The sequence below is a fragment of the Ignatzschineria sp. F8392 genome, from assembly GCF_002252045.1.
Taxonomy (GTDB): Bacteria; Pseudomonadota; Gammaproteobacteria; order Cardiobacteriales; family Wohlfahrtiimonadaceae; genus Ignatzschineria.
Genome location: NZ_NEFF01000006.1, coordinates 1 through 57671 on the forward strand (window position 1 = coordinate 1; position 57671 = coordinate 57671).

Sequence of the window (57671 nt, forward strand, 5' to 3'; positions counted from 1 at the left end):
AGAACCACCATCGCCAGCGCCTGGTTTATCACCACCCGTTGAGCCACCATCACCTACACCTGGTTTATCGCCACCTGTAGAACCACCATCACCTACACCTGGTTTATCATCACCCGTTGAGCCACCATCGCCTACGCCTGGTTTATCGCCACTCGTAGAACCACCATCGCCTACGCCTGGTTTATCGCCACCCGTTGAGCCACCATCATCTACACCTGGCTTATCGTCACCGGTAGAACCACCATCGCCTACGCCTGGTTTATCGTCACCGGTAGAACCACCATCGCCTGCGCCTGGTTTATCACCACCCGTAGAACCACCATCACCTACGCCTGGTTTATCATCACCCGTAGAACCACCATCGCCTGCACCTGGTTTATCGCCACCTGTAGAACCACCATCACCTACACCTGGTTTATCGCCACTCGTAGAACCACCATCACCAGCGCCTGGTTTATCGCCACCCGTAGAACCACCTTCAGTTAAAGGTGAGTCTCCATTACTTACCTCTTCTTTCTTTGAAACAGCACCATCACTATCACTACTCGATGATAATGCAGCAACAAGCCCACCAGCAGCCACTCCTCCTGCTAAAAGAGGTAACCATGGAATGCCGTTATCATCTTCAAAAAGAACATCCGAATGAATGTCATCATGAAGAACAAAGAAATTCTCAATAACGATGACTTGCCCATTTTTGAGCTTCAAAACAAGGTTATTACCCTCTTGGATAAACTCAGCAACATCGGCACGATATAGTCCTGTGTGAACAACAGAGGCATCATGCAACACAATTTTGGAGCCATTAACGGTCATTTCGTTAGATGATTTTTTATTAACAACTAAGAATGTTGAGCTAGACATAATCTGGAACCTTGATTTTTTAATTACTGAGGAAGGATAATAAATAGGTTTAAAATCGGCATGCTACATACAACTAATGATGAGAGAACACTATTTATCGGCCTAAATTTCGAGCAAAGAAGGGCAACTTAAAGAAGCTACTTCTTTAACTAAGTGTTTTTAAGTGAGTTTAATTATATTTACAAAATAAAGACGAATACTAACCATTATTTATATATTATAGGTGCAATTTTAAATATATTCTATTAATATAAATTAAATTAAAATCATTTAATAATAGCCGACTTATTAGCTAATTTAAAACCAAATATTATTGGGCATTTGAGCTATAGAGTGGCTTTAACGTGTTTTTAATAATAAAAGGTTTACCTTTAAAATCTACGGACAATATATAGTCCTGATAATATTGACCATCATTAACTTGTAAAGTCATATCATAGATAGAACTCTGCCCTAAGCAGTTTTCCACCCGAAAACTATAGTCTCCTGGACTTAAGTAATATTGCTGGTGTTCATTAATTAAATAACTACCCACCTTTTGCCCATTAATATAGAGTTCAATCGGGCAACTACTCTCTGTTAACTGACCGTTACCACCAATTTTTCTATCTCTTTCAACATTTATAAGAAGCTTATCTGAGGATTCACCCTCGAGTGGTGGATGATAATCAATTGCGGCATTAGCGACAGCCAAAAAAACCATAAACACAGAAGTAAAAACCGCTCTAACAATTGACTTTAAAAAAATATTTCTCATAAATTTATATAATAAGCTCGGGCAACATAAAAAAAGCGACATAAAATAACTTGCTCAGTATATATACAGATAATATATGTGTCAATAATCATAAATAATTGTATAGAGCCCAAATACCAGCATTATTAATGGTTTTCAATGTTTTCTATTCCAAAAATAGATTGGCTAATAAAATAAAAAATAATCATATTATAAATACAAAATAAAAGCCTCGTAAGTTTACGAGGCTTCGATAAAATAGACTGTATAGGACTATTAAATATCTAAATTTCCGACCATCTGTGCATTTTCTTCGATAAATTCACGACGAGGTTCAACTTCATCCCCCATCAACATGGTGAAGACTTCATCCGCCTTAACCGCATCTTCAACTTTAACCTGCAGAAGCCTGCGAGAATCTGGATCCATTGTTGTTTCCCATAGCTGCTCGGCATTCATCTCTCCAAGGCCTTTATAGCGGGAGACTTGTTGTCCTTTTTTAGCCTCATCAATCAACCAGTCTAAACCTTGTTTAAAGCCACTAATCTTAAAGCGTTTTTCACCACGCTGCACAAAAGCACCCGGTTGAATAAGCGCGTGTAATTCAGTTGCGAGAATAGCGATCTCTTGATATTCATTTGAGTTAATAAAGCGAGCATCAATGAGATATTTATCAGTGATATTGTAACGCTCACCCAAAATAGTGATCTCTTTTGCTTCAGGATTTGCAACTACTCGGTAATTTACTGCCCCTTCAGAGATATCTCGTTGTAACTCTGTCTCTAACATCTTAGCCCAATCAGCGGCATCGGCTGTCGCTAGCATCTCTTCTGTTAATGCCGGCATTTCAAGTAGATGATAGAGAACCTCTTCCGGCACCCGATGTCCAATACGATGAATAATATGTTCAACCTTCATCAGTTGCTTCGCTAGAGACTCCATCACAACAGAAGAGATTGCCGGCGCATCACTACTTGGATGCATAGAACCATTCTCTAAAGCAGTATTTAAGAAGTAGAGAGCTAATTCATTATCATCTTTAATATAGGTCTCTTGTCTTCCCCGCTTAACTTTATAAAGCGGTGGTTGTGCAATATAGATATGACCACGCTCAACAAGCTCACGCATTTGACGATAGAAGAAAGTCAAAAGAAGTGTACGGATATGTGCACCATCAACGTCAGCATCCGTCATAATAACGATACGGTGATAACGTAACTTATCAGGGTCAAATTCATCACGACCAATTCCGCAACCAAGCGCTGTAATTAGAGTGCCAATCTCGGCAGAACCGATCATTCGATCAAATCTCGCGCGCTCTACGTTTAAGATCTTCCCTTTCAAAGGAAGAATTGCTTGGAATTTACGGCTGCGCCCCTGCTTTGCAGATCCCCCCGCCGAGTCCCCTTCCACAATAAAGAGCTCTGATTTTGCAGGATCTTTTTCTTGACAATCTGCAAGCTTTCCAGGTAATCCTGCGATATCAAGTGCGCTCTTTCTTCGAGTGTTTTCTCTCGCTTTTCTAGCAGCTTCACGCGCCATCGCCGCATCGATAATTTTTGAGGTAATCGCTTTAGCATCTTCAGGACGTTCTAAAAGAAATTCCTCTAAACGCTCTGCTAAGATACTATCAACCACAGGACGCACTTCACTCGAAACTAACTTCTCTTTTGTCTGTGAAGAGAATTTAGGCCCCGGAATCTTCACAGAGATAATTGCCGTTAAACCTTCACGCGCATCATCGCCTGTTGTGGCAACTTTTGTTTTCTTTAAAAGCCCTTCCTCTTGCATATAGCGGTTAAGCGTTCTTGTCATTGCCGCTCTAAAACCGGCAAGATGCGTTCCACCATCACTTTGAGGGATATTATTGGTATAACAGAAAACACTCTCTTGATAACCATCAGTCCATTGAAGAGAGATCTCAACACTAATATTATCTTTTTGACAATTACAATAGAAAATTTGAGGATGGATCTTATTACGGTTTTTGTTAATCAGCTCAACATAGGCCTTAATTCCACCTTCATATTGAAAAACATCTTCTCGATCATCTCGCTCATCACGCAGAGTAATACGAATTCCTGAATTAAGGAATGCAAGCTCTCTTAGCCGCTTATAGAGCGTATCATAATCAAAATCAATATTATTGAAGACCTCTTTACTCGGCTTGAAATAGACCGTCGTTCCCGTTTTATCTGTCTCTCCGATCTCTCTTAAGGGGTAATCAGGATCCCCCAAAGTGTATTCCTGCTCATGAATTTTACCATGTTTATAGATGGTTAATTTCAACTTTGAAGAGAGTGCATTGACAACAGAAACCCCAACACCATGTAGACCGCCGGAGATAGCATTATCTTCAAACTTTCCTCCAGCATGAAGCACCGTCATCACAACCTGCGCTGATGACACCCCTTCCTCAGGATGAATCTCAACAGGAATACCACGGCCGTTATCCGTTACTGTTATAGAATTATCAACATGAATTGTGATGCTGATATCGTCACAATGCCCCGCTAATGCCTCATCAATCGCATTATCAAGAACTTCAAACACCATATGATGAAGACCGGTACCATCATCGGTATCTCCAATATACATTCCAGGGCGCTTACGAACAGCATCTAACCCTCTTAAAACCTTGATACTTGGAGATTGACTTTCAGTTGTCATTCACAATACCTCTTTATTGATTCTGATAAAACTTTTATAAAACTCATAAATCTTTATAAATCTTTATTAACCCTTACGAGTCTCGATAAACCTTTATAGATCTTTATGAGCAATGCAATATCAATTAACAAATTAATAGATATGCAATCTGCTGTTATAAAATTCTATAAAGCCCTATCAAACTCTATAAAGTTTACGTCATACAATTTCGATGCAACTTCAATGCAAATCAATATAAATTCAATACAAGCCTGTTTTCTTAAACCGATCAAAATTGAATGAAAATTTATAAGTCTTTTATAATAATCCTGTAATAATTTCGTAGTAAAGCCCCATAAATTGAGAATAAGAATAAAATTATTTTATGATTCAATTGACAGTAACTTACTACCCATTTTTCCTTGTAATAGCTCTCGATTATACCATTTTTTGCGCAATCCCGTCATTAAGTTGATAGTAACTTCTTTCTGAGATCAGAGTAGGATCGGTTAACTCAGGAAACTCATCTGCCTCTAAGCAAGTCACAAAGAGTTGCGATTTTTGGGCGATTAATTCCTCAAGAAGAATACGTCGCTTCTCTTGATCAAGTTCTGCGGTTAAATCATCCATTAAGAGAATCGTTGAAGCATTTTGAAGTTGCTGATGTAACTGAATTTGTGAAAGCATCAGCGCAATCGTTGCCAGCTTAATTTCACCACGTGATAGATGTTGTGTCACAATTCGTCCATTGCAACGTAGCGTGAAATCTCCTCGATGAGGACCTATCCGAGTAAAGGTCATCTGCCGATCCCGCTCTCTTGCCGTAAAGAGCTCCTCTTGCAATGCCCCTTCTGTAAATCCTGAAAGGTAATCTAAACGCCAAGTGGCATCTTGATCAATAAGCCTTCCTAACAATAGAACAACTGAAGGAGTAATCTCCTCCACAAATCTCCGACGATAACCATTTAATATCTCCCCTGATTCTGCTAATTCCAATTCAATGCTATTTAAAACAGCATTGGAGTAGCCCCCTTTTAGAGCTGCATTGCGTTGAGAGAGTGCCTTATCATAGCGTTGCCAGATACTGTGATAGAGATCGTAATTTTGAAATAATCCCCAATCCATAAATTGCCGGCGAGCTTTCGGCTCTGCCATCAACTGTGTGCCGGTATCAGGCCCTAAAAAGAGCATCGGCAATAGTTTTGCAAGATGAGATCGACGCCGAATATTCTCACCATCTTGGCGAACGATTAACTCCGTTTTTGTTCGCTCAAGCCCTAAGCGAGAAGTCGAGACCCCATCTAAAGAGCGAAGCTCAGCAATAGCGCGAAGATAATCCGCTCCTTCACAGATCGCTTGATTGATACGGGAAGTTCTAAAGGAGTGGGTTTGGGATAAAAAGTAGAGCGCCTCAAGTAGTGAGGTCTTACCTGATGCATTTTTTCCGACAATTAAATTAAATTGCGAGTCAAAATTAAACTTTTGACTCGCTAAATGTCTAAAATTTTCAACTTGTAAAGATTGAATAATCACTCTGAGTTAGAGTCTCATCGGCATAACAACATAACTGACACCATTACTATCTGAGTTCTGAATCAGACAACTTGAGTTAATGGCCGTAAAGCTTAAACGAACCATATCATCATCGAGGGCTTTTAGCGCATCGATCAGATATCCCACATTAAAGGCTGTTGTGAAGGTTTCCCCTTGGTAATTCACCTCAACCTCCTCCTCTGCTTGCTCCTGCTCAGGATTATTAACCTGTAATTTTAGAAGATAATCAGAAACGGTAAAACGAATACCGCGGAATTTATCTTGAGACAAGACGGATGCACGATTAAGCCCTTCGATCAATCCGACCCGATCCGCCACAATAATTTTATCCCCTAATGGAGGAACAACACGCTTATAATCAGGGAACTTGCCATCGATCAGTTTTGTTGTAAAGACAATACTTCCTAGCTCTACACGCAGATGATTTTCGCTGAGCTCTAAATGAACCGGTGCCGATTCATTCTCAATCAGCTTGAGTAACTCTTCGACCCCTTTTCGAGGGATGATCAGCTGCTTTTGCATCTCAGAGCTCTCAGGTAATTGGAGATAAGAGACAGAGAGACGATGCCCATCCGTTGCAACAGCATTGAGCTCTGTATCATTAACATCTAGCAATAGACCATTTAAGAAGTATCGCACATCGGAAACGGCCATAGAGAAAGCAACCTTTTCAATCAGGCGACGAAACTCATTTTTCGGCAGAGTTAAGGTCTTCTCAAACTCTAAATGATCCGATACCGGATACTCATCGACCGGTAAGCAACTTAAGGTAAATCGTGAACGGCCCGCAGTGATAATTGCTCGCAGATTATCAACCTCAATCTGCACTTCAATGCCCTCTGGCAACGCTTTTAAAATATCAAATAGCTTTCTTGCCGGGAATGTAATGGCGCCCTGCTCAACAGGGATATGGGGAAATGAGCAAGTTAACTCAATCTCCAAATCAGTGGTAGTGAGCGTAATCTCATCATCACTCGCAACACATTTAACATTCGCTAAAATGGGAAGCGTCTGCGTTCTATCAATTACACCGATGATCGCCTGCAGAGGCTTCATCAACTGTTCTCTTTGAATAACTAACTTCATAGGTCCTCTTTTAGTCTCTTCTTGGGTGAGCGATAGATATCGACGTTAACCAATATCTTTCTGAAATCGTCTCACATAAGATGTCGCTCACTATTACAGATCTGAAATTTTGCAGATATTGATCTTCAAAATTATAGCATGATATTTAAGAGCTTGCTATTGGTAAAAGCAAGTAGAAATCAGCGATCTCAAGCGATAGCCACTAATTATCTTGCTCTACCAGACTTATCCACAAACTTGTTAACAACCTCATTAATCGCAATTTTTTATTACCATCTTCTATTACCATTTAATAGCCGTGAATTTAACCCTTCATGCCTCAATTCCTTAATGCCTTTATGCCTTAATGTAATGGCTTTCTATAAACCTTCTTTCAAATACCGATCCTTTAAAGTGACATATTGTTTTGCAGAGAGATAGAGCCCTTCAATCTCCTCTTCACTCAATACCTTAATTCTTCGTGCCGGCGCCCCTACCCAGACTTCACCACTTCTCACAACTTTTCCTGGCGCTAAGAGCGCACCAGCCCCTAAAATACTGTGCGGCTCTACCCGTGAACCTTCGAGTAAAATAGCGCGCATACCGATCAAAACCCCATCTCCAATGGTACAACCATGCAACATAGCGCCATGTCCAACTGTGACATCATTACCAATAATAGTAGGATATCCATCAGGAGGATTTGCACCAGGATTGGTCACATGGATTATAGATCCATCCTGAATATTGGTTCGATCACCAATCACAACACGATTAACATCGGCACGAATCACAACTCCCGGCCAGATTGAGACATCTTCTCCTAACGCAACATCACCAATAATGGTTGAACTTGAGTGAACCCAACTCTTCTGCCCTATTTTCGGTGTCATTCCCTCAAATGTAATAATATTCTCTGCCACTAAATTCTCTGCCATTAACCTATCTCCTAGACTACAACTTTTTTACACTTCAATTTTGTACCCATCATCATGAGCACTAAAGAATTCTGATGAACGATCTATTCAGCATCAATCATTAAGTACCGAACATTAAGTACTGATCATTCAGTATCACTATTACGAATGATTATTTAGTGAATGATATTCGTGAATGATCATTGTCATTCTATAACAATTCATTCTATAGTAATTTGAGCAACCAAAAATATTAATAAACGCACCATCGAGCGTTAACAGAAATATTCGATCATCAAAATCATGTATGGAATTATGGAATAGAGAATGAAGAAGAGTGTTACATCCGAAGAGAAGATCTCCCAAAATGAGCAGATTACAACTGAAGAATCATCAACAACTGACCCCTTAGCCCCCCATAGAGCGGCTATCGACAAGATTGATGCAGAAATTTTGCACCTCCTGAATGAACGCGCTAAAGAGGCAAAAGCGATCGGCGATATTAAGATCGCAAGTGGTGATAGTGAAATGTATCGCCCGGAGAGAGAAGCTCAAGTTCTAAAGAGTAAAATGGCAGCAAATCCAGGGCCTATTCCAGATATCGATATTGCCCGTCTCTTTCGCGAGATTATGTCTGTCTGTCTCTCATTAGAGAAACCGCTCAATATTGCTTACTTAGGCCCGGAAGGAACCTTTACTGAAGAGGCAACCATTAAACACTTCGGCGGTGCGGCGAAACGCCTTCCCATTCGAACGATCGATGAGATCTTTCATGCCGTAGAGTCAGGAAAGTTTGATTTTGGTGTTGTTCCCATTGAAAACTCAACGGAAGGAGCAGTGAATCAGACTCTCGACTGCTTCCCCACCTCAAATGTCTATATCTGTGGTGAAACAGAGTTAAAGATCCACCAAAACTTAATGTCCCATGAATCTGAGCTACAATCGATCAAGACTGTTTATGCTCATCCACAATCCTTAGCTCAATGTCGCTCCTGGCTCGATGAGTATCTTCCTCATGCAGAGCGTATCGCTACAAACTCCAATGCCGGTGCAGTTCAACGCGCCAATAACGAATCGGGAACTGCAGCCTTAGGAGGGAAGCAAGCGGCTGAAGTCTACGGCGTCCCCATATTGGAAAAAAATATTGAAGATAATCTCACCAATAGTACGCGGTTTCTAATTATCGGCACAAAACGTATCCCACCAAGTGGTAATGATAAGACAACGATACTTGTCTCGGCCAATGATCGCCCCGGCTTGTTGCTCCATCTAATTGCGCCACTCTCAAAGTACAATATTACAATGACACGCATTGAGTCCCGCCCCTCTAAAAATAGCAATTGGAGCTATATCTTCTTTATCGATGTTTTAGGACATTTTGAGGAACATGGCTTAAAATTAGCTTTAAAAGAGATTGAAGAGGTCTCCTCTTTCTTTAAGGTATTGGGATCCTATCCCGTTGCTCTCTACTGATAACAGTAAGCTCAATTAGTTCGATAGAGGGAATAGATATAGAGGAGATAGATAAATAGCCCATGGTAAATAGATATCTATCAATTGCTGGTTTCAATAAACTGAAATCTTCATAATGATAGAATAGTAAGCAGTTATAGTAAAAATTTAGCGTGAAGGTCGGTACTTACCGGCCTTTTTGATCTTTTAGATTTTCCTCTTATCACCCTATCAACTCTTCCCGAAAGGGCGTTGTATTACAATAAGGAATACTTCATGGAAAAAATTTCACTTCCTAAACCAGATATTGTCTTTATCAAAAATCTTCAACTCGATATCATTATCGGCATCTATCCCCATGAACGCACGAACCCTCAACCCATTACCCTCAATCTTGAGATGGAATGGAATAACCGCCCTGCAGCAAATAGTGATGATATTACTCTGACGCTCGACTATGAAAAGGTGAGTAATTACATTAAAGATTTTGCCAAAAACTCCTCCTTTCAACTCGTAGAGACCTTTACTGAACTATTAGCTAAAAAACTGATCGAAGAATTTAATATTCCGGCATTAACGATCGAGCTCAATAAGCTTCAAGCAATTGAACAGACAGATGCTGTCGGCGTTAAGATCTACCGAGAAAAAGGGCACTATCTCACCGCGGCGCTCAGCGAGTAGAAAACTCGCCATCATTAACAGTAAATAATTCACAGTAAATAAAAATAAAATAGACAAAATAAGCACAATAAACACAATAAAGAGGCTCATTTTTCAATGAGCCTCCTAATATGCAATCTGGCGATTTATTAACGTTATTTCTTATCGTTAACGTTTATAACGCGTAATATCGAGTCCTTCAGTGCTGATCTCAGGTGTTTCGCCTGCAATCAAATCACTCACATAACGACCACATCCTGCCGCCATGGTCCAACCTAGCGTTCCGTGACCGATATTTAAGAAGAGATTATCATATTTTGCACGACCTAAAATAGGCGTTCCATCAGGTGTTGCCGGTCTTAAACCGGTCCAGAAAATCCCCTCTGGAATATCTCCCCCTTCTGGATAGAGATCTTTTGTCACAAACTCCAATGTCTCGCGACGACGAGGATCAAGACTCAAGTCATACCCCATTACTTCTGCCATACCGCCGACACGAATACGCTCATCAAAACGGGTGATCGCAATTTTATAAGTCTCATCTAAAATTGTAGACTTAGGCGCCATATCAGGATTTGTGATAGGGATTGTGAGCGAATATCCTTTCAAAGGATAAACAGGAATCTCAATACCGATCGGCGCTAACTTCTCTGCACCATAACTTCCTAAACAGACCGCATAAGCATCTGCCGTTAAGCGCTCACCATCAACAATAACGCCGGTTACTTTCTTCCCATCGACTTCGATCTTATCCACAATCGAGCCAAACTTAAATTCTACACCTAATGCTTTAGCTTTCTCTGCAAGGCGACTTGTGTAGAGGTAGCAATCTCCCGTTTCATCATTAGGAAGACGTAATCCGCCTGCCAACTTATCAACGGTCTTCGCTAATGCAGGTTCTACCGCAACAATACCATCACGATCGAGAACTTCATAAGGGACATTAAACTCTTCTAATACCGCGATATCGCTCTTAATCGCTTCCATCTGTTTTTCTGTTCTTAAGAGCTGAGTTGTTCCCAAAGTTCTCTCTTCATAATGAAGATCGATCTCCGCGCGCAATGCTTTTAAGCAATCACGGCTATACTCAGAGATCCGCACCATACGCGCCTTATTGATCGCATAACTCTTCTCATTACAATTTAAGAAGAGATCCCACATCCACTTATACTGCTTCAAACTAGAAGTTGGACGAATTGCCAAAGGTGCATGCTTACTCTGCATAAGCCATTTAATCGCTTTCATTGGGATTCCCGGCGCCGCCCATGGGGATGCATAACCCGGTGAGATCTGCCCCGCATTACCGTAGCTTGTTTCGAGTCCTGCGCCATCCTGTCGATCAACAACGGTGACTTTAAAACCTTTTTTAGCTAAAAAATATGCGAGTGAGGTGCCAACAGCACCGCTTCCTAATACCAATACTTGCATGATTACATGCCCCTCCTAGGCTCTAGTAAATACGCTTTGACTTTCATCTTTCTCTTTTTATGCTTATAATAATCTCTTTTTGAGATACTACATACATAATGCTTTTGTGAAGAGATCATTATACAGAGTTCTCAAAATTAGCTTAAAAATTTGCCGTAATAGTTGACTTAAGCCTATGAACAAAAGCTAGCTGTTGTGCGCTATTTCCCACAATTTTAGGAATTCTGATCAATGTCTTTTGATACATTATTAACCGCTTTTCAAACAATCCTTTGGGACTATCTGCTAGTCTACCTGCTTTGTGGTACCGGGATTCTCTACACCTTTCTCCTAAAAGGGATTCAGGTTCGAAAATTTAAGAGCGCCCTAAAGACCTTAATTGCCAAGTTCTCCCTCTCAGGAAAACGAGCAGATAAGAAGGGAATGAGCTCATTTCAAGCGGTATCAACCGCCATTGCAGGACAGGTAGGAACGGGGAATCTCGCAGGACCGGCAACAGCAATTATCGCCGGTGGGCCAGGAGCCCTCTTCTGGATGTGGGTCTCCTCCTTTTTTGGAATGGCGACCATCTATGCAGAAGCCATTTTAGCGCAAAAATATCGCACCTATGATCGTACAGGACAGATTGTAGGAGGCCCTGCTTACTATATTGAGAAAGGGTTAGGTATCAAATGGCTTGCCATTCTCTTTGCCATCTTCATCATTCTGGCGCTCGGCATTATTGGCAATATGGTGCAGTCAAACTCGATTGCATCGGCCTTTGAAAAGTCACTCTCGATTCCCACTTGGATCACGGCACTTGTAGTTTCACTGCTCGTTGCCTTCGTTATTATTGGTGGGATTCGCAATATTGCCGCCTTTACTGAAAAAGTTGTCCCTTCAATGGCCTTCTTCTACCTTCTAGGAGCTATCATCGTCTTAGGCCTCAATTATCAATATATCTTCCCGGCATTAAAGATGATTGTTATTGCCGCTTTCAATCCTGAAGCGGTTTTAGGAGGTGGTGCTGGAATTGCGATTCAGCAAGCAATGCGCTTAGGTATTGCACGAGGGCTCTTCTCAAATGAAGCGGGAATGGGTTCAACCCCTCATGCTCATGCAGTAGCAAAGGTTAAAACGCCCGAAGAGCAAGGTTATATTGCCATGATGGGGGTCTTTGTTGTCGGCATTATCGTAACTCTGACAGGTCTTGTGATTATTACCTCAGGGATACGAGGCTGGGAAGCCTCAATGAGTGACAATCCCTCCTTTCTCTCCTTCTTTGACGGTCACGGTACCGGCATTACCATCACCCAATATGCCTATGAGATGGTATTTGGCTCTATCGGAGGCATCTTTATCGCAATCTCCCTACTCTTTTTTGCCTTCTCAACCATTATTGGCTGGTACTACTATGCCGAAACAAATGTTCGCTATCTCTTTAAGAGTCGCGCAGCGGTTCCCATCTTTCAATTGATTGCTGTTATCGGTATCTTCTGTGCAGCCTTTATCCATGTCGATATTGTCTGGCAGATGGCGGATCTCTTTAACGGTTTAATGGTGCTTCCTAATATCACAGCACTCCTACTTCTTGCGCCCATAGTGGTCCTCGAAACAACAGGGCTTGCTTGGCACAATATCCCACTATTTGGGAAATTGGGTAAAAAGAAAATATAAAAAAGAAGCGTACAGAGAACAACAAATAGGAACAATGAATAAGAGCAACGAATAAGAAAGAGAGAGAGAGATTGAGATCTTGATCATCGCTGTTGCAAAATAAATCAGAGGATCTATTATCAGTAATAAGTTTTCGTCCCGCTTTTACCACCTAGAAGGATATTAAATATGAAACCTCTCTCTATCGGCTTAGTCGCCCACGATGCAAAGAAAAAGCTCTTAGTCGATTGGATCGGAGATTATCTCCCCTACTTTAGACAACATAATCTCTACGCAACAGGAACTACCGGATCCCATATTTTAGAGGCGTATCCCGATCTCTCTTTAACAAGATTGAAGAGCGGTCCTCTCGGAGGCGACCAACAATTAGGATCAATGATCTGTACTGATAAACTCGATATGTTGATCTTCTTTACAGATGCCTTAACGCCAATGCCCCATGATGTTGATGTTAAAGCATTGATTCGCCTCTCAACGCTCTACAATATTCCGATTGCTTGTAATACCGCAACGGCAAGCCTCTTGATGCAAGCAGTCTTAATCGACAATGATTACGATCATCAATTAGAAGATCAGAATCACTAGTTACGATATGCGCATTGGGTGCACATTGGGGCGTAAGCCCCTTTTTTAAGAGTAATCAATCGCTCAAAAGAGAAGAAACATCATCATAAAAAGCGCTATTTGAATGGTAGGGTCATCATCTTTAATGATCATTGACTCTACCGTTCGATAGCGCTTCTTTTATTGACGACTCACGAGAGAATTCTTTCAGACAAGTCGATCAGTCATAAGTCGATCAATCATCTCCTATTAAGAGAGTGCATGAAAGAGAAAGTTTTAATAGAGTCCCGGCTGTGGCAAGAGTGCTTTAATGGTAGATATCACACCTAACCCTAGCTCCCGCATCATCTTACTCAATGGATCCTCTTTCTCTGTAAAATCGATCAATGCCGGCGCTTGCCACTCTCTAGCCACTGAAGCGGCTGAACCTAAACCATCGATCAATCCTAGGGAGAGCGCCTGCTCTCCATTCCAAACAAGACCACTATAGAGTAGCGGATTATCAGCATCTTTTAATCGAGAACCGCGCCCCTCTTTCACTGCGGTAATAAATTGTTGATGGACACCATCGAGTACCTCTTTCCAAAACTCTGTCTCAACAGGATTTTGGGGTGAAAAGGGATCGAGAAAAGCTTTATATTCACCTGATGTATAGAGCCTACGCTCAATACCGATCTTATCCATCAACTCGACAAAACCAAAGCTCGCCGCAGTCACCCCGATCGATCCCACTAAACTCGCTTTATCTGCATAGATCTGATCTGCAGCAGCCGCAATATAGTAAGCTCCCGAAGCGCCAATATCTTCAATCACGGCAAAAAGCTTCTTATGAGGATAGAGCGCACGAAGACGATTAATCTCATCATAGACATAACCGCTCTGTACCGGAGATCCTCCCCCTGAGTTGATTCGCAATATAATTCCGACAGCTTTGGGATCTTGATAAGCTTTCCCTAGTGCTGATATCAATCTTGCAGCGCTTGCATCACTATTTTCAGCAATAATCCCCTTTAGATCGATTACCGCACTATAACGATCGAGAACACGCCCCTCTGAATCAACCTTAATCGCTCCGCTTTCGATCGATCTTCCGGCAAAAAAGAGTAAGACCATTAATAGAAAGAGGGTACCAAAGAGCAATCGGAAAAAGATGGTCCAACGTCTCTTTCTCCGGGCCTCGACAGTTGCATTGTTGAGGGCATTAGCTAACGCCTCTGTTAAGTGTGAGGAATCAAGGGTTCCTCCTCCATTATTATTATGCCCATGACTATTGCCGCTATGACCTTGTCCGCTCTGATAGCCACCTTCTAGCGCCTCTCGATCTAGCGCTGGAATATGATTGATCGATTCTCTACTCATCTCTTCTCTCCCTATTTGGCAAAAACCCTTACTGCCGAGCAATAAGGGTTCTCTTATCAATTTTGATTCTATCCATCATCGGGCATCAACCTATGATACCGATAACATAATACCGATAACATATTAGTGGCGTGGCAATTTACCTTTGAGTGAGCGCATCATCTTTCTAACACCGCCCCCTTTAAATTGCTTCATCATCCGTTGCATCTGATCAAACTCTTTTAAAAGTTTATGGACTTCTTGAATATTGACACCTGCACCATCAGCGATCCGTTTACGACGTGGCGCTTTAATCAATTTATGATCGGCTCTCTCTGCCGGCGTCATGGAGTTAATAATGGCAATCTTCTGAACAAAGATCTTATCGTCCACTTTCCCTTTAGCTTTCTCCGCAATATCACCCATTCCCGGCAATTTGGTCAGTAACGTATTGATGCCTCCCATATTGAGCATCTGCTCCATCTGTGCTTTGAAGTCATTGAGATCGAGGCCTTCCCCTTTCTTAAATTTCTTCGTGATCCGCTCAGCTTCTTCTCGGTCAACTTTAGCTTCCATCTCTTCAACTAAAGAGAGCACATCTCCCATATCTAAAATACGAGATGCTAGACGATCGGGGTGGAAAGGTTCTAATGCTTCAAGCTTTTCACCAACTCCCAAGAATTTAATAGGCTTTTGGGTAATATGACGAATCGAAAGAGCCGCACCACCACGCGCATCACCATCGATCTTTGTCAGAACAACACCCGTTAAAGGGAGCGCATCATTAAAGGCTTTTGCCGTGTTTGCAGCATCTTGCCCTGTCATACTATCGACGACAAAGAGGGTCTCGATAGGATTGAGCACTTGATGGATCTCTTGAATCTCGGTCATGAGCGTCTCATCAATATGGAGTCGACCTGCGGTATCCACAATTAAGACATCCGCATTCATCAATTTTGCACTCTCTAACGCACGACGCGCAATCTCTTGTGGTTTTTCATCTCCCGTTGAGGGGATAAACTCTGCACCCACCTGCCCAGCCACCTTTCGTAGCTGCTCAATCGCCGCAGGACGATAGACGTCCGCACTCACAACGGCGACTTTTTTACGCTCACGCTCTTTAAGATAACGCGCTAATTTACCAACACTTGTGGTTTTACCCGCCCCTTGAAGACCTGCCATTAATATTACTGCCGGCGGCTGTGTCTGCAGGTTTAAGGTTTCATTACTCTCGCCCATAATATTGATGAGCTCTTCATGAACCACTTTCACAAAAACTTGCCCAGGGTTTAAACTCTCGATCACTTCACGACCAACAGCACGCTCTTTCACCTGGTTAATAAACTCACGAACCACAGGCAACGCAACGTCCGCCTCTAAAAGCGCCATACGGACTTCACGCAGAGCATCTTGAATATTACTCTCTGTTAATCTCGCCTGCCCTCTAAGGGAACGCATTGTTTGTCTTAAACGACCACTTAAATTTTCAAACATAAAAACCCTTTTTAGCTTTTATTTATAATTCTTATCAATTTTCTAGTAAAATCACTGTATAGTTTACTTGATATAGGGACTTCTTTAAAGTTCCCCCTTAGATATAAAAAGGTAAGAATCTTAAGATTATGACATTAGTATCACTCAATATTGGACTCTATCTTTTGTCAGCGTTACTTCTTCTTGCACATCTTTTCAAGAAGGGACAAAAATGGTGGTTGCCTCTCAGTTATATCTCGATCTTCTCGGCACTTGGCTTACATGCAATCTCCTTAAGTTATCAACTATCAATTGGGGATCTTGAAGTCATTAGCGCCATTGAAGCGCTCTCTTTAGCTTCAATCATGATGGTCCTTCTCATCATTCCTTACCTTAAGCGGCACCTCAATACTGCTATTGCTATTATGCTCTTTGCCGGTGCAACACAAATTTTAACCCTATTTGATCATCAAGATGTTGGTTTTAGTACCCCATCTCCTTGGTTAAGCCTCCATATCTTAACCTCTATTATCGCCTATGCGATTTTGCTACTTGCATCCGTACAAGCATTACTACTCTATCTCCGGGATCGAGCATTAAAAAATCGGCGCTCAATCACCCAGAAGTTTCCTCCCATTTTACGTATGGAGCTGCTTCTCTTTAGAATGCTCACCATCGGCTTTATTCTCCTAACAGTCAGCCTTGTAACAAGTTTTGCATTCTTTGATCAATGGTTTTCGCCCCACTTCATTCATAAAACGGTCTTAACCGGGCTTGCATGGATTCTCTATGGTGCTATTTTATGGGCGCATCACTACTATGGTTTACGTGGTCGCCCTGCAGCGAAGTTTATTCTGCTGACAGCGGTCATTCTATTACTAGGAATTACAGGAACACGTCTGATCCAAGAGTTCCTCTTTGCATCTTAATCTTTGCATTTTAACCTTCGTTTATAACTCGATAGATATCCCGACTATGACAAATTCTACCGCTAAAGAACAATCCTTTATTCATCATCTTATTGAGCTTCGTGATCGCCTTATCCGTGCCGGCGCCGGGGTCTTAATTATCTTCTTAGCTCTCATCTACTTCCGTGATGATATCTATAACTTTGTCGCAACACCTCTTCTCAATGTCTTACCAGAAGGGGGGAAAATGATTGCTACCGATGTGATCGCACCCTTTATTGTCCCCATTAAATTAACGCTTTGGGTCTCCTTCTTTATTGCCATCCCTTGGGTGCTCTATCAAGTTTGGGGGTTTGTCGCACCGGGGCTCTATCAACATGAAAAACGAGTGGCGTTTCCCATCATTTTCTCAAGCGTTATTCTCTTCTATACGGGGATGGCATTTGCCTACTACGCCGTTATGCCCATTATGTTTAAGTTTCTCTCAGGGTCTGCGCCATCAGGCGTTGAGATGGCAACAGATATCGGCAAATATCTCTCAACAGTTTTACGCCTCTTCTTCTTCTTCGGAATTGTCTTTGAGATCCCCATTGTTCTCATTATCCTCATCTCTTTACAGATTATTAAAACGGAGAGTCTTGTAAAAAAACGTCCCTACATTATTGTGGGTGTTTTCACCGTTTCTGCCATTGCAACGCCTCCCGATCCCTTCTCAATGATTATCTTTGCAATTGCAGCACTACTTCTCTTTGAATTAGGCCTCTATATCGGTAAACGTATTGAGAAGAAAAGAGCGGCAAAATTAGCAGCAGAAGAGGGCTCTTTTGAGGTTACAAAACATGAGGATTCAGAAGCTTAAAGCCCCTCTCAAGAATGATTTATCTGCTCTTTAATTGAGTAAGAGTGCTATAATTACCCCCATTATAAGAGCGCCTTTATCGATAAAATCACTCCGATTAGGTCGATTAAATGGCACTCTTTATCTTATCTCTCAATCTCTTTTGCCCCCCGATTTCGATAATCGATCGAGTGCATGGCAGAAGATATTGACTATTTAATTCACCTTTTAAACTGGATAATGTGATCTATTATTATGGTTAAAACTCGCTTCGCCCCATCTCCAACGGGCTATCTCCATATCGGTGGCGCTAGAACTGCGCTCTTTTCTCATCTCTTTGCCCTTCACAACAAAGGTACAACCGTTTTGCGTATCGAAGATACCGATCTTGAGCGCTCAACACCTGAGGCAGTCGCGGCAATTATGGAGAGTTTAGAATGGTTAGGCTTTCAATATGACGAAGGTCCTTATTACCAAACTAAACGTTTTGATCGCTATAAAGAGGTTGTGGCTGAGCTCTTAGAGAAAGGTCATGCTTACTACTGCTACTGTACGCCTGAAGAGTTAGCAGAGATGCGTGCAAAAGCGGAAGCGAAGAAAGAAAAACCACGTTACGATGGTACGTGGCGCCCTGAGCCGGGCAAGACACTTCCTGAAATCCCAGAAGGTATTAAGCCTGTGGTTCGTTTTAAAAATCCACAAGTCGGCGTAACGAGCTTTACTGATCTCGTTCATGGAAACTTGAGCGTTCAAAATAGTGAGTTAGATGATCTTATTATCGCTCGTAGCGATGGTTCACCCACCTACAACTTCTGCGTTGTTGTTGATGATGTCGATATGGAGATCACCCATGTTATCCGTGGTGATGACCATATCAACAATACCTATCGTCAGGTCAATATCTTCAAAGCATTAGGCAAGCCCGTTCCTCACTTTGCTCATCTTGCGATGATTTTAGGAGATGATGGTCAAAAACTCTCTAAACGTCACGGTGCAGTAGGTGTGATGGAGTATTATGAGCGAGGCTTTCTCCCTGAAGCGGTGATCAACTATCTTGTTCGTCTCGGTTGGTCTCATGGCGATCAAGAGATCTTTACCTTCGAAGAGATGGTTCAATATTTTGATCTAAAAAATGTCTCTAAATCAGCAAGTGCTTTTAATACCTCAAAACTTCTCTGGCTCAATCAACATTATATGATTGAGAAAAATCCAGCAGAATTAGGACAATTGCTCAAGCCATTCTTAGAGAAAATTGGTATCCAAACAGAAACCACACCAGAATTTGATAACTTTCTCACAAAAGCAGTTGAAGCACATGTTAAACGTGCGGAAACATTAGTTGAGCTTGCGGAAATGATTAAATATCTCTTTATCGATGCGATTGAGATCGATGAAGCTGCAAAAGCAAAACAGCTTACGGAAGTCTCAAAACCGGTACTTGAAGAGTTAGTCCGTGTTTTAGGTGATGTCACAGAATGGGAACCTGCAGAGCTTGATGCGGCAGTTAAAACTGTCACGAAAAATCTTGAAGTAGGAATGGGAAAAGTCGGTATGCCACTTCGTACCGCAATCGTTGGGCGCACAAACTCCCCCAACCTTGATGAGACCCTCTATTTAGTCGGCAAAGAGCGAACGCTTGCACGATTAGAAAGAGCGATCAATCTCATTTAAGAATGAAAATTAAGCCATTTTTACATTACTTCTAATAATTTAGATGTGATTTTTGATTTATATTGATTTATACAATTCTTTAAAAGCGATCCTTTAAATAGAGATCGCTTTTTTATTACGCAATATCCCTTTCCACGCTCATTTCTACATTATTTTTTAGTCTACTAGTTAACTCAATAAAATATACTTAATGAATGATCCTTAAGAAGAGCTTCTTGAGTTAGATCTATAAGCTTGTTTTTCATGGGTAGGTGTTGCCGGAAAAGCCAAACATAATTGCTGATTTTTTATCAGTTTAGTTAAATAACTTCGTCGTAATGACTCTGGCTTTCGTTTTAAAAGTTTACCAAGAGATACTAAAGTAACAAACTGATCTTCACAAAGCTGCAATATCAAGTTTTCCATAGTTTCTCTTGCTAAACGCTGCTTACTTCTAGCCTCTTCTGCTATTTCATATAACTGCTTCTTATATTCAGTGGTTAACTTCTCAACATCATCAATAATAGGGAATTCTAATTTGTCACTACAAAACCTGCCATATGAATCTCTCGCCTGAAAACAGGACTCTAAAATTTCCGATCTACTAATTACAGAGCTATCACCATTAATTACAGAGCTGCTATCGCTAATTACAGAGCTATCACCATTAATTACAGAGCTGTTATCGCTAATTACAGAGCTAGAAATAGCTACATTACTAAAAACATCTTCTGGCTTTAAAACTTCTATTCCACTTAAAGTATAAACAGCACCTCTCCCCCCAGTACTATTCAAAAAACCCTCTTTTACCAGATGTTGCAAATTACGGGAGATATCAACAGAATGATTTGTACTAATTGATTGTAAACGTGTATGTGTGACAACACCTTCAATCTTAGCGATCGCTAAAGCAACCCTCTCTTCTTCATTTAATAATGTAAATTTCTCACCGAACTGAACCATTAACTGCTGCATTGTATCTTGAGGAAACAGATCTACCATTGTTAATTCTAATAGGGTTTGATTATTAGGCTCCCTTTTTTCAAGCAAGTAAGGAGGAAGCCAATGTTGAGATTGCCAACCAGATAATATTTTAGGAACACCAGACCCTGCTTGCTCTCCAACATTGATTAATCGAAACATTTGATGCAGTTTTCGATTACGACAATCTGACTCACCTCCTTGTAGAGCAACTTTCAAAGGAACTCTCATTAATCCTGGATTACGGAAAACAAACATATCAGGTCGTTTTACAATTAAAACAGAAGCACGATCGCTATAGTCAGCATGAACAATAGAGTTAACCAGCGCCTCTCTCAAAGCAATATGAATCGGTGTATCTTCTTGCCGAATACCATCTTTTAATGCAAATGGTATTTTTAAATCCTGAACAAGCTTAGAGTAAACTTTTCTATAAAAATCATAAAGATTCCCACTCCATGAACCATCTGGAACAACTCTATCTATCCAGCGAGTTTCTGTTTGCGCGCGAGGCCATTCTTGATAATCAATCATATAATTAGGAAAGACCTCACTAATCACATGATGCATTCCAAACATTAGTAAACCTGCTCTTGTTAACCCCTCCTCTCCTGTTTCACGATTAATCCCATATGCACCAATGCGCCGTAAAAACTCAAGATTCCCTAAATCATTCAATTCCGCATGGGGCTTTAAGTTACTATAACGCTGTCGATAGGACTTCAATGACTCCATTGCTATGTCATCAATCCCATAGTGTACTAAAATCTGATCATCTCGAATATCAACCTGTTCTGCCAACATTCTTTTTACAGACTCATCGTCTAGTCTATAATCACCTTCATTTTGTCTTATATATGTATTATTGAGCGGGTTATTATTTAAATAGATGGGTTGCTGTTTCCTTGAGGCTCTTGGAACTGCAATAAAGAGCAACTGCTTACCCCCAATCTCCACCTCCCGAACATATTTATCTGACAATATATTTTTATTAACTTTTGAGCCATTATTAATGGTGTTAAAAAAATCAGATCGTGCTTGATGAATATTATCTATCCCTTGAATATCAAACAAACCAGAAGGTAACTCTTTTACCCCAAGAATAATAATTCCACCATTAGTATTAGCAAATGCACTATAAGTTTCCCACAATGAATTAGGGACTCGCCCCTTACCATCCTTTCCTAATGCTAACTTACATTCTATATCAATGTCTTCTTGTAAATTATCAAGTCCCGCATCAATGAGTTGATCCATCTTCTGAATAATCAAATTCATATCTACACTTCTTTCAGTTAAAGGTGATTAGTTATAAAAATAGATAGTTATTCCCCTTTCCTAGCCGCTTCATCTAACTGATCTAAAAACTTGAGCTTATCACCAATTTGTCGCTCTAATCCTCGATCTGTTGGGTGATACCACCTCATCTCATCCATGCCTTCAGGGAAATAGCGTTCGCCGGCAGCATAAGCGTTGGGCTCATCATGTGCATAACGGTAATGTTGCCCATGCCCGAGATCTGCCATCAATTTTGTTGGCGCATTACGAAGATGAAGGGGAACTGGTCGCGTCTGATCAGCTGCAACAAATTGCCTCGCTCTCTTAAAAGCCATATAACCTGCATTCGATTTTGCAGCACAGGCTAGATAGATTGCCGCTTGTGCTAAAGCAAGATCCCCTTCAGGACTTCCTAATCGCTCGTAAGTGGTTAATGCATCTGTGGCGATCTGTATCCCTCTAGGATCTGCAAGACCAACATCTTCCCAAGCAATCATCAGGATTCTTCGCCCAAGATAGCGAGGATCGACACCACCTTCCATCATCAACGAGAACCAATAGAGCGCAGCATCTGGATCAGAACCTCGAATCGACTTATGAAGCGCGGAGATCTGATCATAGAAATAGTCGCCCCCTTTATCAAAGCGCTTCGGCTGATTCGATAAGATCCGATCAACTAAGGGGCGACCAATCTCATACAGCTCATCATTTTTAGCCACTACAAGCAGCTGTTGAAGAAGATTCAATAACCGCCGGCCATCACCGCTGGCATACTCAACTAAACGCTCTGTTGCCGCTTCATCAAGCTGATATTGCGGATAATAACGGTTTAAAGCACGCTCAATTAAACGCTTTTGCGCCTCATCATCAAGTGGCGCGAGAAGATAGACTGATGCGCGCGACAAGAGCGCTTGATTGATTTCAAATGAGGGATTCTCTGTAGTGGCGCCAATAAAGGTGACAAGACCAGATTCTACAAAGGGGAGTAAGGCATCCTGTTGTCCCTTATTAAAACGATGAATCTCATCGATAAAGAGGATCGTTCTTCGCCCTTGAAGCTGATAGCTTTCAGCCTCTTTTATCGCTTCCCGAATCTCTTTTACCCCTGAAAAGACGGCTGAAAGGGAGATAAATGCTGCATCAAACTCTTCGGCGATCAGATTTGCTAATGTCGTCTTTCCAACGCCCGGTGGGCCCCAAAAGATCATTGAATGGGGTATTCCGCTACGGAAAGCTTCATAGAGTGGCTTTCCCTCACCTAAAAGCGCATCTTGCCCAACGACTTCCGCTAAAGTTTGTGGCCGCGCTAAATCAGCTAGAGGGGAGAATTGTAACTTTGTCTCCTCTGCTAAGTCAGAAAAGAGATCTTTCATCTATCTTATTCCATCCCATTACATTTTATGATATTTCATAACGCTTCATGATACTTCATGGCACTTAATGACATTCATTGGTGCACTTTTGAATAGGCCTCTCTTACTTCGTCTCATCGATCACATCGACATCAGCAGGAATTGTGAAATCGAAGCGAGAAGCGGGGATCTCTCTATTTTCTTGAACACGTTTCATCACAAAAGAGATCTTTTGACCCGTAACATCCTCCACATTGAAGGAGTAGATTTTACGATTTGCAAAGATGACCTGAATATCTTTCACCTCTAAGTCAGAATGCCCCATTTTAGGAGTTAAGAGATACTCTCGGCGATCTCTCACTGTCTTAATATCAAAATATTGATCCAAAGGATCAGAACTCAAGAGGATCTGCAAGACAGGATTATTGAGCACTTCAGAGAGAGGCTTAATAATTACCTGCATTAAATCGACATCGTAAAACCAAAATTTTTTGCCATTACTAATTAAAATTTGTTGATAAGGCTTTTGGTAATCGAAGAGAAATTTAGGGGATGATGTTTGCGCTTTTTGATCCTTTTTCGAGGATAATTGTTGCTCTTTTTCTGTTAATGCCCGATTATTTTTCTCAACGATCAATTCACCGATAGTTGTATCAACACGATCTTTAGTGATAATCTCTTGTGTGAAATTGGCCTCGAGCGTCTCTAGATCCTGAAAATAATCGACTATAAACTTCTGATTTGCCAAAGTTATTGTTGGGGATAGAAGAAGACTCAAGGGAAGAATCCATTGTAAAAGTCGTTTTGTCATCGCTGATTGCCTCAGGTTAATTTTGCAAAGTTTTAGATCACTGAATTATAACAGATTGCCCTTTACTATAGAATGTATCCTCATTGGCATACTGTTTGATCCATCATTATCGAGGATCATCGTGCGCTTTAGTGCTTATCAATGCTCTAAACGCACATTTTAGAAATACCAACCCTAATGGAGAAGTATCTTCATATCGCTATTGGTATCCTCTTTGGTTCCTATTTGGATACTCTCTAGAAATTTTTGAGATAACCGTTAGAGATACTTCTTAGAGATATTTTTCGATTAGGGTATTGAGACAGAAGCCTTCTACTAGAAGGAGAATTGATTGAAAAATCGTTATTTTAGATATAGGAGTTACCCCTAATGATCAGCTCAAACATGATTTCGTTTGATGTGTACGCTACGATCGTCATTGCTTGTTTAACCTTGCTTCTTGGTCGTGTTGTCGTCGCAAAAATCCCCCTCCTCGATCGTTTTACAATTCCAAGCCCTGTTGCTGGTGGATTGATTATTGCATTTACGATCTTAATCTTAAAAACTGTCTTCGACTTTGAAATCAAGTTCGATACAGCATTACAAACGCCATTAATGTTGATGTTCTTTGCAACAATCGGTCTTAATGCAAACTTCAAAAGCCTCCTCTCAGGGGGTGTCTCTCTCTTAATCTTCCTCTTTGTCGTAATCATCTTCCTCTTAATTCAAAGTGGTGTTGGTATCGGCTTAGCAAAAGCACTGGGTATTGATCCACTGATGGGGCTTCTCGCCGGTTCTGTAACATTAGCAGGTGGCCATGGAACAGGCGCCGCTTGGGGCGAAGTATTCTCTAAAGAATATGGCTTTACCAATGCAACAGAGATTGCAATGGCCTGTGCGACCTTTGGCCTTGTCTTAGGAGGCTTAGTCGGTGGTCCTGTAGCGCGCATGCTCCTTCGTAAACGCCAAATGAATCTTGATACAACCATTATGGGGAAAGATCAAGATAAGGAAGCATCTGATGATATCACTGCATTTGAGCAGCCTCGCGCAAGTCGTCGTATTACTTCAAATGCATTGATTGAGACCATCACCATGATTCTTATCTCAATCACTTTAGGAACGATCATCTCTGATGCGCTCAACGGCACGAAATTTGCACTTCCTACCTTCGTTTGCGTCCTCTTCGTGGGTGTGATTATCAATAACATTCTCTCACTAATCAGTGATCAAATTATCTTTGAGCGCTCGGTCTCTATCGTTGGAAACGTCAGCCTCTCTCTCTTCCTTGCTATGGCATTGATGAGTCTTAAATTGTGGGAGCTTAAATCGCTTGCGATTCCAATGATCATTATCCTTGCGGTACAAGCGATTATCATGGCGCTTTATGCAATCTTCATCACCTACAATGTAATGGGTCGCGGTTTAGATGGAGCTGTTTTTGCAGCAGGTCACTGTGGATTTGGTCTTGGGGCAACGCCTACAGCTATTGCTAATATGCAAGCGGTGACAGAGCGTTTTGGCCCTTCAACAAAAGCCTTCTTAGTAGTACCGATGGTAGGGGCATTCTTTATCGATATCGTCAATGCGATTGTCATTAAACTCTATCTTATGACACCACTCTTCCCACAAGTTGCCTCTGCAACTGTCGGTAGCTAATCGATAGAACGCTAACGTGTTGAAATGTTAATAGAGATAAGAGATTAACAAAACTCACAAAACCGATCGCTAAAGGGCAATCAGCAAGAAAAAGAGCTATAGATTAATGGAGAGCTTCAAATTTGAAATCACTCTCTGTTGCTATAGCTCTTTTCTCTTTTCTCTTTTCGTCTTATCGTATTGTCATTATAGATATTGATAGCTAGCTAGATAAGATATCGTCAGTCATGAAAAAGAGGTTCTCTCTAAGATTGAATCTCCAAAATCGATAAGAGCTCTTCAAAATGATCGATCACATAGGTAGGATTCTCTTCTGAAATGAGCCGTCCAAAGTTATAACCATAAGTGAGACCAACTGTTGCAACACCTGCCTCTTTTGCCGACTCAATATCATTGCGGGAGTCTCCTACAAAAAGAAGCTCTTCGCGGTAAAGCCCAAAAACCCCCAATGTCTGATAGATCGGTGCCGGATGCGGCTTTCTGGCAGTGACATCATCGGCGCCTAAAACAAGGTCAAAAAGTGATGTTAAAGAGAGATCTTTCAACAACTGTGGTAAAAAACGTGATGGCTTATTAGTAATCATCGCTAAACGATAGCCCTGCTCTTTCAATGTGGTTAATGTCACACGCACGCCGGGATAGAGTTCACTTCCCTTCTTTAAGACATCAGCATAAAAGCGATTAAAGAGATCATACGCCTCATCAAATTGCGAAAGAGCAGATTCTCCCCCGGCATCTTTAAGCGCGTTCTCCACTAAATTAATAGCGCCATTTCCAATCCAGACCGAGACTTTCTCAAATCCGGCAACAGGATACTCTAAAGTCTTCAACATCAGATCAATCGCTTCTGTTAAGCCTTTAGCACTATTAATCAATGTTCCATCAAGATCAAATGCTACCGCGCTAATTTTTCTACTCATCTTATCCCCTTATAACAATTTACTGATCCTCAACAAGCTCGCTCCATATGAGTTCACTCCACTATTATAGCGATTTCTCAATGAAACGCTTTGAGATCATGATCGAGGCAAAAGCGCTATTAAAATAGCAAAATAACTCAACAAGATTACTAAAAAATCATCAAGATAGTGCTTATCCCCCTCAATATTCACTTAACACCTCGATTTTTAACTCCTATTTAGGTATATTGCCTCAGTGCCGAATCGACAGTTGCGCATCATATCGCACCGATTCAACCGATAAAATATTATTTGGGAGAGAATACAATGCATAATTTACCCCCTTGCCCAGAGTGTCAGATGACACATACCTATACCGATACAGAGTTCTACTTCTGCCCCGACTGTGGTCACGAGTGGCCAGTAAATGCCGAGGTGGTTGAAGAGGAGCAAAAACCGGTAACACGCGATGCTCATGGAACACCACTTCAAGATGGCGATTCGGTGACCGTTATCAAAGATCTCAAAGTTCGTGGCTCTTCAATGGTCGTTAAGCAAGGAACGATGATCAAAGATATCCGTATTATCGATGGTGATCACGATATCGACTGTAAAGTCAACGGTACGAGCTTACAGCTAAAATCAGAGTTTATGAAAAAAGCATAATTGTCACTTATCAAAAAAAGTGGCAACGAAGAAGAGTACTACAGATAGTGCTCTTTTTTTATACCTATCGAAGAAAGAGATAAAAACCCCAAAATATTAAATTATAATGATTTGCAGTATAGGGATATGGAAATATAAAAATGTAGAGATATATTAATATCCTTTTCTTAATATTATCACTTCATTATCAAAGACCTACTTAACAAAAAAACTCAAATCCTCGATAAAAAGGGCGTTAACACTGAAGATAAAGTGAATTTAGATTGTACTTTCAGGCGAGATATCCTACTATGAAATAGTATACTTTTTACTCAACTTTCCACAATACTAAGGAGAATGCTATGTCAGAAAGTATGAAAGCTATGGTCTATTATGGTGAAAATGATCTTCGTTTTGAAGAGCGCCCTATTCCCAAAATTTTAGCCCCCACAGATGCTATTGTAAAACTTACAAAGACAACGATCTGCGGCACTGACCTTGGTATTATGAAGGGTAAAAATCCTGAAATTGAGGCGACAGCTAAAGAGCGTGATGGCGAATTTAATGGCCGTATTTTAGGGCATGAAGGTATCGGCATCATCGAAGAAGTTGGTAGCGCTGTTAAGAACTTCAAAAAAGGGGATAAAGTGATTATCTCCTGTGTCAGCCGCTGCGGTACTTGTGAAAACTGTCAAAAACAGCTCAATGCACACTGCTTAAATGAAGGTGGTTGGATTATGGGATATATGATCGATGGCACACAAGCAGAATATGTCCGTACTCCCTTTGCTGATACCTCCCTCTACCATCTTCCTAAAGAGTTAAGTGAAGATGTTGCGGTTCTTCTCTCTGATGCACTTCCAACCTCCCATGAAATTGGCGTTCAGTATGGGGATGTCAAACCGGGTGATACCGTTGCTATTGTTGGTGCCGGCCCGATCGGTATGGCAGCACTCTTAACCGCACAACTCTACTCGCCAAGTAAGATCATCGTTGCCGATACTGATCAGAATCGATTAGAGATGGCGCTCGAAATGGGGGCTACCGATGTTGTCAACTCAGCGACTGAAGATCCGATCGAAAAGATCCTCTCCCTCACGAATGGACGCGGCGTTGATTGTGCAATTGAAGCTGTAGGGATTCCTGCAACATGGGATGTTTGTCAACATGTGGTTAAAGAGGGAGGCAATATTGCAAACGTCGGTGTGCATGGTCAACCTGTCAGCTTTGCGCTTGAAAAACTCTGGATTAAAAATTTGAAAATCACAACTGGACTTGTCAATGCAAACACCACCGACATGTTGTTAAAAACCTGCTGCTCCGGAAAGCTCCCTCTTGAAAAGATGATTACGCATCACTTTAAGTTCGATGATCTTGAACACGCCTATAAAGTCTTCAAAAATGCTGCTGATGAAAAAGCAATGAAGGTGATTATTGACTATCAGTAGCTCCACGACACATCAATATACCTAAATATAAAATATGGAAAGAGATGATATCGTATGATATGGTATTAATGATATAAAAAGATATAAAAATATCCTACTAAACCATCAGGCCCCTTAAATAATCTTACAAACATACAAAAAGATCTTTAAGGGGCTCTTTTTTTGACTCGATAAAAAGATCGAGAGAGAAAAATAAGAGACAAAGATATCACTAATCTTCAAAATCCTCCTTTAAGATGCGTAGACTATTCATAATCACCAAAAGAGAAGCGCCAACATCAGCAAATACTGCGGCCCACATACTCTCATAACCGATAAAGATCGCAATAAAGAAAATCGCTTTAATCCCTAGAGCGACAGCGATATTTTGCTTAATTAACGTTACCGTACGACGAGAGACTCGGATAAAGTAAGGAACTTTCGCAAGATCATCATCCATTAAGGCTACATTGGCCGTTTCAATCGAGATATCGCTTCCCATCGCTCCCATGGCAAAACCGACATCAGATTGCGCAAGCGCCGGTGCATCATTGATCCCATCACCAATCATGGCAATATGTTGATTGTTTCCTTGATAACGCGTAAGGATCGTAAGCTTCTCTTCCGGCAATAACGCACCAAAGGCTTGATCGATCCCTACAGCTTCTGCCACATGATGAACCGCACCTTTGTGATCCCCCGAGAGCAATATCGGCGTAATGCCTAACCTTTTTAATGTTGAAAGCGTTGTTGCTGCATTCTCTTTAAGAGGATCCTCCACAATAAAGAGCGCTCGAATCTGACCGTGATAAGCAAAGAGTGTCAGGCTCGATCCTCTTGCCTCAGCTGCCTCAAGATGGGGAGCAATCATCTCAAGGGGAATCTGATGATTGAGCATCATCTTCCGATTACCGAGTAACAGGGTTTCTCCTTGCCACTCCCCTTTAACACCCTCTCCCGGAATCGCCATAAAATGATCGATCTCTATTACCGGTTGTAGATAGTGACTCACAATCGCCTGTGAAATGGGGTGATCTGATCTTGCAGCTAGACTTACGGCTAAACGCTCAAGCTCATGATTTAAAAGCGGAGCTACCTCTCCGGCATCAGTTAATGCAATAACTGAACTAAAGGTGGGCGCACCTTGTGTCAATGTACCGGTCTTATCAAAAGAGATATGGGTTAAATGTGCCCCTTTTTCAATATACTCTCCCCCTTTTACCAAAATTCCATGGCGCGCCAATTGTGTTAAAGCACTTACAATCGCCACAGGTGTAGAGATCACTAAGGCACAAGGACAAGCGATAATGAGAACCACCAATGCACGATAGATCGAATCAAACCAAGAGATTCCAAAAATGGGTGATAAGAGTGCGATTAAGAGCGCAACGATAAAGACAACCGGCGTATAGATGGCGGCAAAACGATCGATAAATCGCTGCACCGGCGCTTTCTTCACCTGTGCTGACTCTATCGTTTTAACGATCTTGGCTAATGTGGAATCTTTCGCTGTTGAAGTTGCCCGATATTCGATCTCCCCCTGTTGATTAATCGTCCCGGCATACACAGTCTCATCCACAGACTTATCCACAGGCAGACTCTCCCCGGTAATAGCAGACTCATCAAAGCTCGATTGTCCGCGGGTAATCACCCCATCTAAAGGTAATCTTCCCCCAGGAATAATCCGTAAAAGATCCCCCTTTTTCACCTTCTCTACCGGCATCTCAACAATCCCCTTATCGGTTACTACCTGAGCATTATCGGGAGCGAGCTTTAATAATTTTTCCACTGCATTTTGTGCTTTTGTCAAAGAGTGTGCTTCGATCTTCTCCGAAAGTGTAAAGAGAAAGATCACCATCGCCGCTTCAGGAAAGACCCCAAGTAGTAACGCGCCGGTCACCGCAACACTCATCAAAGCATTAATATTGAGCGTCCGATTCTTAATCGCAACCCAACCTTTACGGTATGTTGAGAGCCCCACTAAAGCAATCGCTAAAAAGGCAAAGAGAGCACTTCCCCAACTACTCCAACCGGCAAATTCAAAGAGCTCTGAAGTAGCAGCAGCAAGCCCCGACAAGATTAAACGCCAGCGCTCACTCTTAGCATAGATCCCTTCAGCCGAACTCTCTGCAGTGATTCCATCGGTCACCTTTTGCGGCGTCATATTGAGCTTTCTAATCTTCTCTAAAAAGGGCGCTAACTCCCCTTTATGCACAATATAGAGTTCCCGTTTTAAATAGTTAAAGTTCAAAGAGTCGATTTCAGAGAAAGGAGCTAAAGCTCGCTCAATGAGCTTCGATTCCATCGGGCAATCCATCTCTTTGATATAGAGAATATCTTGTCGATATCCAGCAGGAATATCACTCTCTGTCGGCTCATACTCTTCAGCCGGAAGGGTACAACAGCTCTCCCCCTCATGATGCTCATGATCATGATGATCGTGATGATCGCCCTCACGGTGATCATGCTCAGAAGTGAGGCTTCGATCTTCATGATGAACGTCATGACAATCTCCACCTTTTTTCTCATCTCTGTTACCGATTTCGCCGGCACAACAACTATCAATTCTCATCTTCTCTCCCATTTATCATACCGCCCTACAATAACCGTATCGATAGCGCATCTTTGCATTCCCATCTTTTCTCTATTGATCTTATTAGACACCCTATAGTTGCTACAGGGTCAAGGAAATTTGTGTAGAATAGATAAGCAATGAAACACTCATTGGATGCGAAAAGAGTTATAAAAGGCATATAAAAGGAAAGATCAATCAATATGAAAAAGCAGATTGTAAAGAACGAAAAAGCCTACTTAATTGGTGAATTAGCGACATTGAGTCGAGTGCCTGTTGAAACGATCCGTTTCTATGAGAAAGAGGCGCTACTCGATGCCCCGGAGCGAGCGCATAATAATTACCGCATCTACCGCCCCCATCATCTGCAACGATTGATTCTCATCCGCAACTGTCGCGCTTTTGATATGAGTCTCGATGAGATTCGACAAGTGATCGATGCAACAGAAAATGGGGAGGAGAGCTGTCTTCCGATCAATGAAATAATCCAAGATCATCTCTTCCATATTGATGAAAGAATTCAAGAGCTCACAACCCTAAAAGCGATGCTCACCGATATTCAAGCCCGCTGTACACAGAACCATACTGCGGATAACTGCTCAATTATCGATGAGATTCATCAGCTCGACCCTGAAGAAAAAAAGCATCATAACCATCTCTCCTAATCTCTTACCTAGCACCATAAAGTCGATTACGGCAAGAGATCAAGATGAGATTACTGATGGAAAATAATGATTAATGTGGGGATTTCTCGTCCGACATATCAGTATCAGAGAGAGAACTCTCACAGATAGAACAGAGCGAAAAAGCGATCGTTTCTGCATCTTCCCGATCCTTCGCCCAGTGAAGACCTTCTCGCTTCTTCGGAGAAAGACCGGCTTTCCCTAAGACCGCTTTCGTATCATTATTTAGCCCCGAAAGCACTACCTCAATCCCCTTCTTCTGCAGACGATCTAACATCGACTTAAAGGCAATTAAACCTGTTAAATCGATCATCGGCACCCGCTCGAGATAGATAATCATCACCTCAATCTGCTGATCAAGATAAGGTAAGCGATCGAGAGACTCAATGGTCTTTCTTGCCGGGCCAAAGAAGAAGGGGCCTCTGATCTCATAATGCAAAATAAGCGGAGCAGATTGCTCAAGCTCCTCTTCCAATTCCCCTTCAATTCCGCCGGCAAACTCTTGAGTCTCTGCTGCTCCTTTACGTCCATTTTCAACAAAATCATCATCGAGGAAAAATTCTGTCTCAGTATAAGCGGACATTCTTGTCATAAAGAGGAAACTTGAGAGCACCATCCCTACTGCCACGGCAACAACCATGTCGAAAACAACGGTCAAAATTAAACAGCTAAAGAGGACAGCCAAATCTGCTCTCGGCGCCATCTTCACCGTCTCTTTAAAGTAGCGAACATCCGCCATACTCCAAGCGACCATCAATAACATCGCCCCCAAACTTGCCATCGGGAGATACCCTAATAATTTTGCAAAAAAGAGGAGCGTAAAGAGAACAAAAACCGCATGAATTACCCCGGCAATAGGTGTATTTCCACCCGCACGAATATTAGCCGCTGTTCGTGCAAGTGCCGCAGTTGCCGCAAATCCACCAAAGCAGGGAGCAATAATATTACCCACACCCTGCCCAATCAGCTCAGCATTGGGATTATGACGTGTATTCTTCATTCCATCGGCGACAACTGAGCAGAGAAGCGATTCGATCGCACCTAATACCGCAATCACAAAAGCACTCGGCAACAGCTCTTGAACCAATTTAAAAGAGAGGATACTCTCCCCTTCAGGATTGATCCAAGGCGCGCGAAATTCTGGGAGAAAGCTCGGAATTCCTTGATAGGTCTCTCCATGATGCTCATAACTAAAAACAGAGTAGATAGTCCGAAATTCAAAACCCATCTGCGCAAGGAAAACTCCTACAAGCGCACTCACCCCCAATACAATCAGATGGGGCGGCATCCGATGAAAAAATTTGGGGAGAATAATGAGCCCCGCGAGGGTAAAAATAGCCAACCCAAGATCAACAATAGAGAGCCGTGGCAACATCTGAAAGATGGCAATAATGCGCTCAATAAAACCATCGGCTTGGAGTGGATCATCGATTCCTAAAAGATCGGGAATCTGCGTCATCGCAATGACAATCGCTATACCGGTACTAAATCCCGCCGTTACAGGATAAGGGACATAGTGAATCATCCTACCCACGCGAAATAGCCCCATCAAAACTAAGATAACGCCGGCCATACTAGTGGCGAGGATAAGTCCCGTTAATCCATATTGACTCGTAATCGGCTGTAAAATAACGATAAAAGCGGCTGTAGGCCCGGAGATATTGAAACGAGAGCCCCCACAAATGGCAATAAAAAAACCGGCAACGATAGAGGTATAGAGTCCATATTGTGGGGCAACACCCGTATTGATTGCTAAAGCCATCGAAAGTGGCACCGCAATCATCCCTACCGTCAAACCTCCCATCAAATCTTGCCGTAATTTTTGCAGATTGTACCCCTGCAACATCTGCACAAAAGGAATTTTCCAAAACCAACTGAATGTCTTCATTCTTGACCTCAACTTATTCCTAACGCAACACAATAAATAACGATTGAAGAGAGCGATAGCGCAAATCGCCTAATAATCTGAGCCTTAAGCCTGAGCCCTAACCCTGAGTTTAATGACATTAACCTAATATTATCAACCTAACACTATAAACCTAGTACTCTAAAGCTAGTATTCTAAATCTAATATCATGCACTGAGTAACACGAGATCAATCACATCTATAGATAAGCTCATAAACAATGAATACTATTGATCCCATTGATCCCACTGATGCCGTTAATGCTATTAATTTTACTGATACTGTTGATGTTACTGATGATTAAATCCATTAAGTCTAGCCTGCTTTTTAGTAAAGAGGCTTAATGCCGAGCTTTTTTAAGTCTCTCTCTGTCGCAATGCCATCTGCACGCAATCCATTCTCTTTTTGATAATGGTAGAGCGCTTTTGCAGTCGCACCGTTAAAGATCCCCTTATCGATATCTGCTTCCTCTAAAAAATCTAACTGCATCAATGCTTCTTGTAACTGTCGTACCGGCATTCCGACAGAACCTTGTAATAATCGAAGAGAACAATCTCCTTGAGCAATCGCTTCTAAGTGGCGAACATGTGTCAAAAGATAGCGAAAAGATAATCCAATCTCTAAAGGTGACGGCATTGCTGACTGTCCGGCATAGATACGAAATTGTTGATACCAACCTGTCGGCATTGCCGGCGGACGATGATCTCCCTCGATCACCTGACATCCCGCTGAAGAGAATGAGATCCCATCGGGTCTTAACTCACTCTGTGCACTATGAATATGATCATTCACCACCGATAACGTTGCCACCCCACGACTAAGACGATATTGATGATCAGGCTGATAGAAGCGCCATGCCAATACAGGCTGAGAACGGCTCAGACGAAAAGCCCCCTCTTCAAAAGGACGATGACTCGGCTCATGCGCTCCGACAATATAGTGATAAGCACCACTTCCTAAACAGTTTGCGATCTGTTTATCAGGGGATGCAATCTGCTTCTCTTGCCATTTCCGGTGAGGAATCGTTGATGCCGGAAAGAGGGCAATCTCTCCTGTTACTCTATTCCAAATCCCAAGTAGACAGCGAAGAGACTCCCCATCTAACTCATTTTCAATGAGTGTCACTTCCGGCAGCCACCTGCCATATTGCGCATCTAATAGCTTTCCGGCACGAATACCAAAGAGCACCTTTTCACCCGAAAGGGGGTAAGCACAGCTCTCAGATAGGCGCGCTAAAGTTGCCGCACTAAAGGTGAATGATCTTAAAGATGGTGCGATCGCAATATGTGCAGTATCAATCATTTATCGACTCTCTCAAAAAGGGGAATAGTGCAAATACTCTACCATATTCACCTTAAAACTACGATTAAGCCGATTGATCCGCGTGATAAGTAAGGCTGAAAATCACCGCTGAAAGCACTATACTAAGGAGATTCATCAATATCACCAATATGAACCCAATAAGAGAGAGTTTCCCTATGTTAAAGATCCAAAACATTCCCTACTATCTTCAGTTAATGCGGGTAGAAAAGCCGATCGGTAGCTACCTATTGATGTGGCCCACCTTATGGGGGATTTGGATTGCCAGTGAAGGGTTGCCCTCTGCAAAAGTGCTTATTATCTTTATGTTAGGGGTCTTTATCATGCGCTCTGCCGGTTGTGTTATCAATGACATTGCCGATCGTGATATTGATAAATTTGTCGAACGCACGAAGGATCGCCCACTCACTTCCGGTAAAGTCACCACCAAAGAGGCGGTATCTCTCCTTCTTCTCCTTATTGTGATCGCGGCAATATTGGCGCTTTTCCTCTCCTTTAAGACCATTTTATTATCGGTTCCAGCACTGCTGATTGCGCTCTCTTACCCATTTATGAAGCGCTTTCACTCTCTGCCGCAAGCGCACCTTGGTGTCGCCTTTGCATTTGGTATTCCGATGGCATTTATGGAGATTCAAGGATCACTTCCCCTGACGGCCTATCTTCTCTTCTTCACCAATATCCTCTGGACCTTAATCTACGATACAGAGTATGCAATGAGCGACCGGGAAGATGATAAGTCGATCAATATTAAATCCTCTGCTCTTCTCTTTGAATCTTGGCTCGGGAAGAAGGATTACTACATTATTATCGCACTACAAACAGCCATGACACTTCTGCTTCTCTCCATCTGCACTATCGAGAATCTCACGCCCTATTTTCTCCTATCGATTTTGATTGTCATCGGCCTGTTCTATTATCAGATTAAACTGATTAAAGATCATGATCGTCTTCTCTGCTTTAAAGCTTTTATTCATAATAACTGGGTCGGCTTAACACTCTTTATCGGGATTTTCCTCAACTATCTGCCTTAGTAACGATTAATATCGATGGGGATATCAGTAGAGTTTAAGATGAAAAAAGGATTAAACTATCATCATGAACGATGAACAGATCAATAGGAGAATTAATTATGGGTAATCGCTTATCGAAAATTGTCACCAAAACAGGCGATAGTGGAACAACAGGTATTGCCGGCAATATCCGCCTTGAAAAGTATCATCCTCGCATTGAAACCATTGGACTCATCGATGAACTCAATTCTCTCATCGGCATTGGTATCGCTGATCTCAATGAGGTCGTCAAAGAGGATGATGCCCCTCTTTTAAGACAGATCATCAAAGAGTGGTCAACCGTGCAACATCAGCTCTTTAATCTTGGCGGTGAACTCTCGATGCCGGGAACAGAGTTGATTAGAGAAAAAGCGGTCACACAATTGGAAGAGTGGCTGACCGATTACAATGAGCAGTTGCCCCCTCTTAAGGAGTTTATCCTTCCAGGCGGGACCTCAACCGTTGCAAAAACACACTATATTCGTGCCATCAGTCGTAAAGTTGAACGTGCTTTATGGGAGCTCAATAGTCACGATCCTCTTAACCCTCACTCCTTAAAATATCTCAATCGCCTCTCCGACTACTTCTTTGTCACCGCAAGAATGATCGCTAAAGAGGAGAGGAGTGCAGAGATTTTTTGGCAGAAAACACTTGTGGAAGATTAATACCTTGCTAATCGATCACAAAGAGAGTGGCGCGATCATTGCCCTAATGGCGATCAACACTGTCACGATAACATGGGCTAAGCAGCAATATCCGCAGTTTCTCCTGCCACATTTAGGGGAGAAGCGGCGCTACACCCATCTAATGAGTCGGGCGCTACTGCTTTCAGTGCTGCAACAATACTACGATCCCGGGATCACCGCTCTTCCCGAATTGAGTTACAATCAGCACCAAAAACCGAGCTTTATCTCAGCGCCTTACCTCTTTAATCTTACACATACAGAAGATGCGGTTGCCGTTATTATTTTTCCCCTATCAGCAACGACATCATCGAGCTCGGTAGCGCCAATGATCTCTATCGGTATCGATCTAGAGAGAATTCAACCACGAAGAAGCTTCTCCGGCTTACTTGAGAGAACCTTTACACCGATTGAAAGAGCATGGATTTTAGAGGATAGAGAGCAATCGCTCAAATCATCAACGGGTAATCCTGCCCCACTTTCTCTCCCCCTCAACAGTGAAGCGCAGAGACGATTCTTTCTCCTCTGGTCCACAAAAGAAGCTTATCTCAAAGCAGATGGTCGCGGCTTACAGGGATTAAAATCCTTAGAGATCAATCCCCTGCAGCAGGCGCTCTACGGTGATCTTAGAGGAGGAAAGCTCTATGCCGGCACAACCTCCTTTAATCAACAAGCCCACTCTATCGCCCTCTATCTTCCGAAAAATAGCGCAGATCATCTTAAAATTACTGCATTGCAAGTTACATCAAATGGGGCAACTTTTTCTTCTGCGCAAATAAAATGGGATCTAACATTATCAGATATGCCCAAACAACATATCAACAATCATGAGATCCCATTTTGAGTATTTTTTCTAAACCGCTATAAAACTATAAGACTATATAGACCATAATACTCAGTCAGCGCTTTAAACTGATCCATTAAACTGATCCATTAATCATAATGATTAACGAAACTCTGGTAATAAAAAGTCTTCTTTTTTCGCGCCCGCTTCAACTTTCTCTTTCATCCAAAGAGGCATTTTACCGCGACCACTCCAGAGTTGCTCTGGATTATCTGGATTACCATATTTCATTGGAACTTTACGACCTTTACGGCCCACTTTATCTTTGAATACATCATGAAAAGAGAGACCTGAATGATCGAGTAATTTCTCAATCTCTTTACGAACTTGCTCAGCTTCTGCTGCGCGACGGGTCTCAATCTCTTGACTTAACTCAGTAATAAGGTGCTCCATTTTATCAATTGTTAATCCATTTAAATTTAAATCTATATCTTTCATCACTTTTTCTCCATTCAATAATAATGACTATTTAGGTTATGCTTTCAATTTTTAACATATAAAAAATAGCCACCTAATTAAGATTATATACTATATTTATATGCCGCTTTATTTATATTATTAAATAATCACTAAACTCTATTTATGTTTAATTATAAAACATTGTCGTATCTTTGGCCTTTTCTTAAAATCTAAAGGCAATGTTGCTCTTGAGATATCAACGATTTCAAACAATTCATTAAGTTGAGGATCTAGACGGAACCCTCGCAAGTTTGTTGAAAACAGTAACTCACCATCGCTTACTAATAGCCTCATCGCATCAGTAATCAATTGCGTATGATCTCGTTGAATATCTAATACCCCCTCCATTCTCTTCGAATTAGAGAATGTCGGCGGGTCCATAAAGATAAGATCAAACTTATCCTTATTTCGTGCCATTAATGGTTTTTTTCGCAAGGTCTCCACTTCCGATCTCAACCATTCAAGCACATCCGCTTGCACCAATTCATGTCCGGCAAAATGTCCATTTAATGCGAGATTTTTATCTGCCCAACTTAAATAGGTTCGAGAGAGATCCACAGAGAGTGTCTCCGAAGCTCCCCCATTTGCCGCATGAACCGTTGCACTTCCGGTATAGCAGAAGAGATTTAAGAAACGTTTCCGCTTCGCCTCTCTTCCAATCTTAAATCGCACTTCTCGGTGATCTAAGAATAATCCTGTATCTAAATAGTCAGTCAAATTGACTAGAAGTCGCGCTTCCTTCTCTCTAACCTCAAAAAGATGCCCCTCCTCCCCGTAACGCTCATACTGCTGTCGCCCTTTCTGAACTTGACGACGCTTAATATGGATCTTATCCACGGCAATATGATCAAGAACTAAAGGTGTAATTTGAACCACCTTCATAAATCGTGATTCAACAATCTCTCTCTTAATCGTAGGTGGTGCTTCATATTCATAGATAACAACCTGATCTTTATAGAGATCGATCGCAACATTAAATTCTGGAATATCGGCATCATAGAGTCGATAAGCTTCTATCCCCTCTCGTTCTGCCCAGCGAGAGAGATGTCGATAATTCTTCATCAGGCGATTAAAGAAGGATTCTCCCCCCTCTTCAAAGAGTGCTTCCCGTTCAAGGCGCTGCTCATTATGATCTGCTTTCTCTCGATTAACAAAGTAGCGCTCATCAATCTGAAATTGGAGATAGACACAGTTAAGTGGACCATTCCAAAATTTATTGATTCGCTCCGCTTTAATTCCCATCACTCGTCCAAGCTCAGGGTCAGATGTGATAACTCCAGCACTGAATCCTGAATATTGTCGGAGAAAATCACCTAAATCACGGTAAGTCTCCATCAAGAGACTCTTCTCTCCAAGACGCTCGCCATAGGGAGGATTGGTGACAATTAAACCCGTTTTCAGATCTGCATCACGTTGATACTCCTGAAAGCTCATCTGTTTAAAGGTCATATTAGGTAATACGCCTGCACGATCTGCATTTGCTTTAGTAATACCGATCATCATAGAGCTCCGCTCAATACCGATCAGTCGCCCTTGATAACGCGCCTTACCCGCCACTGCTCTCGCTTTTGCGTTTTGTAATACCGTTTCCCACTCCGCCGGTTTAAAAAGGCGCCAACCCATAAATCCAAAGTGAGAGCGATAGAGCCCTGGTGCAATATCTCTCGCCATCAAGGCCGCTTCAATCAAAATTGTTCCGGCACCACAAAGCGGATCGATAAAATCTTGATCCTCTGCTGCTTTTTCTGGCCATTTAGAACGATAGAGAAGCGCGGCTGCTAAATTCTCTTTAATAGGGGCCGCTCCCTGTTCACTTCTAAAACCACGCTTATGAAGCGGCTCACCACTAAAGTCCAGATAGAGCGTATAACGATTTTCAAAAATATGGAGATAGAAACGAAGATCGGGATTATCAAGGTCAACATTCGGACGACACCCCATCAGATCATTAAAATAATCGACAATAGCATCTTTAACACGAAGTGCCGCAAAATGGGTGTGAATATTGCCGGCTCGACGTGCAGTCACTTTGGTTGCAAAAGTATCGGTCTCACGCATATGGGTTGACCAAGGAAAGAGTGTTAGCTCTTTATGAAGTTGGTCGAGCGATTCAAATCGCCCCGATTTTAACTCTAGAAGAAGACGTGATCCACAGCGTGTCCATAAGCATGCATTATATGCATCTTTTATCTCACCCTGAAACTCAACACCGGTTCCCGCTTCAACTGCATCGATCCCCAATGCGACTAACTCCTCCTTCACATAGGGGGCTAACCCTTGAGCACAGGTTACATAAAATTTGGCCATACTTTGTCTACTTTCTCTCTCTTCGCTATTTTAAATATTTCTATCTAAATCACTCTACTAATGGAGCGCTTATTCAACTACGCTAACTACTGCTTATTTACTACTATTTACTACTTTTGCTGCTACTGAGACCTCTATCACAGATCTCTAATTTTCTCTTATTGATTGTCTTACTACGATCCTGCTCTATCTTCTTCTATCTCTTCTTCTAATATCGATTATCTTACTTTTCGCGATCTAGCGATCTATATAAACCCGTTAATTGAACCGATCAGAGATTGAGTCAAGAACAGATCAATAGGTCGATCTTCTTTACCGACCTGCTTTTCCGATCTGATCTTCTTTTCTGATCTATTGCGCTAATATCTGATACGCTAATATCTGACATAGATGCTGAGTAATTCCGGCTGAAAATATTGGAAAATATTAAAATAGCAACGTTTCATAACTCAGTATTGGATACTGATAACCGCTATTTCTATCAATTAGAGGGGACTTATCAATAATGCGTTCATAGATTTTAATCGACAATAGAAAAACTTGTCTATTTAATAGTGCATTGTCGACAGCATTTTTAATAAAAGCTCCAAAAAATAGACCATAACTCAATATGTTAATCGCTCAATAACAGGCCCTTTAATTTAATATATCGCCAAAAATATTCAATAAGCATTCCATAAATACTCAATATATACTCAATAAATGATGCTGTTTTATCACCCTCTATTGATATTCTTCAATATTCGATATTTACTCAATATTCTATATATGTCGACATTTTATTGTCATATATATGCTTAAATATATGCGCTTATTTCGACCGATTTATCCATAGATATCTTATAAAACAGAAGAGTATACTATAAACCTAAATAGAAATGATACATATTAACAAAAGAGAGCGGAATTATAGGTATATAATTAACTAAATCAATCTGATATAAAAACAAAAATCACGCCTTTATAACCTCTTTTTATCGATATAAAGAGCGATCAAATCTCGATGAATCAGCAGCAATAGAGCCTAATATTTGATAACTATTCCTTTGACGCACGGCAACTTTATCACTTGAACTATTGGTGGTTATCTGTCTATATTAGTGGGAACGAAAATAACGTTACCAAGAGGATAAATACCCTTCAACATAGAGGGATCTTCTAGTAATGACAAGCACTTTAAGAAAAAAGATAAATATAGATAAATATAATTCAAAGAGGATCACAACTATGAGTACAGATTTAAGCAAAAAAATTCGCCATGAGGCGTTTCTCGACAAGATCGTCTCAGCAGAAGAAGCCGCATCTTGGATCGAAGATGGTATGACCATCGGGATGAGTGGCTTTACCCTATTTGGTGAACCCAAAGTCTTCCCTAAAGCGCTCTCAGAGAGAGGCAAAAATGAGAAGTTTAAAGTCAATATTTTCACCGGTGCATCATTAGGTCCAGATGCTGACCAAGCGATGGCTGAAGCAGATATCATCAATCTTCGCCTCCCTTATCAAGCGAACCCTGTCATGCGTAAGAAGATCAACAGTGGTGAGATGAAATATATTGACCAACATCTCTCTCACACAGCAGAGACTCTTCGTCAAGGAAATCTCGGTAAAGTTGATTATGCCGTAATTGAAGCAGCGGCCATTACAGAAGATGGTCTTATCATTCCAACAGGATCAGTGGGTAACTCTCCAATCTTTGTAGAGAAAGCAGATCACGTCATTATCGAACTCAATACTAGTACCCCAGATAGTTATGAAGGGATTCATGATATCTATGTTCCTAAAGATCAAGGTGACAATCGTGAAGCGATTCCTGTCTATGATGATCTTAGTAAGCGTATCGGCACTATCGGTATTAAAGTTGATCCAGCGAAAGTTCGTGGTGTGATCCTCTCAGATCGTCCTGATATCCCATCACCTCTCTTTGAACCTAATGAAGAGACACAAGCGATTGCAGATAACTTATTAGACTTCTTAGCCAAAGAGGTTGAAGAGGGTCGTCTAGGTCCTAACTTAGCACCACTTCAATCAGGTGTTGGCTCCGTTGCCAATGCGGTTTTAAGCGGTATGGCCAAATCAGATCGCTTCAAAAACTTAGTTGTTGCATCTGAAGTATTACAAGATGGAATCTTCGATCTTATCGATGCCGGCGTTGTTGATTTTGCAATTGCAACCGCATTCTCACTCTCGAAGAAACGAGTGGATAACTTAGCATCTGATCTTGAGAAATATAAAGATAAGATCCTCTTCCGTCCACAAGAGATCACAAACCATCCTGAAGTGATTCGTCGCCTTGGTGTTATTGCCTTTAATACAGCATTAGAGGTTGATATCTACGGTAACGTCAACTCAACTCATGTTAGCGGTACCCATGTGATGAATGGTATCGGTGGTTCGGCAGACTTTGCACGTAATGCGCGCATCACGATCTTCGTTACACAATCGACAGCTAAAGATGGCAACATCTCAACAATCGTTCCTTTTGTAACACATGTTGACCATACAAATCACGAGGTTGATGTGATTGTGACAGAGCAAGGCTATGCAGATATTCGTGGTCTTTGCCCAACAGATGCAGCAGAAAAAATTATCGAAAACTGTATGCATCCGAAATATAAGGCGCAAGCTCGTAAATACTTTGAAGATGCAAAAGCAAAACGTGGGGGCAATACACCACACCTTCTTGATGAAGCATTCTCATGGCATATCAACCTTGCTGAAAAAGGAACAATGTTGCTTGATGAGAAATAATCTCTTCTCGAAGGATAATCAACATCAACTATCAATAGAGATCGCTTATAACTATTTATAGAGATCTCGGTTACACAATAGAGCAGATCAATAGCACAAATCGTTGATCTGCTCTTTTTTATTGCCGATATTCAATATCGTGCCGGCAATCCATCGATCGATTAGCCCCAAAATGTATCATCTATAAAACAACTGATTATTAATCAATCTCACATCAAAATAGAATCTATGTTAATAATGATGCCTATCACATAAAACGTTATATAAAATCTTATAGACAACGTTATATAAAACTAATAAATCTTTTAGGAGGAGTTATGGCTCGCGAAAATTGGAGCAATAAACTAATCTATATCTCTACCGTCGCAGGTGCGACGATCGGCTTTGGTGCCACATGGCGCTTCCCTTATCTTGTTGGTGAAAATGGGGGAGGTGCTTATCTCTTTGTCTTCTTTATTGCAATGTTAATCCTAGGTGTTCCGATGCTAGTTGCAGAACATCTTATTGGTCGTAGACTCCATACCAACGTCGTCGACTCCTTTAGTGGTAAAGGATTAGATCGCCCGATCTCAAAATGGTGGAAAGCCGTAGGGATTATTGCGATTTTAGGCGCATTTGGGATCTTAGCCTACTACATGGTGCTCGGTGGTTGGGTGATGAGCTATATCGGCGGTATTTCGCTCGGAGAGATCGATCTCTCAACACCATTAAGTGCGGAAGAGGCAAAAAATTTCTTTGAAACATCCACCAATAGTCCTTGGAAGATGACGCTCTACACCTTTATCTTTGTAGCAGTCAACTACTATATCTTAGTGAAAGGGGTGATCGATGGTATTGAGCGCGTAATCCGTTGGGTAATGCCGATCTTCTTGATCTTAGTATTAGCACTGATGGTTCGTGCCCTCTTTCTTCCTGGTGCATTAGAAGGGGTTAAATTCTATATCATTCCCGACTTTAGCAAGATCAACTCCCAAGTGATTCTGCTGGCATTAGGTCAGGTCTTCTTTGCGTTAAGTATCGGCTTTGGCGTGATGGTCACGCTCTCCTCCTACCTCAACAAGAAAGAGAACCTTGTCGGGATTAGTATCAGTGCCGGCATTATCAATACGCTGATTCCTCTTGCGATCGGTTTTATTATCTTCCCAGCGCTCTTTTCAGCAGGTATTGAGCCAACTTCCGGCCCTTCACTAGTCTTCCAAGCGTTACCGGCAGTCTTCTCAACGATTCCTTTTGGTGCCTTCTTTGCATCGCTCTTCTTCCTACTTCTTCTCCTTGCAGCATTGACCACCTCATTGACTATCTATGAAGTGACCATTACAACCCTGATCGAGAAATTTAAGATGAAGCGTGCAATGGCGACCTTTATTACACTTGCGGTGATCTTTATCTTTGGAAATATTCCAAGTATCTTGGCAGAGAGTAGCTGGAGTAATGTCCGCATCTTCGGTATGAATATCTTTGATGCCTTTGACTATATTAGTGCCAATATTCTCTTTATCACCACCAGCCTTCTCTCTGCACTCTTTATCGGCTTTGTCTTAAAGCGTGAAGTTGCACTCAAAGAGTTGACCAATGAAGGAACGATTAATCAGAAAATTGCGCCGATTCTCTTCTATCACATCAAATTTGTAATCCCGGCATTGATCCTCTTAATCTTCGCCTTCTCATTTGCATAGATAGCGCATCATTAAAGCACCACAAATTTCCCGCAACATAACAGTCTCCCTATCCATTGAACTAAATGGTAGGAGTTGTTAAGTTGCGGGATTTTATTTTGATACATGCTAGCAAGTATCCAAGTATCGTTACCTTAACGATGAGTCATTCTAAAACAAAAAAGGCTGTTGAGTTGCCGGGCCTCACTATCACATACTTCCAAAAATGACATGCCGGCAATGGGCATTGACAATGCCAATCTATACCTGCGGGCATGCAGTAGTGAAAAGAGTGAAATCATCGGCTCCCGCAGCTCCACTAACCCTCTTATTGCTTAACTTCTTCAACAATAACAACTGATAAATTGCAGGTTTTTACTTTTTATCCTTTCCCAAACGATCTAAGTTCAGACGATTGAGGCTAAGTGAATTTAATAGAACACTCACAGAGCTAAATGCCATCGCGCCACCGGCTAAAATAGGGCTTAAAAAACCGAGTGCTGCAAAGGGGATGCCGATCACATTATAGATAAAGGCCCAAAAGAGATTTTGGCGAATCTTCCGCATCGTCCCTTCTGAAAGAGTGATCATCTTAGGTAATGAACTCAAATCACCATTCATAATGGTCACATCACTCGATTCCATCGCTATATCTGTCCCTGTTCCCATCGCAATACCGATATCAGCAAGCGCAAGTGCAGGCGCATCATTCATTCCATCACCCACCATAGCAACAGACTCTCCTGCCGTCTGAAGATCTGCCACAATCTTCGCCTTATCCTCCGGCTTGAGCTCCGCTCTGATCTCATCAGGGCAAAGTCCCACCTCTTCGCCAATCTTCTCTGCCGTACGCTGATTATCCCCTGTTAACATCAAAACTTTGATGCCTCTTGCCTTTAAGGCCGCAATAGCACCCGCCGAGCTCTCTTTCACGGGATCAGCAATAGCAACAAGTGCAACAAGATCTTGCTCCCGGCTCATTAAAACAACAGTCTCTCCCCGCGATTCATGCCGGTCGATCAGTGAGGCAAAGGGCGTTAAATCGATATGACGTTCTACCATTAAACGGGGAGAACCGACAAAATAGCGCTCTTCTGCAATAATCCCCATTAACCCCGCCCCGACTAAAGCTTGAAAATCCTCCACCTGAAAGGAGGCACTCTTCGAGCTGCTTGATAGTGACAACTCCTGCTCTTGCCCTGCCCCAAAAGCAACAATCGCCTTTGCTAAAGGATGCTCGGAATGGGACTCTAACGCCACTAAATAACGAAGGATCTCACTCCTTTGTGCTTCTGACACAATCAGTTGAGAATTGACTACAAAATGTTTTACCTCTGGTGCACCCGCTGTAATCGTTCCGGTCTTATCAAGCACAATCGTACTACTTTTAGCAACCCTTTCGAGCGCTTCCCCATTTTTAATTAAAATCCCTTGCCGCGCACCCACACCGGTTCCTACCATAATCGCTGTCGGCGTCGCTAATCCTAAAGCACAAGGGCAAGCGATCACTAAAACCGCAACACTATGCATAATAGCATCACTCCATTCGCCTAAAACCAGACGAGTGACTAAAAGCGTTATAAAGGCGATAAGAATCACTGCCGGCACAAAGATTGCTGAAACACGATCCGCCAGTTGCTGAATCGGGGCTTTACTCCCCTGCGCCTCATTCACAAGAGTAATGATTTTTGAGAGTGTACTCTCGTCGGCTCGCTTTAAAGCCTTCATCACTAATGCGCCACTCTGATTGAGCGTTCCGCTATAGAGTAGATCATTCACCCCTTTATCCACCGGCAAACTCTCCCCGGTTAACATACTCTCATCCACGGTAGAGTGCCCTGATAGAACAACGCCATCAACAGGAATACTCTTTCCGGGATGTACCAGAAGATAATCATTCTCAACAACAGCATCAATCGGTACTTCAACATAGTGTTGCCCCGACTGAGAATTATCGATACGGAGGGCTGTCTCTGCTTGGAGAGACATCAAGGAGCGAATCGCAGCGCCCGTCCTATTTTTAGCGCGCTCCTCAAAATATTTCCCCAAGAGAATGAGTGTGATAATGACGGCGCTACTTTCAAAGTAGAGATGTGTCGGATCACCGCCTAAAAAACCATTATAGAGACTATAGAGATAGGCAGCGGTTGTTCCCATTGCCACAAGTAGATCCATACTCGGCGCTTTTGCTCGTAGAGAAGCCCATGCCGCCCGATAAAACCTTGCACCAATCCCGAATTGAATCGGCGTCGTTAAAAGGAGCTGTACCCAAGGCAGATGAACGAAGTGGACCCAACTCGCCTCACTCCCTAACATCATCGCCATCATGCCTAACAACATCGGCGCACTTAAGATCGCACTGATAATTAGCTCCCAGCGCATACGATTAGCCGCCTTTGCTTCTGCTACCTGCAACTCTGCCTGATGCGCCTTATCATCGAGCATCGCACCAAACCCTGTCTTCTCGATCTGTGCAATAATCTCCTCAGGAGTGATTTGAGCAGGATTATATTCAAAAAGCCCACGTTTACTCGCCAGATTAACATTTGCTCGATAGATCCCCTGCTTACGCCCTAAGACACGCTCGATACGTCCTGAACAATTAGCACAGGTCATTCCCGTAATCGCAAGATGCAAAAAAGTACGCTCAGAACCCTCTTTTATCGCCTCTTTTGTGATCATTTTATTCAATAGATTCTCTTTTTCACTCATCACTGCGCTCCCTCTTTTTGGCTCGAATAGCTATTTGAACAGACTCTTTTTACCTTTTTATGACAGCTACACTGCCCAACAAAACAATCACAAGGGATCTGATCGATCACCTGCTTCTCGGCGATGGTAAGCGCCTCTTTTAGCAGCGGAATATCCTCTTTTGCTAATGCTTGTGCCTGTAATAATCGAGCAATCTTCTCCGCTCGATCTCGTGCACAGACAAAGCTAAAGAGCGTTGCCGCAGCATGATCCCAAGCCTCTTCCTCTTCAATATTGGGCTGATAGAGATAGCGGTTGCCCATCTGTTCTGTAATCACCGCCTCTTTTGCCACAAGTCGTGCCAACAATGTCTTGATCGTGGTGGGTTTCCACCCTCTCTTTTTCGTTAAAACAGCGATCACTTCACGGCTACCCACCGCACCATTCGCCCATAAAACTCGCATCACTTCCCACTCCGATGGGGTGATCTCAATCATCTTACGGCGCGCTATCGATTCCATCGATCTCTTCACTCCTCTCTTGCAATTCTCATTCTACTTATCATGACCACAAGTGTAGTCATCAATAGCTGAAATTATAAAATTTCTCCCCTCAATTGTCTATAGCGTTTTAGTGAGAGAATTTCATCTGCAGATATTGCATTAAAGAGCGAACAGTTGCCGGCAGATAACGGCTCTCGGGATAGACAAGATGCACTGATTTTGGTTTGGGTCGATGCTCTGGAAAGAGCTCAATAATACGCCCCGATTCAATCTCACTATCGACGGCATAATCGAAAAACTGCATAATACCAAAGCCGTTTAATACCGTCTCAAATGCGCCTAAGGAGTTTGAATGCACCATGGCCGGCGAAAAATGAAAAGGCGTAGAATCAGCGCCAAATTCCCAGGGTAGTAGTTGCCCGGTATGGGGAAATCGCAGTGCGATCGTCTCTGCTTGATGGAGCTCTTCTAATGATTGAGGTTCACCATAGCGCTCTAAATAGGCGGGAGATGCCACCAACTTCAATTGTGCTTGATGAAGTTCTTTCGCCACCAAACGATCCCCTTTAAGTTCACCAATACGAATGGCAAGATCAAACTCATCTTTAGTAAAGTTAACGTAAGAGTTACTCAGTGAAACCTCAAGCTGGATACTCTCATGATGCGCCTCTAAAAAAGGGGTCATTGCCGGCAGAAACTTCTTAATGCCGTAACTATCGGGCATACTGATGCGTAAAATACCATGGAGATCACCACTACTACTGATCTGCCTTTCAATATCACGAATATTTTCAATCGCCTCTTTACAGACAAGGTAGTAGCTCTTCCCCTCTTCAGTTAAGCGCATTGATCGAGTTGAGCGTTGAAAAAGTTTAATATTCAACTTTTTCTCTAAGCGAGAGACCGCCTTACTCACCGCAGAAGGTGTGACACCAATCGCAATAGAGGCATCGGTAAAATTACGGCTCTCTGCCGCCTTACAAAAAATTTGTAGATCATTAAAATCCAGATTGTGGAGTAGAGTCATCACCTATCCCTCGCAACTTGTTCCCATTCACGATGCTATAAGTACTTCAAAATAGCACTGAGCATCCCCTCTTCATCAAACTATTTTAGCGCTATTTGTGCCGCTTAGGCATTAAAGATTTTCTTCTCATCTATAGTCAAAGATGAGATTAATCCCTATGATGGGGAGGAATCTTAAGAGAGTCGTTTCAATATGAGAGGCGACTCTGTGCTCTTGGCGCAAAGTCTTATAGGTTATTCTTATGGCTCAAGATTAGCGTCATTACGAAACAACACTAACAATCGATAGAAGGAATTGAATCTATGCAAAACTTTACCTCGCTAGTGGAAAAACGCCGGACAATTTACCACCTTGGAAATAAACTTCCTCAGTCAAAAGAGGAGATCACTCAATTAATTGAAAAAGTTACGAAAGATACACCCTCTGCTTTCAACTCCCAAAGTTCTCGCGTTGTATTATTACATGATAAAGCGCATCAAAAGTTATGGGACATCACGTTAGAGGCATTAAGAGCGATCGTTCCTGCTGATAACTTTGCCGCTACAGAGGCTAAAATTAAGAGCTTTGCTGCCGGTGCAGGAACGATTCTCTACTTTGAAGATCAACAAGTTGTTGAAGATCTTCAAGAGCAGTTCTCAGCTTATGCTGCTAATTTCCCTAAATGGTCTGAACAAGCGCATGGAATTACGGCATATGCTGTTTGGCTCGCACTGGCAGAGGTCAATATCGGCGCCTCTCTACAACACTACAATGAGTTGATTGAAGCTGCCGTTAAAGCAGAGTGGAACCTTCCTGAAAAGTGGGCATTAAAAGCGCAGATGCCATTTGGTTCAATCGAAACAGAGGCAGACCCTAAAGCTTATATCGATACAGCAGCACGTTTTAAAGTCTTCGGTTAAGCGCCAAAATTAACCACAAAGTATCAACTATGCATGAAAAGGAGGGGATTCCCTCCTTTTTTTCTGCTTTCTTACCGGTAGGCATGTGAATGCAATAAGAGCAAATTAGTCAGCTCCCTTGGCTTCACTGATTATCTTATTCATTGAGATAAAAAGGGCTGAACGATTGCCGGATCTTACTATCGCGCACCTCTATAGATTACGCGCCGGCAAATATGATCTTCAATCACTAGCCGTTGTTGTTACTTAAATAGCATTCATCTCGGCATCATTGATGCCGATCTGCGGGCATGCAGTAGTGAAAAGAGTGCGATAGTTGGCTCCCGCGTGCTCCGCAGATTTTCTTATCTTTTGAAATCAGTAAGAGCTGATCAAGTGCCGGAGATTACCTCTGCACGCTTCCTAAAATCTCATGCCGGCAAGTATCGCTACTATAACGATATGATTCTCGGCATCATTAATGCCGACCTGCGGGCATACAGTAGTGAAAAGAGTACGATAGTTGGCTCCCGCAGCTCCATAAACCCTCTTACCTAGACACCCTTTTGATTGAATAAAAAGAGTAGTCAAAGTCCCGATTGGAGAAAATCCTAAAAAGAGTCAAATCAATGATAAAATAGGAAAAAGTTTGATAATAGAGCCATCAAACTTGAGATTTCGCTGCTTTAAGCAATGTTATTCACACCCATTTCAAGGAAAGTGATTATTTATGGTTACTTATGAGAGCAACAATCTGTATCAAATTTTACAACCAATTATTGAAGATAACAATTATCAATCCTTTGAAGAGTTAGTTGATTCGAGCCAACCTATCGATATGGCGGATGCCTTAGAACTCTTCCCCACTGAATCGATTATCCCGCTTCTTGAAAAATTACCGGCAGAGAAATTAACTGAGCTCTACCCTCACTTTGAAGAGGAAGAGAAGGTTAAAATTATCCCCCATCTCAATATCGAAACCCTCCAATCGCTCCTTAATCGCCTCCTATCAGATGAGCAGGTAACACTCTATCTCACATTGAGTAAAGAGCAACGCGATATCTTGATGCCAACACTCTCAAAAGAGGAACGAGAAGCGATTATTACGCTCTCCTCCTATCCGGAAGAGAGTATCGGCTCGATCGCTTCGGCCGACTATGTTAGCGTGACAGCTGATGGTACCGTCTCTGATATTTGGCATAAAGTCCGCCAAGATGCAAAGACTAAAGAGGCTCTTTCACAAATCTATATTACCGATGAATATCGCCATCTGATCGGTGTTGTATCACTACAAGATATCCTTCTCTCTAAAGATAGCGACCTTATCCGCGATATTATGGATACCGATGTGATTCAGGCAAAGGCATCAGAAAATAGCCAAGTGGCCATTGCCCTAATTGAACGTTATGATCTCCCGGCACTTCCTGTTACCGATAATAACGGGCATCTCATCGGTATTGTGACGATCGAAGATGCGATGGAAAAGTTACGCGAAACCGCGGCCGGCGCCTTTGCAAAGCTCGGGGGTAACGTGGCAATGACAGGGCCTGAGCTCGATTACCAATACTCTGGATTTTGGCGTATGTTTCGAGTAAGAGGCTTCTGGTTAGTGATCTTAACCATCTTTGGCGTCTTTACCAGTACCTTTGTCGCACGGCAAGAGGAGATTCTCTCTGAGGTGATTATTTTAGCCGCATTCCTCGCTCCGATCGTCGATATGGGCGGAAATACCGGAAGCCAATCAGCCACCTTGGTGATTCGCTCCATGGCGCTTGGAGATATCCATCTTAAATGGAAAGATATCTGGTTTATTATTAAAAAGGAGATTCCCGTTGCCTTAGCATTAGGGGTCATGGTGGCACTTGTGGAAGTGGTACTCGCCTTCTTCTTTAAGAGCGGTATTAGTATTAATGTCTTGATGGTTGTCGGCTTCTCGATGATTACCGTCACCTTTATGGGTGGATTGTTCGGCATTATGCTGCCCTTTATCGCAAAGCGCTTCAATGTTGACCCGGCAACCCTTAGCTCCCCGATGCTCACCTCTATTATGGATTTCTTAGGCGTTGTGATCTATTTCGGATTTGCTTATTGGTTCTTAAGTGATCTATTAGTTGAAGCGGCCGCTGTGGTGGGTTAGATCAGAAAGATAGCGTATCCATTAGAGTCTCTTCAATAGAGATTCTTCAATAGAAGATCTTCTATTAATCGCCCCAAAGCAGATTGATTCAATAAAACTAATTCGATAAAGTTTATTCAACAAAATTTATTCGATAAGTGGATCAATAGCTTTGGGGTTTTCTTTGGAAATTTAAGCGATTACATGCACTTATGGCTAATAAGATACAAAAAACATTCTCTGCAAAGATCATTAAGCCCCTATTTATGAGCCTTATCATTACTACCATTCTCCTTGCTCTTTTTGCCACATATGCAATAAAGCCATTACCAGAACTAAAACAGGTAAAAAGCAGTGCTCTGCCTATCAATGAGGAGAATAAGCTCGTACAGATGTTACAAAAAGAGTATCCGGAAGATCCCAACTTAACAGGGGTACTAGAGCTCTCTGACCCTCTTGACGCTTTCGTTGCTCGCTCTGTACTTCTCAACTTAGCTCAAGAGTCGATCGATCTACAATACTATATTTGGCGCCCCGATACCTCGGGAACCATGCTGCTCTACGACCTCTATAATGCAGCTGAGAGGGGTGTTCGTGTCCGGTTGCTACTCGATGATAATAATACTCGGGGTCTTGATGACCTTATCGCAGTTTTAGATTATCACCCCAATATCGAAGTGCGCCTCTTTAATCCCTTTACTAATCGCAAATTTCGCTTTTTAGGATATCTAACAGACTTAAAACGCTTAAATCATCGCATGCACAATAAACTCCTTGTGGTCGATGGTGTCACTGCCATTACAGGGGGACGTAATATTGGGGATGAATACTTTGCTGCCGGTAATGGTACTGTCTTTGTTGACTTAGATGTGATGGCGATCGGCAATATCGTGCCACAACTCTCTCACGATTTTGATCGCTATTGGAATAGCGAGCTCTCCTACCCTGCTAAACAGATCGTGACAAAAGAGTATGGATCGGATCATATCGCCGCTTTTGAAAAGCTTCGCAAAGTCAAATATCGTGCTGATGTTGAAACTTATCAATCCGCTTTAGCGCAATCTAAATTATTAGAAAAGCTCTATCATCACAATATCGATTGGCAGTGGTCAGAAGCGATTCTGATCTCCGATCCTCCTAGTAAAGCACTCGGTGTCTGGAGTCAAAATGATTTTTACAAGCCACTCTATAACGCGATTGGCGACGCCCAAAAAGAGCTCTTTTTAGTCTCACCCTATTTTGTACCGACAAAGGTAGGAACTGCTTTCTTAAAAGATCTTGCAGAGCAAGGTATCCAGATATCGGTATTAACAAACTCCTATGAAGCCACCGATGTCGCCTTCGTCCACTCGGGATATATTAATTATCGCAAAGCGCTTATCGAAGCTGATATCGATATCTATGAACTCAAAAAATCACATGATAAAACCCCTCATCTCAAAGATAAGGGGCTTGTGGGAAGTTCCGGTTCCAGCTTGCACGCTAAAACCTTTGTTGTTGATAATGATCGCCTATTTGTCGGTTCATTAAATCTCGATCCTCGATCAGCAAAAATCAATACCGAGATGGGGCTTACGATCTTAAACCCCCATCTCGCTAAAGATATGACCGACCGCATTAAGCGTCATCTATTAGAGCGCTCTTACAAAGTGATCTTAGAAGATGATCAATTAAAATGGCAGCTATTTGATAATCAAGAGAGATTACTCAAAACTTATGATGTCGAGCCAAATACATCGATCTTAGAGCGAGCGCTGATCCGATTTTTAACTTGGCTCCCTATTGAGTGGCTTCTCTAGCTATCACTAGCCATCAATCTCCGGATGTTGATCGATCAAGCGTTCCCGGCGTTTTTGAAGACGCGCAATCTCTTCATCAATACTCTCTATACGGCTTTCAATACGATCATAATGAGCTTGCAAAATCTCTCTCGCTTCGCTACGGTCAGAGGCAATCGGGGTCTCCCCACGTAATGGGCGATTCGCCGTCTCTTTCATATTGAAGGTCAAAATAATCCCAATAAAAGCTGTCGCCATTAGATAAAATGCCGGCACATAGAGATTATTGGTCAATTCAATCAACCAAGCGGTTAAAGTCGGTGTAAATCCTGCCACTAAGACGGAGATATTAAACGCCGTTGCCATGGCGCTATAACGCACTTTTGTCGGGAAGATCGCCGGCAAAATAGAGGCCATCACTCCGGTAAAACAACTTAACATCAATGCGAGGAAGACTAAACCTAAAAAGATCAAACCCACATTGCCGGTATTAATGAGATAAAAAGCGGGAATTGCACCGATTAACATTCCGACACTACCGATCTTAATAAAGACTTTACGGCCGAAACGGTCACTCAATAGCCCCACTAAGGGTTGAACAAAGAGAATACCGATCATAATGGCAATAATAATCAGAACCCCGTGATCAGCACTATAGCCCAAACTAAATGAGAGATAACTCGGCATATAGGTAAGTAACATATAGTAGGTCACGTTAGTTAAAATCACGATACCAACACTTAAAAGAATACTCTTTGTGTTATTACGAAGAACCGTTATAAGGGACTCTTTCGCTACCGGCTTTGCCTCAATACTCTCGCTATGCTTTAAATATGTTGGTGTCTCATCGAGCGCATGGCGCAGATACATGCCTAAAATTCCTAAAGGTCCGGCAATAAAGAAGGGAATTCTCCAGCCCCACTCTTCAAAACGATCATCCCCTAAGAGAGTAGTGATCAAAACAACGACACCGGCACCTAAGACAAATCCGGAGATCGATCCAAAATCGAGCCAGCTACTCAAAAATCCTCGGCGGCTATCAGGAGCATATTCCGCAACAAAGATCGCGGCACCCGTATACTCTCCGCCGACAGAGAAACCCTGTGCTAACTTTGCAATTAAGAGCAAAATTGGGGCCCAGATACCGATTGTGGCATAAGAGGGGATCAAGCCGATCGCAAAGGTACTGACCGACATGATAATAATTGTCACAGCGAGAATCTTTTTCCGCCCAAACTTATCCCCTAAAACGCCGAAGAAGACGCCGCCAATCGGTCTGACTAAAAAGGGAACCGAGAAGGTAGCCAATGATGCAACTAACTGTACGCCGGGGGAAGCATCTGGAAAGAAGACTTTCCCTAAAACATAGGCCAAAAAGCCGTATACCCCAAAATCGAACCACTCAATGGCATTCCCCAATGCCGCAGCGGTAATCGCCTTGGTAAATTGATCGTTCTTCACGATCGTAATATCACTCAACTCCATCGGTTGGTGTTTTTTCGTGTTTGTCATAAATCTCCTTATTAGGTAGATATTCCATAATGAACTCACGAATTGCTTCTAAGGTATTACTCCTCATTAGGGAAGTTCATTCAAATACCTATCTGTTGGAAATATCAGTCGCAAACCCTAAAAAGCCTCTGATATTATTCAATAAGATTCAATAAAGTTTAAAAAATTGAAAATCTTAATCTGAAAATAGAATAGCGAGGCTCGATTTCTATTTGTAATTAATATTTTCTCTATAAAGATCGCATCTCATTAAAAATATTAATTAGATATAAAATCTCATTACTGTATAAGCCTCCTCTCTTTAAGGTGCAAGAATGCTCCTTTTCAATGCTTCAAATAGAGCTAACACTATACCTTCTCCCCCTATTGATCATTTTTTGTGATGAATAAATGAGAAAAACTCCTATTTATGCCAAAATTTATCATCAAAAGTGATATTGACAGTTAACCAATTACTACATATGCCTAACATTTAGACAGAAGTATACTCATTTTAGATCTCAGATCATTTCTTTTAGTAAAACACCCTTAACTTTTATATGAGTTATATAATGACTAAAATCCTGGTATTATAAAATCACTAAAAAAATCTCCAATTCTATGATAGGACACATCGAATATTGACTACTTTTAATTTCTTAGACTTATTTGCTGGAGCTGGGGGCTTATCAGAAGGATTTATACAAGCAGGATATACTCCAATAGCTCATATAGAAAAAGAAAAAGCAGCATGCTATACCTTGAAAACAAGGAATGCTTATTATTTTTTTAAAAAAGAAAATAAGCTTGATATCTATTATTCATATCTTCGAGGAGAAATTTCACGGGAGACATTATATAACCATGTTCCAAAATCAGAATTTGATTCTGTTATTTGCAAAGCTATTTCTCAAGAAAATCGCCAAATTATTTTTAAGAAAATAGATAAGCTATTAGAAGGGAAAAAATTAGATTTGATAGTAGGAGGCCCACCCTGCCAAGCCTACTCTTTAATAGGCCGATCGAGTGATAAAAATAAAATGCTTGGCGACGATAGAAATTATCTATATTTAGAATATGTAGAGTTTTTAAAAAGATACCAACCAAAATTTTTTGTTTTTGAGAATGTTACAGGCTTGCTATCTGCTAAGGATATTGATGGGAAAAAGCATTTTGACAAAATGTTAAGCTCATTTAAGGAAGCGGGTTATAGCGCAAAAGCCTATACATTTAATGCTTCTGATTATGGCGTTCCACAAAATCGCAAAAGAATCATTATTATTGGTTCCCTATTTCAGAATGTAATTGATTTTTCGTTAGCAAAATCCAATCACTCAAACACAGTTCATGATTTTATTTTAGATCTCCCTGATTTAAAAGCGGGTACTGGAAAAATTTTTGCAGTACCTAAAATACAAGAGAACCCATTATTAAAGAAGCTAAATATTTGCGATATACCCTATATTACATTTCATCAAGCTAGACCTCATAACGAAAGAGATTTAGAAATTTACAAATTAGTTGTTGAAAACTGGAATAAATATTCTGAAAGATTAAAATATAATGAATTACCTAAAAGATTAATTAATCATAATAATTTAAAATCATTTTTGGATAGATTTAAGGTTGTAGTGGCAAATCAACCTTCTCATACTATTGTTGCACATATATCAAAGGATGGTCACTATTACATTCATCCTGATATTACACAAAATCGATCATTAACTGTCCGAGAAGTTGCTAGATTACAAACATTTCCCGATAGTTATTTCTTTGAAAGTGAAAGTGGAAAACCGGCTAGAACAGCTGCATATACACAAGTTGGTAATGCTGTACCGGTTCTATTGGCTAAAAAAATAGCATGTAAACTAAAAGTGATTCTGGAGTCTATATAAATGAAAATATCACCTAAATTAATACAAAATATACTCGGTGAAGAAAGTATTTCTAATAGTGTTATTGTTTTATCTGAAATTATAAAAAATGCTTACGAATCCGGAGCTAATGAAATTATTATAGATTTATCCAATAAGGATCATATTAAAATTCAAGATAATGGTTCTGGATTAAATCCGGAGGAGCTATATCAAGCTTGGAATGTAATCGGCGATTCAAAGAAAGCGAATAATCCAAATGCTCTGGGAGGAAAAGGCATTGGTAGATTTACTTTATTCTATA

The 57671-nt window shown here is 41.7% G+C and carries 43 protein-coding genes and 1 pseudogene (1 of these 44 running past the window's edge); 22 read left to right on the forward strand and 22 right to left on the reverse strand.

The window, feature by feature from the left end; all coding sequences use genetic code 11:
• The 6 genes from B9T19_RS08970 to B9T19_RS08995 all read right to left on the reverse strand — a co-directional run.
• On the reverse strand, positions 1-864 hold an 864-nt coding region (locus B9T19_RS08970), incomplete at its 3' end, for a BapA prefix-like domain-containing protein (protein ID WP_094568298.1).
• 310 nt (positions 865-1174) lie between these two features.
• Positions 1175-1621, reverse strand: coding sequence for a hypothetical protein (locus tag B9T19_RS08975; RefSeq protein ID WP_158214391.1), 447 nt, complete (start codon positions 1619-1621; stop codon positions 1175-1177).
• 255 nt (positions 1622-1876) lie between these two features.
• A complete protein-coding gene (gene gyrB / locus B9T19_RS08980) occupies positions 1877-4270 on the reverse strand; it encodes a DNA topoisomerase (ATP-hydrolyzing) subunit B (RefSeq protein ID WP_094568300.1) in 2394 nt (797 codons plus the stop codon).
• Between the two features lie 417 nt (positions 4271-4687).
• Entirely contained in the window at positions 4688-5782 is a 1095-nt protein-coding gene (locus B9T19_RS08985) for a DNA replication/repair protein RecF (protein WP_094568301.1), read from the reverse strand.
• Positions 5783-5788: 6 nt separating this feature from the next.
• A complete protein-coding gene (dnaN, locus tag B9T19_RS08990) occupies positions 5789-6889 on the reverse strand; it encodes a DNA polymerase III subunit beta (RefSeq protein ID WP_094568302.1) in 1101 nt (366 codons plus the stop codon).
• A gap of 359 nt (positions 6890-7248) precedes the next feature.
• Positions 7249-7761, reverse strand: a complete 513-nt coding sequence (locus B9T19_RS08995; protein WP_094568367.1) for a gamma carbonic anhydrase family protein — start codon at positions 7759-7761, stop codon at positions 7249-7251.
• A gap of 351 nt (positions 7762-8112) precedes the next feature.
• Here B9T19_RS08995 and pheA point away from each other — a divergent pair, with 351 nt between their 5' ends.
• Both pheA and folB read left to right on the forward strand, forming a co-directional pair.
• Positions 8113-9258: a prephenate dehydratase gene (gene pheA / locus B9T19_RS09000; protein WP_094568303.1), complete on the forward strand. Its 1146-nt coding sequence runs from the start codon at positions 8113-8115 to the stop codon at positions 9256-9258.
• A gap of 255 nt (positions 9259-9513) precedes the next feature.
• Positions 9514-9918, forward strand: a complete 405-nt coding sequence (gene folB / locus B9T19_RS09005; protein WP_094568304.1) for a dihydroneopterin aldolase — start codon at positions 9514-9516, stop codon at positions 9916-9918.
• A gap of 147 nt (positions 9919-10065) precedes the next feature.
• Here folB and B9T19_RS09010 read toward each other — a convergent pair whose 3' ends face one another.
• A complete protein-coding gene (locus tag B9T19_RS09010) occupies positions 10066-11325 on the reverse strand; it encodes a D-amino acid dehydrogenase (protein WP_094568305.1) in 1260 nt (419 codons plus the stop codon).
• A gap of 231 nt (positions 11326-11556) precedes the next feature.
• Between B9T19_RS09010 and B9T19_RS09015 the strand changes: the two genes are divergently transcribed.
• The gene (locus B9T19_RS09015) at positions 11557-12981 is read left to right on the forward strand and encodes a sodium:alanine symporter family protein (protein WP_094568306.1); all 1425 of its coding nucleotides are present in this window, start codon (positions 11557-11559) and stop codon (positions 12979-12981) included.
• A gap of 168 nt (positions 12982-13149) precedes the next feature.
• Positions 13150-13566, forward strand: a complete 417-nt coding sequence (locus B9T19_RS09020) for a methylglyoxal synthase (protein WP_094568307.1) — start codon at positions 13150-13152, stop codon at positions 13564-13566.
• Positions 13567-13821: 255 nt separating this feature from the next.
• On the opposite strand, the gene B9T19_RS09025 is transcribed toward B9T19_RS09020, so the two are convergent.
• Positions 13822-14904, reverse strand: a complete 1083-nt coding sequence (locus tag B9T19_RS09025) for a S49 family peptidase (RefSeq protein WP_094568308.1) — start codon at positions 14902-14904, stop codon at positions 13822-13824.
• Positions 14905-15027: 123 nt separating this feature from the next.
• On the reverse strand, positions 15028-16377 hold the full coding sequence (ffh, locus tag B9T19_RS09030; RefSeq protein ID WP_094568309.1) for a signal recognition particle protein: 1350 nt from the start codon (positions 16375-16377) through the stop codon (positions 15028-15030).
• 128 nt (positions 16378-16505) lie between these two features.
• Here ffh and B9T19_RS09035 point away from each other — a divergent pair, with 128 nt between their 5' ends.
• The 3 genes from B9T19_RS09035 (at position 16506) to gltX (ending at position 19773) form a co-directional block, all read left to right on the forward strand.
• Positions 16506-17285, forward strand: a complete 780-nt coding sequence (locus tag B9T19_RS09035) for an inner membrane protein YpjD (RefSeq protein ID WP_094568310.1) — start codon at positions 16506-16508, stop codon at positions 17283-17285.
• 46 nt (positions 17286-17331) lie between these two features.
• Entirely contained in the window at positions 17332-18123 is a 792-nt protein-coding gene (gene tatC / locus B9T19_RS09040; protein WP_094568311.1) for a twin-arginine translocase subunit TatC, read from the forward strand.
• A 231-nt stretch (positions 18124-18354) separates the two neighbouring features.
• On the forward strand, positions 18355-19773 hold the full coding sequence (gene gltX / locus B9T19_RS09045) for a glutamate--tRNA ligase (protein ID WP_094568312.1): 1419 nt from the start codon (positions 18355-18357) through the stop codon (positions 19771-19773).
• Positions 19774-19974: 201 nt separating this feature from the next.
• Here the strand turns inward: gltX and B9T19_RS09050 are convergent, their stop codons facing one another.
• From B9T19_RS09050 to lolA, 3 genes are all read right to left on the reverse strand, one after another.
• Positions 19975-22011 (reverse strand): RNA-binding domain-containing protein, encoded by a 2037-nt coding sequence (locus B9T19_RS09050; RefSeq protein WP_094568313.1) that lies wholly within the window; start codon positions 22009-22011, stop codon positions 19975-19977.
• 47 nt (positions 22012-22058) lie between these two features.
• Entirely contained in the window at positions 22059-23384 is a 1326-nt protein-coding gene (locus B9T19_RS09055; protein ID WP_094568314.1) for a replication-associated recombination protein A, read from the reverse strand.
• A 103-nt stretch (positions 23385-23487) separates the two neighbouring features.
• Complete coding sequence (gene lolA / locus B9T19_RS09060) at positions 23488-24174, reverse strand: outer membrane lipoprotein chaperone LolA (protein ID WP_094568315.1); 687 nt, start codon at positions 24172-24174, stop codon at positions 23488-23490.
• A 384-nt stretch (positions 24175-24558) separates the two neighbouring features.
• Here lolA and gltS point away from each other — a divergent pair, with 384 nt between their 5' ends.
• On the forward strand, positions 24559-25812 hold the full coding sequence (gltS, locus tag B9T19_RS09065; protein ID WP_094568368.1) for a sodium/glutamate symporter: 1254 nt from the start codon (positions 24559-24561) through the stop codon (positions 25810-25812).
• A gap of 245 nt (positions 25813-26057) precedes the next feature.
• Here the strand turns inward: gltS and B9T19_RS09070 are convergent, their stop codons facing one another.
• A complete protein-coding gene (locus B9T19_RS09070) occupies positions 26058-26732 on the reverse strand; it encodes a phosphoglycolate phosphatase (RefSeq protein ID WP_094568316.1) in 675 nt (224 codons plus the stop codon).
• Positions 26733-27038: 306 nt separating this feature from the next.
• Between B9T19_RS09070 and B9T19_RS09075 the strand changes: the two genes are divergently transcribed.
• Complete coding sequence (locus B9T19_RS09075) at positions 27039-27377, forward strand: zinc ribbon domain-containing protein YjdM (protein WP_094568317.1); 339 nt, start codon at positions 27039-27041, stop codon at positions 27375-27377.
• A 353-nt stretch (positions 27378-27730) separates the two neighbouring features.
• Positions 27731-28804, forward strand: a complete 1074-nt coding sequence (locus B9T19_RS09080) for a zinc-dependent alcohol dehydrogenase family protein (RefSeq protein WP_369828093.1) — start codon at positions 27731-27733, stop codon at positions 28802-28804.
• Between the two features lie 211 nt (positions 28805-29015).
• On the opposite strand, the gene B9T19_RS09085 is transcribed toward B9T19_RS09080, so the two are convergent.
• On the reverse strand, positions 29016-31355 hold the full coding sequence (locus tag B9T19_RS09085) for a cation-translocating P-type ATPase (protein WP_158214392.1): 2340 nt from the start codon (positions 31353-31355) through the stop codon (positions 29016-29018).
• Between the two features lie 203 nt (positions 31356-31558).
• On the opposite strand from B9T19_RS09085, the gene B9T19_RS09090 reads away from it, so the two are divergent.
• Complete coding sequence (locus B9T19_RS09090) at positions 31559-32020, forward strand: MerR family transcriptional regulator (protein WP_094568320.1); 462 nt, start codon at positions 31559-31561, stop codon at positions 32018-32020.
• Positions 32021-32090: 70 nt separating this feature from the next.
• On the opposite strand, the gene dauA is transcribed toward B9T19_RS09090, so the two are convergent.
• Positions 32091-33926 (reverse strand): C4-dicarboxylic acid transporter DauA, encoded by a 1836-nt coding sequence (gene dauA / locus B9T19_RS09095; RefSeq protein WP_094568321.1) that lies wholly within the window; start codon positions 33924-33926, stop codon positions 32091-32093.
• A 345-nt stretch (positions 33927-34271) separates the two neighbouring features.
• Positions 34272-35246, reverse strand: a complete 975-nt coding sequence (locus B9T19_RS09100; protein ID WP_094568322.1) for a peptidoglycan-binding protein — start codon at positions 35244-35246, stop codon at positions 34272-34274.
• Between the two features lie 176 nt (positions 35247-35422).
• On the opposite strand from B9T19_RS09100, the gene ubiA reads away from it, so the two are divergent.
• The 3 genes from ubiA (at position 35423) to B9T19_RS09115 (ending at position 37840) form a co-directional block, all read left to right on the forward strand.
• The gene (gene ubiA, locus B9T19_RS09105; protein ID WP_094568323.1) at positions 35423-36295 is read left to right on the forward strand and encodes a 4-hydroxybenzoate octaprenyltransferase; all 873 of its coding nucleotides are present in this window, start codon (positions 35423-35425) and stop codon (positions 36293-36295) included.
• A 98-nt stretch (positions 36296-36393) separates the two neighbouring features.
• The gene (locus B9T19_RS09110) at positions 36394-36978 is read left to right on the forward strand and encodes a cob(I)yrinic acid a,c-diamide adenosyltransferase (RefSeq protein WP_094568324.1); all 585 of its coding nucleotides are present in this window, start codon (positions 36394-36396) and stop codon (positions 36976-36978) included.
• Positions 36938-37840 (forward strand): 4'-phosphopantetheinyl transferase superfamily protein, encoded by a 903-nt coding sequence (locus B9T19_RS09115; protein WP_143436880.1) that lies wholly within the window; start codon positions 36938-36940, stop codon positions 37838-37840. The genes B9T19_RS09110 and B9T19_RS09115 overlap by 41 nt, the downstream gene beginning before the upstream one ends.
• 102 nt (positions 37841-37942) lie before the next feature.
• Here B9T19_RS09115 and B9T19_RS09120 read toward each other — a convergent pair whose 3' ends face one another.
• The gene (locus tag B9T19_RS09120) at positions 37943-38278 is read right to left on the reverse strand and encodes an H-NS family nucleoid-associated regulatory protein (protein WP_094568326.1); all 336 of its coding nucleotides are present in this window, start codon (positions 38276-38278) and stop codon (positions 37943-37945) included.
• Positions 38279-38416: 138 nt separating this feature from the next.
• Positions 38417-40606 (reverse strand): bifunctional 23S rRNA (guanine(2069)-N(7))-methyltransferase RlmK/23S rRNA (guanine(2445)-N(2))-methyltransferase RlmL, encoded by a 2190-nt coding sequence (rlmKL, locus tag B9T19_RS09125; RefSeq protein ID WP_094568327.1) that lies wholly within the window; start codon positions 40604-40606, stop codon positions 38417-38419.
• Between the two features lie 1227 nt (positions 40607-41833).
• Here rlmKL and B9T19_RS09130 point away from each other — a divergent pair.
• Positions 41834-43354, forward strand: a complete 1521-nt coding sequence (locus B9T19_RS09130) for a succinate CoA transferase (protein WP_094568328.1) — start codon at positions 41834-41836, stop codon at positions 43352-43354.
• Between the two features lie 317 nt (positions 43355-43671).
• Positions 43672-45030 carry a sodium-dependent transporter gene (locus tag B9T19_RS09135; RefSeq protein ID WP_094568329.1) on the forward strand — a complete coding sequence of 453 codons (1359 nt, stop codon included), beginning with the start codon at positions 43672-43674 and terminating at the stop codon, positions 45028-45030.
• A gap of 354 nt (positions 45031-45384) precedes the next feature.
• Here the strand turns inward: B9T19_RS09135 and B9T19_RS09140 are convergent, their stop codons facing one another.
• The 3 genes from B9T19_RS09140 to B9T19_RS09150 form a co-directional block, all read right to left on the reverse strand.
• On the reverse strand, positions 45385-47691 hold the full coding sequence (locus tag B9T19_RS09140; protein ID WP_094568369.1) for a cation-translocating P-type ATPase: 2307 nt from the start codon (positions 47689-47691) through the stop codon (positions 45385-45387).
• Positions 47692-47720: 29 nt separating this feature from the next.
• Positions 47721-48221, reverse strand: coding sequence for a CopY/TcrY family copper transport repressor (locus B9T19_RS09145; protein ID WP_094568330.1), 501 nt, complete (start codon positions 48219-48221; stop codon positions 47721-47723).
• Between the two features lie 109 nt (positions 48222-48330).
• A complete protein-coding gene (locus tag B9T19_RS09150) occupies positions 48331-49230 on the reverse strand; it encodes a LysR family transcriptional regulator (protein WP_094568331.1) in 900 nt (299 codons plus the stop codon).
• A 302-nt stretch (positions 49231-49532) separates the two neighbouring features.
• Here B9T19_RS09150 and B9T19_RS09155 point away from each other — a divergent pair, with 302 nt between their 5' ends.
• The 4 genes from B9T19_RS09155 to B9T19_RS09165 all read left to right on the forward strand — a co-directional run bounded on the left by B9T19_RS09155 (position 49533) and on the right by B9T19_RS09165 (position 54023).
• Positions 49533-50129, forward strand: a complete 597-nt coding sequence (locus B9T19_RS09155) for a nitroreductase family protein (protein ID WP_094568332.1) — start codon at positions 49533-49535, stop codon at positions 50127-50129.
• Between the two features lie 375 nt (positions 50130-50504).
• On the forward strand, positions 50505-50666 hold the full coding sequence (locus B9T19_RS10635; RefSeq protein ID WP_158214393.1) for a hypothetical protein: 162 nt from the start codon (positions 50505-50507) through the stop codon (positions 50664-50666).
• Between the two features lie 172 nt (positions 50667-50838).
• Positions 50839-52245, forward strand: coding sequence for a magnesium transporter (gene mgtE / locus B9T19_RS09160; RefSeq protein WP_094568333.1), 1407 nt, complete (start codon positions 50839-50841; stop codon positions 52243-52245).
• Positions 52246-52436: 191 nt separating this feature from the next.
• Positions 52437-54023, forward strand: a complete 1587-nt coding sequence (locus B9T19_RS09165; RefSeq protein WP_094568334.1) for a phospholipase D family protein — start codon at positions 52437-52439, stop codon at positions 54021-54023.
• A 6-nt stretch (positions 54024-54029) separates the two neighbouring features.
• Here the strand turns inward: B9T19_RS09165 and proP are convergent, their stop codons facing one another.
• Positions 54030-55514: a glycine betaine/L-proline transporter ProP gene (gene proP, locus B9T19_RS09170; RefSeq protein WP_094568335.1), complete on the reverse strand. Its 1485-nt coding sequence runs from the start codon at positions 55512-55514 to the stop codon at positions 54030-54032.
• A gap of 620 nt (positions 55515-56134) precedes the next feature.
• Here proP and B9T19_RS09175 point away from each other — a divergent pair.
• The gene (locus B9T19_RS09175) at positions 56135-57388 is read left to right on the forward strand and encodes a DNA cytosine methyltransferase (RefSeq protein WP_094568336.1); all 1254 of its coding nucleotides are present in this window, start codon (positions 56135-56137) and stop codon (positions 57386-57388) included.
• Positions 57389-57671, forward strand: a pseudogene (locus B9T19_RS10940) (ATP-binding protein) (its annotated part continues 101 nt past the right edge of the window); the annotation flags it as partial.

Bases quoted from the DNA above. Each gene is read 5' to 3' on its own strand.
- gyrB (WP_094568300.1), bottom strand. From the start codon at position 4,270: ATGACAACTGAAAGTCAATCTCCAAGTATCAAGGTTTTAAGAGGGTTA.
- B9T19_RS09075 (WP_094568317.1), top strand. From the start codon at position 27,039: ATGCATAATTTACCCCCTTGCCCAGAGTGTCAGATGACACATACCTAT.
- B9T19_RS09155 (WP_094568332.1), top strand. From the start codon at position 49,533: ATGCAAAACTTTACCTCGCTAGTGGAAAAACGCCGGACAATTTACCAC.
- B9T19_RS09140 (WP_094568369.1), bottom strand. From the start codon at position 47,691: ATGATCACAAAAGAGGCGATAAAAGAGGGTTCTGAGCGTACTTTTTTG.
- B9T19_RS09150 (WP_094568331.1), bottom strand. From the start codon at position 49,230: ATGACTCTACTCCACAATCTGGATTTTAATGATCTACAAATTTTTTGT.
- dauA (WP_094568321.1), bottom strand. From the start codon at position 33,926: ATGAAGACATTCAGTTGGTTTTGGAAAATTCCTTTTGTGCAGATGTTG.
- ubiA (WP_094568323.1), top strand. From the start codon at position 35,423: ATGTTAAAGATCCAAAACATTCCCTACTATCTTCAGTTAATGCGGGTA.
- tatC (WP_094568311.1), top strand. From the start codon at position 17,332: ATGACAAATTCTACCGCTAAAGAACAATCCTTTATTCATCATCTTATT.
- gltS (WP_094568368.1), top strand. From the start codon at position 24,559: ATGATTTCGTTTGATGTGTACGCTACGATCGTCATTGCTTGTTTAACC.
- B9T19_RS09020 (WP_094568307.1), top strand. From the start codon at position 13,150: ATGAAACCTCTCTCTATCGGCTTAGTCGCCCACGATGCAAAGAAAAAG.
- B9T19_RS09025 (WP_094568308.1), bottom strand. From the start codon at position 14,904: ATGAGTAGAGAATCGATCAATCATATTCCAGCGCTAGATCGAGAGGCG.
- B9T19_RS09015 (WP_094568306.1), top strand. From the start codon at position 11,557: ATGTCTTTTGATACATTATTAACCGCTTTTCAAACAATCCTTTGGGAC.
- mgtE (WP_094568333.1), top strand. From the start codon at position 50,839: ATGGTTACTTATGAGAGCAACAATCTGTATCAAATTTTACAACCAATT.
- ffh (WP_094568309.1), bottom strand. From the start codon at position 16,377: ATGTTTGAAAATTTAAGTGGTCGTTTAAGACAAACAATGCGTTCCCTT.
- B9T19_RS09130 (WP_094568328.1), top strand. From the start codon at position 41,834: ATGAGTACAGATTTAAGCAAAAAAATTCGCCATGAGGCGTTTCTCGAC.
- B9T19_RS09010 (WP_094568305.1), bottom strand. From the start codon at position 11,325: ATGCAAGTATTGGTATTAGGAAGCGGTGCTGTTGGCACCTCACTCGCA.
- lolA (WP_094568315.1), bottom strand. From the start codon at position 24,174: ATGACAAAACGACTTTTACAATGGATTCTTCCCTTGAGTCTTCTTCTA.
- B9T19_RS08975 (WP_158214391.1), bottom strand. From the start codon at position 1,621: ATGAGAAATATTTTTTTAAAGTCAATTGTTAGAGCGGTTTTTACTTCT.
- B9T19_RS09055 (WP_094568314.1), bottom strand. From the start codon at position 23,384: ATGAAAGATCTCTTTTCTGACTTAGCAGAGGAGACAAAGTTACAATTC.
- dnaN (WP_094568302.1), bottom strand. From the start codon at position 6,889: ATGAAGTTAGTTATTCAAAGAGAACAGTTGATGAAGCCTCTGCAGGCG.
- B9T19_RS09135 (WP_094568329.1), top strand. From the start codon at position 43,672: ATGGCTCGCGAAAATTGGAGCAATAAACTAATCTATATCTCTACCGTC.
- pheA (WP_094568303.1), top strand. From the start codon at position 8,113: ATGAAGAAGAGTGTTACATCCGAAGAGAAGATCTCCCAAAATGAGCAG.
- B9T19_RS08995 (WP_094568367.1), bottom strand. From the start codon at position 7,761: ATGACACCGAAAATAGGGCAGAAGAGTTGGGTTCACTCAAGTTCAACC.
- B9T19_RS09090 (WP_094568320.1), top strand. From the start codon at position 31,559: ATGAAAAAGCAGATTGTAAAGAACGAAAAAGCCTACTTAATTGGTGAA.
- B9T19_RS09145 (WP_094568330.1), bottom strand. From the start codon at position 48,221: ATGGAATCGATAGCGCGCCGTAAGATGATTGAGATCACCCCATCGGAG.
- B9T19_RS09080 (WP_369828093.1), top strand. From the start codon at position 27,731: ATGAAAGCTATGGTCTATTATGGTGAAAATGATCTTCGTTTTGAAGAG.
- B9T19_RS09120 (WP_094568326.1), bottom strand. From the start codon at position 38,278: ATGAAAGATATAGATTTAAATTTAAATGGATTAACAATTGATAAAATG.
- proP (WP_094568335.1), bottom strand. From the start codon at position 55,514: ATGACAAACACGAAAAAACACCAACCGATGGAGTTGAGTGATATTACG.
- B9T19_RS09165 (WP_094568334.1), top strand. From the start codon at position 52,437: ATGGCTAATAAGATACAAAAAACATTCTCTGCAAAGATCATTAAGCCC.
- B9T19_RS09035 (WP_094568310.1), top strand. From the start codon at position 16,506: ATGACATTAGTATCACTCAATATTGGACTCTATCTTTTGTCAGCGTTA.
- B9T19_RS09110 (WP_094568324.1), top strand. From the start codon at position 36,394: ATGGGTAATCGCTTATCGAAAATTGTCACCAAAACAGGCGATAGTGGA.
- B9T19_RS09070 (WP_094568316.1), bottom strand. From the start codon at position 26,732: ATGAGTAGAAAAATTAGCGCGGTAGCATTTGATCTTGATGGAACATTG.
- B9T19_RS09085 (WP_158214392.1), bottom strand. From the start codon at position 31,355: ATGAGAATTGATAGTTGTTGTGCCGGCGAAATCGGTAACAGAGATGAG.
- folB (WP_094568304.1), top strand. From the start codon at position 9,514: ATGGAAAAAATTTCACTTCCTAAACCAGATATTGTCTTTATCAAAAAT.
- B9T19_RS09100 (WP_094568322.1), bottom strand. From the start codon at position 35,246: ATGATTGATACTGCACATATTGCGATCGCACCATCTTTAAGATCATTC.
- B9T19_RS09050 (WP_094568313.1), bottom strand. From the start codon at position 22,011: ATGAATTTGATTATTCAGAAGATGGATCAACTCATTGATGCGGGACTT.
- rlmKL (WP_094568327.1), bottom strand. From the start codon at position 40,606: ATGGCCAAATTTTATGTAACCTGTGCTCAAGGGTTAGCCCCCTATGTG.